This window comes from Gordonia oryzae (genome assembly GCF_003797185.1).
Lineage (GTDB): Bacteria > Actinomycetota > Actinomycetes > Mycobacteriales > Mycobacteriaceae > Gordonia > Gordonia oryzae.
In genome coordinates this window covers 172,663-230,333 of sequence record NZ_RKMH01000007.1, presented here as the reverse complement: position 1 = coordinate 230,333, position 57,671 = coordinate 172,663, and the positions used below count along the sequence as shown (strand labels likewise).

General features: G+C 67.8%; 32 protein-coding genes and 2 pseudogenes (2 of these 34 only partly in view). 20 read left to right on the top strand and 14 right to left on the bottom strand.

Annotation, left to right across the window (positions count from 1 at the left end; genetic code table 11):
* From EF294_RS11115 to EF294_RS11100, 4 genes are all read left to right on the top strand, one after another.
* Positions 1 to 18,555: the end of a non-ribosomal peptide synthase/polyketide synthase gene (locus EF294_RS11115; RefSeq protein WP_123929553.1), read on the top strand. The gene continues 21,741 nt to the left of window position 1, outside the view; 18,555 of the gene's 40,296 nt are visible here — the last part of the coding sequence; the start codon falls outside the window, past its left edge; its stop codon occupies positions 18,553 to 18,555.
* Positions 18,552 to 32,327, top strand: coding sequence for a non-ribosomal peptide synthetase (locus EF294_RS11110; protein WP_123929549.1), 13,776 nt, complete (start codon positions 18,552 to 18,554; stop codon positions 32,325 to 32,327). Before EF294_RS11115 ends, EF294_RS11110 begins: the two co-directional genes overlap by 4 nt.
* A 55-nt stretch (positions 32,328 to 32,382) precedes the next feature.
* On the top strand, positions 32,383 to 32,616 hold the full coding sequence (locus tag EF294_RS11105) for an MbtH family protein (RefSeq protein ID WP_006370451.1): 234 nt from the start codon (positions 32,383 to 32,385) through the stop codon (positions 32,614 to 32,616).
* A gap of 284 nt (positions 32,617 to 32,900) precedes the next feature.
* A complete protein-coding gene (locus EF294_RS11100) occupies positions 32,901 to 33,239 on the top strand; it encodes a hypothetical protein (protein ID WP_342774339.1) in 339 nt (112 codons plus the stop codon).
* Positions 33,240 to 33,303: 64 nt separating this feature from the next.
* Here the strand turns inward: EF294_RS11100 and EF294_RS11095 are convergent, their stop codons facing one another.
* A complete protein-coding gene (locus tag EF294_RS11095; protein WP_123929543.1) occupies positions 33,304 to 33,810 on the bottom strand; it encodes a DUF4190 domain-containing protein in 507 nt (168 codons plus the stop codon).
* Between the two features lie 84 nt (positions 33,811 to 33,894).
* Here EF294_RS11095 and EF294_RS22450 point away from each other — a divergent pair, with 84 nt between their 5' ends.
* Positions 33,895 to 34,020 (top strand): hypothetical protein, encoded by a 126-nt coding sequence (locus tag EF294_RS22450; RefSeq protein ID WP_281275997.1) that lies wholly within the window; start codon positions 33,895 to 33,897, stop codon positions 34,018 to 34,020.
* Here EF294_RS22450 and EF294_RS11090 read toward each other — a convergent pair.
* On the bottom strand, positions 34,014 to 34,520 hold the full coding sequence (locus tag EF294_RS11090; RefSeq protein ID WP_123929540.1) for an MTB12 C-terminal domain-containing protein: 507 nt from the start codon (positions 34,518 to 34,520) through the stop codon (positions 34,014 to 34,016). The two genes, EF294_RS22450 and EF294_RS11090, sit on opposite strands and share 7 nt — an antisense overlap.
* Before the next feature lie 148 nt (positions 34,521 to 34,668).
* Here EF294_RS11090 and EF294_RS11085 point away from each other — a divergent pair, with 148 nt between their 5' ends.
* Together EF294_RS11085 and EF294_RS11080 are read left to right on the top strand one after the other, a co-directional pair.
* The gene (locus tag EF294_RS11085) at positions 34,669 to 35,775 is read left to right on the top strand and encodes an LLM class flavin-dependent oxidoreductase (RefSeq protein ID WP_123929537.1); all 1,107 of its coding nucleotides are present in this window, start codon (positions 34,669 to 34,671) and stop codon (positions 35,773 to 35,775) included.
* Entirely contained in the window at positions 35,772 to 36,419 is a 648-nt protein-coding gene (locus tag EF294_RS11080) for a CE1759 family FMN reductase (RefSeq protein WP_123929533.1), read from the top strand. The genes EF294_RS11085 and EF294_RS11080 overlap by 4 nt, the downstream gene beginning before the upstream one ends.
* Positions 36,420 to 36,453: 34 nt before the next feature.
* On the opposite strand, the gene EF294_RS11075 is transcribed toward EF294_RS11080, so the two are convergent.
* Entirely contained in the window at positions 36,454 to 37,476 is a 1,023-nt protein-coding gene (locus tag EF294_RS11075; RefSeq protein WP_123929530.1) for a pirin family protein, read from the bottom strand.
* A gap of 572 nt (positions 37,477 to 38,048) precedes the next feature.
* On the opposite strand from EF294_RS11075, the gene EF294_RS11070 reads away from it, so the two are divergent.
* Positions 38,049 to 38,405 carry a response regulator transcription factor gene (locus EF294_RS11070; protein ID WP_425459418.1) on the top strand — a complete coding sequence of 119 codons (357 nt, stop codon included), beginning with the start codon at positions 38,049 to 38,051 and terminating at the stop codon, positions 38,403 to 38,405.
* A gap of 158 nt (positions 38,406 to 38,563) precedes the next feature.
* On the opposite strand, the gene EF294_RS11065 is transcribed toward EF294_RS11070, so the two are convergent.
* Entirely contained in the window at positions 38,564 to 38,785 is a 222-nt protein-coding gene (locus EF294_RS11065; RefSeq protein WP_123929527.1) for a hypothetical protein, read from the bottom strand.
* A 447-nt stretch (positions 38,786 to 39,232) separates the two neighbouring features.
* Between EF294_RS11065 and rplN the strand changes: the two genes are divergently transcribed.
* From rplN to EF294_RS11035, 6 genes are all read left to right on the top strand, one after another.
* Positions 39,233 to 39,601 (top strand): 50S ribosomal protein L14, encoded by a 369-nt coding sequence (rplN, locus tag EF294_RS11060; protein WP_006370435.1) that lies wholly within the window; start codon positions 39,233 to 39,235, stop codon positions 39,599 to 39,601.
* Between the two features lies 1 nt (position 39,602).
* Positions 39,603 to 39,920 carry a 50S ribosomal protein L24 gene (gene rplX / locus EF294_RS11055; protein WP_006370434.1) on the top strand — a complete coding sequence of 106 codons (318 nt, stop codon included), beginning with the start codon at positions 39,603 to 39,605 and terminating at the stop codon, positions 39,918 to 39,920.
* A gap of 1 nt (position 39,921) precedes the next feature.
* Positions 39,922 to 40,500 (top strand): 50S ribosomal protein L5, encoded by a 579-nt coding sequence (gene rplE / locus EF294_RS11050; protein WP_123929524.1) that lies wholly within the window; start codon positions 39,922 to 39,924, stop codon positions 40,498 to 40,500.
* Position 40,501: 1 nt separating this feature from the next.
* Positions 40,502 to 40,687, top strand: coding sequence for a type Z 30S ribosomal protein S14 (locus EF294_RS11045; protein ID WP_006370432.1), 186 nt, complete (start codon positions 40,502 to 40,504; stop codon positions 40,685 to 40,687).
* A 363-nt stretch (positions 40,688 to 41,050) separates the two neighbouring features.
* Positions 41,051 to 41,863 (top strand): thioesterase family protein, encoded by an 813-nt coding sequence (locus tag EF294_RS11040; RefSeq protein WP_123929521.1) that lies wholly within the window; start codon positions 41,051 to 41,053, stop codon positions 41,861 to 41,863.
* 164 nt (positions 41,864 to 42,027) lie between these two features.
* Positions 42,028 to 42,447 carry a hypothetical protein gene (locus tag EF294_RS11035; RefSeq protein WP_123929518.1) on the top strand — a complete coding sequence of 140 codons (420 nt, stop codon included), beginning with the start codon at positions 42,028 to 42,030 and terminating at the stop codon, positions 42,445 to 42,447.
* 31 nt (positions 42,448 to 42,478) lie between these two features.
* On the opposite strand, the pseudogene EF294_RS11030 reads toward EF294_RS11035, so the two are convergent.
* A pseudogene (locus EF294_RS11030) lies at positions 42,479 to 43,153 on the bottom strand (FadR/GntR family transcriptional regulator).
* A 203-nt stretch (positions 43,154 to 43,356) separates the two neighbouring features.
* On the opposite strand from EF294_RS11030, the pseudogene EF294_RS11025 reads away from it, so the two are divergent.
* A pseudogene (locus tag EF294_RS11025) lies at positions 43,357 to 44,715 on the top strand (aspartate ammonia-lyase).
* 106 nt (positions 44,716 to 44,821) lie between these two features.
* Here the strand turns inward: EF294_RS11025 and EF294_RS11020 are convergent.
* The 9 genes from EF294_RS11020 to EF294_RS10985 form a co-directional block, all read right to left on the bottom strand.
* Positions 44,822 to 45,916, bottom strand: a complete 1,095-nt coding sequence (locus EF294_RS11020) for an esterase/lipase family protein (RefSeq protein ID WP_123929515.1) — start codon at positions 45,914 to 45,916, stop codon at positions 44,822 to 44,824.
* 199 nt (positions 45,917 to 46,115) lie between these two features.
* A complete protein-coding gene (locus EF294_RS11015) occupies positions 46,116 to 47,477 on the bottom strand; it encodes an AIM24 family protein (RefSeq protein WP_123929512.1) in 1,362 nt (453 codons plus the stop codon).
* 103 nt (positions 47,478 to 47,580) lie between these two features.
* A complete protein-coding gene (locus EF294_RS11010; RefSeq protein WP_123929509.1) occupies positions 47,581 to 48,189 on the bottom strand; it encodes a DUF4262 domain-containing protein in 609 nt (202 codons plus the stop codon).
* Positions 48,190 to 48,276: 87 nt separating this feature from the next.
* The gene (locus tag EF294_RS11005) at positions 48,277 to 51,642 is read right to left on the bottom strand and encodes a helicase HerA domain-containing protein (RefSeq protein WP_123929505.1); all 3,366 of its coding nucleotides are present in this window, start codon (positions 51,640 to 51,642) and stop codon (positions 48,277 to 48,279) included.
* Complete coding sequence (locus EF294_RS11000) at positions 51,642 to 52,322, bottom strand: MarR family transcriptional regulator (RefSeq protein ID WP_123929502.1); 681 nt, start codon at positions 52,320 to 52,322, stop codon at positions 51,642 to 51,644. Before EF294_RS11000 ends, EF294_RS11005 begins: the two co-directional genes overlap by 1 nt.
* Complete coding sequence (locus EF294_RS10995) at positions 52,304 to 53,374, bottom strand: endonuclease domain-containing protein (RefSeq protein ID WP_246007807.1); 1,071 nt, start codon at positions 53,372 to 53,374, stop codon at positions 52,304 to 52,306. The genes EF294_RS11000 and EF294_RS10995 overlap by 19 nt, the downstream gene beginning before the upstream one ends.
* 112 nt (positions 53,375 to 53,486) lie before the next feature.
* Entirely contained in the window at positions 53,487 to 53,615 is a 129-nt protein-coding gene (locus EF294_RS22695; RefSeq protein WP_425459417.1) for a cupin domain-containing protein, read from the bottom strand.
* A 38-nt stretch (positions 53,616 to 53,653) separates the two neighbouring features.
* Complete coding sequence (locus EF294_RS22690) at positions 53,654 to 53,809, bottom strand: hypothetical protein (RefSeq protein WP_425459416.1); 156 nt, start codon at positions 53,807 to 53,809, stop codon at positions 53,654 to 53,656.
* 101 nt (positions 53,810 to 53,910) lie between these two features.
* Positions 53,911 to 54,672, bottom strand: coding sequence for a DUF2127 domain-containing protein (locus EF294_RS10985; protein ID WP_123929495.1), 762 nt, complete (start codon positions 54,670 to 54,672; stop codon positions 53,911 to 53,913).
* Positions 54,673 to 54,992: 320 nt separating this feature from the next.
* Between EF294_RS10985 and EF294_RS22055 the strand changes: the two genes are divergently transcribed.
* From EF294_RS22055 to rpsE, 5 genes are all read left to right on the top strand, one after another.
* A complete protein-coding gene (locus EF294_RS22055) occupies positions 54,993 to 55,322 on the top strand; it encodes an SPFH domain-containing protein (protein WP_246007806.1) in 330 nt (109 codons plus the stop codon).
* A gap of 342 nt (positions 55,323 to 55,664) precedes the next feature.
* On the top strand, positions 55,665 to 56,063 hold the full coding sequence (rpsH, locus tag EF294_RS10975) for a 30S ribosomal protein S8 (protein WP_006370416.1): 399 nt from the start codon (positions 55,665 to 55,667) through the stop codon (positions 56,061 to 56,063).
* Between the two features lie 16 nt (positions 56,064 to 56,079).
* Positions 56,080 to 56,616, top strand: a complete 537-nt coding sequence (rplF, locus tag EF294_RS10970) for a 50S ribosomal protein L6 (protein WP_123929492.1) — start codon at positions 56,080 to 56,082, stop codon at positions 56,614 to 56,616.
* A gap of 3 nt (positions 56,617 to 56,619) precedes the next feature.
* On the top strand, positions 56,620 to 57,024 hold the full coding sequence (gene rplR / locus EF294_RS10965; RefSeq protein ID WP_123929489.1) for a 50S ribosomal protein L18: 405 nt from the start codon (positions 56,620 to 56,622) through the stop codon (positions 57,022 to 57,024).
* Between the two features lie 43 nt (positions 57,025 to 57,067).
* On the top strand, positions 57,068 to 57,671 hold the 5' portion of the coding sequence (gene rpsE / locus EF294_RS10960) for a 30S ribosomal protein S5 (RefSeq protein ID WP_123929486.1). 41 nt of this gene lie beyond the right edge of the window; only the first 604 of its 645 coding nucleotides appear in the window; the start codon lies at positions 57,068 to 57,070; its stop codon lies beyond the right edge, outside the window.

Below are 57,671 nucleotides of genomic sequence, written 5' to 3'. Positions count from 1 at the left end.
GGCCTCGAGGCCTGGCGTGCTGTGCTGGCACCGGTGGAGGGCGCCACCCTGGTGGCCCCGGGTATCGAGGCGACCGCAGCGGCTGCGCCGCACACACATTCGGTCAGGCTGGACGACGATTCCACCACCGCACTCGAAGATCTCGTCCGCTCGCGCGGTGTGACGATCTCCACGGTCATGCAGTTCGCCTGGGCGGTACTGCTCTCGCGGCTGACCGGGCAACGCGTGGTCACTTTCGGTGAGACGGTCTCGGGTCGTCCGGCCGACCTCGACGGTGTGGAAACGATGGTCGGGTTGTTCATCAACACGCTGCCCGCCGTTGTCGACGTCGATCCCGATGCGACCATCGGTGATGTCTTGTCGCGGCTGCAGGCCGCCAAGGTCTCCGTGCTCGATCATCAGCACGTGGGGCTACCCGATCTGGTGGCCCTCACCGGACTGTCGGGTGCTTTGTTCGACACCCTTACCGTGCACGAGTCCTACCCGATCGACACCGCGTCGTTGGAATCGACATCGCGTGGCGAAGCCATCGGTGAACTGGATCTGCGGGCCATCGACAGCCGCGACTCGACGCATTACCCGCTCACTCTGGCGACCATGCCCGACGGCGAGCAGATGCGGATACGCCTGTCCTACCTTCCGGCGGCGTTCGACGCCGCACACGTCGAGGTGTTCGCCGAGATGCTAGGCGAGATCCTGGAATCCGTGGTCGATCGGCCGGATGCGTTGCTCGCCGACATCCCGATCATGAGTGCGGATCGCCGACGCGAGGTCCTTGGCCGGGCCTGCGGGCCGGTGGTCACCGCAACCAGGGTTTCCAGCAGCACCGACCTCGCGGGTCGGGTGGCCGATGCGCTGTCGGCATATCCGGATAGGGTCGCGATCGTCGAGGGCGACCGAAAGATCTCCAACGCCGAGTTCGGCACTCGGGTCTGGGCGCTGGCCCGGCGCCTGATCGCCCAGGGTGTCGGACCCGACACACCTGTTGCCGTGTGCCTGCCCCGGAGTGCCGAGATGGTGATCGCGATTCACGCCGTCGTCGCCGCCGGCGGACACTACGTACCGATCGATCCCGATGCCCCGGACGAACGCGTGCGCTACATGGTCGAGACCGCCGGGTTAGAGGTGGCGCTGGTGGCGCCGGATAGATCGGGCGCAGCAGAAGAGCACGCGGCGCATCGCCTCGGCGGCCTGGCCTCGGTCATCACCGTCGACGCACTCGATCCGATCGACACCGCGACACCCCCGGTCAGCGACTCGGAGCGACTCGGTCCGTTGCGAGCTGACAACGCTGCCTACACACTGTTCACATCGGGCTCCACCGGTCGACCCAAGGGGGTCACCGTCGGTCATCGGGCCATCCTCAACCGCCTGGACTGGATGGCAGCCGCCTACGATGTCGGCCCTCGCGATGTGGTGATCCACAAGACTCCCAACACCTTTGACGTGTCAGTGTGGGAGTTGTTCCTGCCGGCGCTGACCGGCGCGACCATGGTGCTGGCCGAGGCCGGACGACATGGGGATCCGCGGTATGTGGCCGAGGTGGTGCGCCGCCATCGAGCCACGGTCATGCACTTCGTGCCGTCGATGTTGTCGGCGTTCATCGATGTCCTGGGCGCAGACATTGCGGAGTTGACGTCGCTTCGTGCCGTTTTCACCTCCGGAGAGGCGCTTGCGGGCGCGACCGCACACTCCCTGCTCCGGCTGCTCCCAGGTGTCGCGGTGCACAACCTCTACGGTCCGACCGAGGCTGCGGTGGACGTGACCGCGCACGAGGTGATGCCGAACGAACAGACCGTAGCCATCGGCACACCGGTGTGGAACACCACCGCTCACGTGCTCGACGCACGGCTGCGGCCACTGCCCCCGGGGCTTCCCGGTGAACTCTATCTCGGCGGGATCCAGGTCGCCCGCGGATACGCTGCGCGTCCCGACCTCACCGCCGAACGTTTCGTTGCCGATCCTCTCGGTGTGCCGGGAAGCAGGCTCTACCGGACCGGCGATCTCGTCCGATGGAATACCCGAGGTGAGATCGACTATCTGGGGCGCACCGACTTCCAGGTCAAACTCCGTGGCCAGCGCCTCGAACTCGGCGAGATCGAAGCGGTCGTCGCCGCGGTTCCCGGTGTGGTACACGCTGCGGCCACAGTGGTCGAGATCGCCGGTGAGCAGCAGTTGGTCGCCTATCTCGCGCCCGAGTCGGTGGATCTCGACGCGGTCGACGCGGCGGTCCGGAATGCCCTGCCGGCGTACATGCGTCCGTCGATATGGATTCCGCTGGAGCGCGTTGTCCTCAACTCGGCCGGCAAACTCGACCGCCGCGCACTACCCCGGCCCGACGAGCACGCGCAGGAGCAGACGATGGTGGCGCCTGCGACGGCCGCCGAGGCCCGAGTCGCCGCGGTGTTCGCGGAGGTCCTCGGCGCCGACCAGATCGGGGTCACCACCGGATTCTTCGATCTCGGTGGCAACTCGCTCTCGGCCACCCGTCTGGCCGCGCGGGTCGGGCTCGCCATGGACGTGGAGATCTCGGTCCGCGACATCTTCGATGCCCCGTCGGTTCGCGAACTCGTGCAGCTGATCTCGGGTCGCTCCGCAGGTCTTCCGCCGGTCACCGCGGTTACTGAACGGCCGGAAATGGTCCCGCTGTCCTTTGCTCAGCAACGGATCTGGTTCATCAACCGATTCGACCCGGGGTCCGCGATGCACAACATCCCGGCGGTCTTGCGGCTCTCCGGCGATCTCGATGCGGCGGCGCTGCATGAGGCAGTGGTGGATGTGGTCACCCGACATGAGGTGCTGCACACGCGATTCCCCGATGTCGACGGAGTGCCCGCACAACAGATCGATCCGGCCGACTCGGTGGTCGATCGTCTGGACTGGCAGGTGGTGGACTCGCAGGGCAGTGTTGCGGCCGCGGTCACCGCGGGCTTCGACGTCACCGTCGACTGGCCGATCCGGGTCCGGCTGTGGCCCGTCTCGGCAACCGAGCACATCCTCGCAATCGTCTTCCACCACATCGGTGCCGACGGAGAATCGCTGGCACCCTTCGTCTCCGACCTGGTGACCGCATACGTCGCACGCTCGGCGCACACCGAACCCGAATTCGCGCCGCTGCAAGTCCAGTTCGCCGATTTTGCGCTCTGGCAGCACACCGTGCTCGGTTCCACCGATGACCCCGAGTCGGTGGTCGGGCGGCAATTGGCGTACTGGGCTGAACAACTCGCCGGACTCCCGGACGTTCTCGAGCTTCCCGCCGACCGGCCACGCCCTGCGGTCGCCTCCGGGCGCGGCGGCCACGTGGCACACCCGATGCCCGCCGAACTGGGCTCCGCGATCTCCGCGGTCGCACAGCGTCACGGGGTCACGCCGTTCATGGTGGTGCACGCCGCGCTGGCGGTGTTGCTCTCACGACTGTCGGGAACCGATGACATCGCGGTCGGCACGCCGATCGCCGGGCGTGGCCAAGCGGTGCTCGACCCACTGGTCGGCATGTTCGTCAACACGCTGGTGCTGCGTACCCGCATCGATCCCGCGCAGGGCTTCGATGACCTGCTCGCGACGGTGCGCACCACCGACCTCGATGCCTTCGCGCACGCCGACATCCCGTTCGAGACCTTGGTCGACGAGCTGAATCCGGTGCGTTCCGAGGCTTTCTCGCCTCTCACCCAGGTCATCTTCTCGTTCGATCCAGCAGCCTCGGCCACCGACGCGCTCGGTGATGCGGGTGGTCTGACGGTCACTGCCGTCGACGATGTGAGCGTGGCGGCCCAGACCGACCTCTACGTCACCGTCGCCTCCCGTCCGGACGGGCAGGAGTGGGGTCTGTCGGTCACGTATGCGACCGACCTGTTCGACGAGTCGAGGATCGACGCGCTCGCGGCGCGGTTCATCGCACTGCTGCAGCAACTCTGCACCACGCCGTCCGTGGCCGTCGGAGACGCCGCGCTGCTCGACCCCGCGCAGACCGCCCGCATCGCCGATGGCGAATGGGGGGCGCGAGTCGACCTGCCGGCGCCGGCAACCGTGCCCGACGCCCTCGCCGCACAGGTGAGCCGAACCCCGGCCGCCCGCGCCCTGGTCTTCGGTGCGCGCGAGGTCACCTACGCCGAGTTCGGTGCGCGCGTCAACACGCTCGCCCGTGAGCTGATCGCGACCGGAGTCGCTCCGGATGTGGCGGTGGGGCTGTGCATCCCGCGTTCGGTGGAGATGATGGTGGCCATCCACGCGGTGGTGACCGCCGGTGCACAGTATGTGCCGATCGACGTCAATGCGCCCGCCGATCGGGTGCGGTACATGCTCGACACCGCCGGTGCCGCGGCCCTGCTCGTCGCCGACACCAAAGCCGCAGCAGCCGCGGTCGGAGCCGCGGTCGACGCCGGTGTTCGCATCCTCCGGGTAGACTCGAGCACCGACGTCGACGTGAACTCGGCAGCGGCGCAACCGGTCACCGACGCCGACCGCCCGACGGTACTCCTCGGTGACGCCGCCGCCTACACCCTGTTCACCTCCGGCTCCACCGGTCGCCCCAAGGGGGTCACGCTCTCGCACACCGCGGTGCTCAACCGGTTGTGGTGGGGCCTGGACACCCTCCCGATCGACGCCGGTGACGTGGTGCTACAGAAGACGCCCTACACCTTCGACTGCTCGGTCCCGGAACTGTTCGCGCCGTTGATGATCGGTGCCACCCTGGTCGTGCTGGCCGACGGCGGGCATCTCGACCCCGGGTACGTGGCCGACGAGATCCGCCGCACCCGCGCCACCATGGTGCACTTCGTGCCGTCGATGCTCTCGGTGTTCCTCGAGATCCTCGGCTCCGGCCCACACCGCGAGGAGCGGCTCGCCGGCCTCGATTCGGTGCGGATCGTCTCGGCGACCGGTGAGGCCTTGCCGCCGGCCGTCGCGGCGCAGGCTCGTGCGTTGTGGCCCGAGGCGTTGTTCTTCAACCTGTACGGTCCCACCGAGGCCGCCGTCGAGATCACCTACGAGCAGATCGGCGACGTCGCCGCCGACGACCCGACCGTCCCGATCGGTGTGCCGGTGTGGAATTCGTCGGCGGTGGTCCTCGATTCGCGGTTGCATCGCGTTCCCGACGGTGTGCCCGGCGAGCTGTATCTCGGCGGCGTGCAACTTGCGCGCGGGTATGCGGCCCGGCCGGATCTGTCTGCCGAGCGCTTTGTCGCCGATCCGTACGGCGCGCCGGGAGCCCGTCTCTATCGCACCGGTGACCTGGTGCGACGCCGTCCGGATGGAGTGTTGGAGTACCTGGGCCGCACCGACTTCCAGGTGAAGCTCCGCGGGCAGCGCATCGAGCTCGGCGAGATCGAGTCGGTCATCGCCGCGGCCCCGGGTGTGGTGCACGCGGCTGCAACAGTCGCTTCCGCTCCCGGCGGTGGTGAGCATCTCGTCGGCTATGTCTCCGCAACCCCCGGCGAGACCGTCGACCTCGATGCGGTGCGCGCCGTGGTCGCCGAGTCGCTCCCGGAGTACATGCGGCCGACCGTGTGGATGCCGGTCGCCGACATCGCCCTCAACACCGCTGGCAAGATCGACCGGCGAGCCCTGCCGGAACCGGTATTCGAGGCCGGTGACTACGTGGCACCCGTCGGTGTGGCGGAGACTCGCGTCGCCGAGGTGTTCGCCGACATTCTCGGAGTCGAGCAGATCAGTGTCACCGACAGCTTTTTCGACCTCGGCGGCAACTCGCTGTCGGCGATGCGCCTGGCAGCCCGGGCCGCCGACGCACTGGGCACCGACGTCGGCGTCCGCGATCTCTTCGATGCGCCCTCGGTGCGCGCGCTCGTCGCGGCCACCGCGGGCAACGGTGACACTCGCCCGCCGATCACCGCGGTATCGCCTCGCCCGGAACGCGTTCCGCTGGCATTCGCGCAGCAGCGCATGTGGTATGTCAATCAACTCGACACCACCTCTGCGGCGTACAACATCCCGATCGTGTTGCGCTTGACCGGTCTGCTCGACGTCGACGCGCTGCATGCCGCCGTCGTCGACGTGGTCACCCGTCACGAGGTGCTGCGAACCACCTTCCCGGCCGAATCCGGTGTGCCGTACCAGAAGATCGGCCGTCCGTCCGCCGTGGCGGCGAAACTCGACTGGGCACAGGTGGATTCGGTCGCCGACGTCCAGGCCGCGGTGGCCGAGGGCTTCGACGTCGCCACGCAGTGGCCGATCCGGGTACGCGTCGCACGGATCGGTATCGACGAGCACGTCCTCGCCGTCGTCACCCACCACATCGCCTCCGACGGCGAGTCGGTGGCACCGCTGGTCTCCGATCTGGTGACCGCATACCTCGCCGAGACCGCGGACACCGATCCACAGTTCGCCGACCTCGAGGTGCAGTTCGCCGATGTCGCGCTCTGGCAGCACGACGTGCTGGGATCGCCGGATGATCCCGAATCTGTTGTCGGGCAACAGATAGCCTACTGGAGGGCCAAGCTCGCCGGACTGTCCGACGTCCTCGACATCCCCACCGATCGGCCCCGCCCGCCCCGTGCGAGCGGCCGCGGTGCGCGGGTGCCGTTCACACTGCCGGCCGCGACCGGGGACAAGGTCCGCGCGGCCGCCGTCGAGTACGGCACCACGCCGTTCATGGTGGTTCACGCCGGGCTGTCGTTGTTGTTGTCCCGCCTCTCGGGCAGCGACGACATCGCCATCGGCACCCCGATCGCCGGACGCGGACAGGCCGTGCTCGATCCGCTCGTCGGCATGTTCGTCAACACCTTGGTGCTGCGCACCCGGGTCGACGCCGACCACGGATTCGCCGACCTGCTGGCCGCGATCAAGGACACCGATCTGGAGGCCTTCGCGCACGCCGACGCCCCGTTCGAGGCGGTCGTCGACGCCTCCGACGCGGTGCGGTCCGAGGCGTTCGCGCCGTTCACCCAGGTGTGGTTCACCTTCGATCAGACCGCCCTGCCGGAATTGGCGGGCGCCGACCTGTCTGTCGGTGAGATCGCCGGTCTGCGTGTCGAACCGATTGCCACCGACGTCGTTCCCGCCCGGGTGGATCTCCTGGTGAGCGTCTCCCCGACAGCAGGGGATACGGCCGGGGCCGACTGGCCGGGCTCGGTGCTCTACGCCACCGATCTGTTCGACGAGTCGACGGTCTCCGCGTTCACCGGGCGTCTCGTCGACGTCCTCGACGAGGCGCTGAGTGATCCCGCCGCACCTGTCGGTCGCATCGCGGTCGGCCGCGAACCGTCGGTGGCCGAGCTGGCCCGGACTGCCGAGGCGGCGCGTGTGTCCGCACCCGAACCGGTGGCGATCGCAGACTCCGACGCCGTGGTGACCGGGGGAGCGGGTACCGCACCGAAACTTCTGCGCGACATCGTCATTGATGCTGCCGCGACCTGGGGGCCACGCCAGGCCGTGGTCGACGCCGACAACGTCTCGTTGACCTACCGCGAACTCGACGAACGTTCGAATCGGTTGGCGCGCTGGCTGATCGCCCGTGGCATCGGACCCGAGAAACTCGTGGCACTGGCGATCGGGCGCTCGGTGGATCTGCTTGTCTCCATCTGGGCGGTCGCCAAGACCGGCGGCGGCTACGTGCCGATCGACCCGGACTATCCCGCCGAGCGCGTCGCGAACATGGTGGAGGACTCCGGTGCGATCCTCGGCCTCTCCGCGGTCGCCACCGAGGTACTGCCCGGTGCGGCATTCGACTGGGTCCGCCTCGACGACCCGGCGGTCGCCGAGGTGATCGCGGCCGCTGAGGGTGCCGCGGTCACTGCCGCGGAGTTGCTCGGTGAGGTCCGGGTCGACAACGTCGCCTACGTCATCTACACCTCCGGATCCACCGGCAGGCCCAAGGGTGTCGCGGTGACCCATTCGGGTCTCGCGAATTTCGCCGCCGAGGAGATCCGCCGATCGAACGCCGACGAGTACTCGCGGGTGCTGGGATTCGCGTCGCCGAGCTTCGATGCCTCGGTGCTCGAATATCTGTTGGCCGCGGTATCCGGTGGGGTGCTCATCTACCGTCCGGCCGAGGCCGTCGGCGGTCCGGCGCTGCAGGATCTCCTGATGCGTCAGGCGATCACGCACACCTTCCTCACCCCGACGGTGCTCGCCACCGTCGACCCGCACTCGGTGCCCGCGTTGCGCGTGGTCTACGCCGGCGGCGAGGCGGTCCCGACGGCGTTGAAGGACGCGTGGGCGCCGCTGCGTCGTATCCAGAATCTGTACGGGCCCACCGAAACCACCATCGGCGTGACGATCAGCGCGCCGATGTCGGTCGGTGAACCGGTCACCCTCGGCGGCCCGCTCGCCGGGGCCGGACTGATGGTGCTCGACGCCCACCTGCGCCCGGTTCCGATCGGTGTGCCGGGCGAGGCGTACGTCTGCGGACTGCCGCTCTCCCGCGGCTACCTCGACCGTCCCGGCCTGACCGCCGACCGCTTCGTCGCCAATCCGCATGGGCGGCCGGGTGATCGGATGTACCGCACCGGCGATGTCGTCCGCTGGCGGGCCGATGCCACCGGCGCACCGGTGCTCGAATACTCCGGGCGCAGCGACGATCAGGTCAAACTGCGCGGGCTGCGCATCGAGCTCGGCGAGATCGAGTCGGCGCTCTCCACGCACCCCGCGGTGCATTCGGCGGTCGTCGTCGGCGTCGGCGGTTCGGTGGCCACCGCACTGGCCGGCTACGTCGTCGCCGACCCCGGGTCCGTGAGCGCCGCCGATCTGAAAACGCATGTCGCGCGGTCACTCCCGGCGCACATGGTGCCTGCCACAATGACCTTCCTCGATGCTCTCCCGCTGACGCCGGTCGGCAAACTGGACAAGGCCGCGCTACCGGAGCCGGTGCTCGAGACGGTCGAGATCGTCGCACCGGCATCCGCGGCGGAGCGTGCTGTCGCCGACGTGTTCTCCGAGATCCTCGGGATCGACGAGATCAGCGTCGTCGAGTCCTTCTTCGACCTCGGCGGGAATTCGTTGTCGGCGGCACGGCTGGTCGCCCGGGTCGGTGAAGCACTGGGGGTAGAGACGTCGATCCGCGATCTGTTCGACACGCCGACGGTGCGCACCCTCGCCGCCGCGGTGGCCGGCCGGGCGTCGGGACTGCCGCCGGTGACCGCGACCGTCCCACGCCCCGAACGCATCCCGCTCTCTTTCGCGCAGCAGCGGATGTGGTTTATCAACCAGTTCGATCCGGCACTGCCCACCTACAACATTCCGGCTGTGTTCCGTGTGACCGGCCAGCTCGACGTCGCGGCATTGCGTGCGGCGCTGGCCGATGTGGTTACCCGCCACGAGGTGCTGCGCACCACCTTCGTCGCCGACGGCGAGAGTGCCTCGGCGCTCATCCACCCCGCTGGCGCGATCGACGACGAAGTGGACTGGGCGGTGGTCGATTCCGTCGACGAGATCGAGGCCGCGGTCACCACCGGCTTCGACGTCGCGGCCGAACTCCCGATCCGTGGCCGGGTACTGCGCACCGGCGATGACGAGCACATCGTGGCGCTCGTCGTGCATCACATCGCCGCCGACGGGGAGTCCATGCAGCCGTTGGTCGGCGACCTCATGACGGCATATCTGGCCCGCGGTCGCGGTGGCGCACCGGATTTCGAGCCGCTGGAGGTGCAATTCGCCGATTTCGCCCTGTGGCAGCATCGCGAACTCGGCGACCGCAACGATTTGACGTCGGTGGTCGGCCGCCAGCTCGCGTACTGGACCGACGCCTTGGCCGAGGTACCCGACGTCATCGACCTGCCCGCCGATCGACCCCGCCCGATGGCGGCCACGCAACGTGGCGGACGCGTCACCGGTGCGGTGCCCGCGGCGGTCGGGGACCGAATCCGCACGCTCGCCGCCGAGCGTGGACTCACCCCGTTCATGGTGGTCCACGCCGCACTCTCGGTGTTGTTGTCGCGGTTGTCGGCCGGTGACGACATCACCGTCGCCACACCGATCGCCGGCCGCGGCCAGCGTGCACTCGACCCGCTCGTCGGTATGTTCGTCAACACGCTGGTGCTCCGGGCGCGGGTGACACCCGACATGGCTTTCGCCGAGCTGCTCGATCAGGTCCGCGAATCCGACCTCGAGGCGTTCGCCCATGCCGACGTGCCCTTCGAGATGATCGTCGACGCGGTCAGCCCCGTCCGTTCGGAAGCCTTCGCGCCGCTCGCGCAGGTCATGCTGACACTCGATCAGTCGACGCTGCCCGAGTTCGCGGCCGCGCCGACCGCTACCGGCATCGCCGACCTGACCATCACCCCGGTCAGCCCGGCCGATCCACCGGCCAAACTCGATCTGACCGTGAGTGTCTCGGTGGCCGATCACGGCGCCGACTGGCCGATCGAGGCCGTCTTCGCCCGTGACCTCTTCGACGATGCGCGCATCGACGCAATGCTCGACGCCTTTGTCGCGCTACTGGACTCGCTGACCGCCGACCCTGCCATCGCCGTCGCCGACGCACCGATCCTGGCCGCCGCCGAGACCGACGCGCTGCTGGCGCGCGCGACCGGTGCGTCGGTGCGCATCCCGGCCGGCTCGGTTGCCGATGCGGTCGCCGCGGGCGTCAGTGCCGCACCCGACGATGTGGCGCTGTCGCTGCGCGACCGAACGGTGACCTTCGGCGAGTTCGGCGCGCGGGTGGCGTCGCTGGCACGGACATTGCGCGCAGCGGACGTGGGCCCCGAGGTGGCGGTCGGTGTGTGCATCGATCGCTCGATCGAGATGGTCGTCGCGATCCATGCCGTCGTCGCCGCCGGCGGCCAGTACGTCCCGATCGACACCGCCGCGCCGGCCGAACGCCTGCGCCACATGGTCGATACCGCCGGTGTCCGTGTGCTGCTCACCGGCCCGCGTCCGGTGACCGCCGATCTCGACGCCCTCGCCGGTGTCGTCACGTCGATGGTGGTGGACACCACCGTCGCGGTCGACGAGTCGACCGCACCGTTCACCGATGCCGAGCGCCTCCGCCCGATCCGCGGTGACGATGCGCTCTACACACTGTTCACCTCCGGCTCCACCGGACGTCCCAAGGGTGTCACCGTCTCCCACGCGTCGGTGCTCAACCGGCTGCGTTGGGGCTTGTCGGAATATCCGTGGACCGTCGGCGACCGCATCATCCAGAAAACCCCGTACACCTTCGACGTCTCGGTGCCGGAGTTGTTCGGACCGGTCATCGCCGGCGCGCAGATGGTGATCGCCGACGCCGGCGGTCACGCCGATCCTCTCTATATCGCCGATCTGATCGCTGCGACGCGCGCCACCTCGGTGCACTTCGTGCCGTCGATGCTCGCGGTGTTCCTCGATGTGGTCCCGCCCGAACAGTTCTCGGAGCTGACCTCGCTGCGCTGGCTGTTCGCCTCCGGTGAGGCACTGCCGCCCGCGGTGACCGTACGAGCCCATCAGTTGCTGCCCGACGTCGCGATCGTCAACCTGTTCGGCCCGACGGAGGCGGCGGTCGAGGTGGCCTACGCCGATGTCACCCATGCCGATCGGATCGTGCCCATCGGGGTGCCGGTGTGGAACACCACCACACTCGTGCTCGACGCCCGGCTGCGCCCGGTACCCGTCGGCGTGCCCGGCGAGCTGTATCTCGGCGGCACCCAGGTCGCCCGCGGCTATGCCGGCGCTCCCGTGCTGACCGCCGAACGCTTCGTTGCCGACCCCTTCGGGGCGCCCGGCGCCCGCGTGTACCGAACCGGAGACCTGGTGCGCTGGAACACCTCCGGGGAGATCGAATACCTGGGCCGCACCGACTTCCAGGTGAAGTTGCGGGGCCAGCGCATCGAACTCGGCGAGATCGAATCGGTCATCGCGACGGTGCCCGGGGTTGTCCACACCGCGGCCACCGTCGCCGAATCCGACACCGGCGGCGCACATCTGGTGGCATACGTCTCGCCGTCGACGGTGGATCTCGATGCCGCTCGGGCCGCCGTGGCCGCCGCACTGCCCGAGTACATGCGACCCACGGTGTGGATGCCACTCGACGACGTCGTGCTGGGCAGCGCAGGTAAGCTCGACCGCAAGGCCCTGCCCGCGCCCGATTTCGAGTTCGCGACAGCACAGTACGTGGCGCCGGCGAATGCGGTCGAGGAAACCCTCGCCGCGATCGTCGCCGGTCTCCTCGGACTTCCGCGGGTGTCGGTCACCGACTCGTTCTTCACCCTGGGCGGCGACTCGATCATGTCGATCCGGCTCGCGTCGGCGGTCCGCGCGACGGGCCTGTCGCTCTCGCCACGTGACATCTTCGAACACCGCACCGTGCGCGCGATGGCGCGGGCCGCGCTCGACAGCGCGACCACGCTGCCGATGCTGCCCGAGACCGGTGCCCGCGGCCCCGTCGCACCACCGGCGGTGGTGTCGTGGATGATCGAACATTCCACGCAGCCTTCGGATTTCCGTGACTTCTCGCAGTCGCGGGTGCTGTACGTGCCCGCCGACGCCACTGCGTCGTCGGTCGCGGCTCTGCTCGCGCGGGTGGTGGACACCCACCCGATGCTCACGGCCGCACTGGTGCCCACCGACGACGGCTGGACGCTCACCGCCGGTGCGGACGTCGACATCGCAGCCGCGGTCGGCGCCCGGCGATCCGGCTCTGCGGTCGGCACCGACGGATTCACCACCGATCTGCACACCGCGTTCGCCGACGCATCAGCGCGCCTCGACCCCACCACCGGTGCACTCGTCGCCGCCGAACTCGTCGTCGACCCGGCCGGAGCGGCCCGCCTCGTCCTGGTGATCCATCATCTCGGCGTCGATGCGGTGTCGTGGCCGATCCTGCTGGAAGATCTCGTCACCGCCTGGGGACAGGCCCAGTCCGGCGCCACCGGGCTCGCGCTGCGACCGGAGGTCACCTCGGCACGTACGTGGGCGGATGCGGTTGCCGCCCAAGCTGAACGCCGAATGTCGGAGGAGGGCTACTGGCTCGATCGGCTGCCTGCCCGCGCCACCGATCTCGGCGCCGAGGTCGACCCCGGCCGCGACCGGTTCGCCACCGAGGTGTCGGTCACCGAGATCCTCGACCCGTCGACCTCGGAGGCCGTCCTGACCTCCGTACCGCACGCCTTCGGTGGGGGCGCGGGCGATGTCCTGCTCGGAGCGCTCGCCCGCGCCGTGCGCGGATGGCAGCACGCACGCGGCATCGACGACCGAGGTCCGGTGTCGGTGCTCGTGGAGGGTCACGGACGCAACGAGGACATCGTCGCATCGGGACCGCACCCGTACGGCAGCGACCTGTCACGCACCGTCGGATGGTTCACGACGATCGCGCCCGTGCGCCTCGACCCGTCGGTCGACGCGATCCACGCGGTCAAGGCGGCCAAGGAAGAACGCCTGTCGATCCCCGACGCAGGCATCGGCTTCGGGCTGCTGCGGTACGCGAACCCCGATCCCCGCAGTGAGCTCACCACCCGCCCGCTGCCGAGTATCGGATTCAACTTCTTTGGCGCCGGCCGCGCAGCCGGTGGCACCGGTGGCACCGACGCCGTTGCGCCACAGGAGATACCGTTTACCCCCGCCGGGGACGCACCCGGTTTCGCCGCGTCGGCGACCGGTGCGATGGTGGCGCTCAACGCACTCAGTGTCACCGTGGCCACCCGGACCGGTACGCGCGGACGGGAACTGGTCACCTCGCTGACCTACCCGTCGGCGCTCTTCACCGCCGCCGCCGTCGCAGATCTCGGAGCGCGTTTCAGCGCCGAACTCCGGACGCTCGCCGGGGTCGTGGCCGGCGGTGCACCGATCGGAGCGAGCCCGTCCGACATTCCCGGCACCACCATCAGCCAGGACGAACTCGACACGCTCGCCGTGCGTTTCCCCGGCGCCGACGTGTGGCCGCTCACGCCACTGCAACAGGGCCTGTACTTCCAGTCGGAGATGGCCACCGGGGGCGACGGCGTCGATGTCTATGTGACACAGGCGATTCTCGAGCTCGGCGGCGAGATCGACGTGGAACGGCTACATGCCGCGGCCGCCGCGCTGCTCGCGCACCATCGGGTGCTGCGCAGCGGATATGTCCGCACCGATGCCGGTGCGGTCGTCGCCGTCGTGCCCGAGGCTGTCGATATCCCGTGGCGTGAACTCGATCTGTGCGGAGGGTCGCACGAGGCCGCCGAGTCCGTCTCCGAGATCGCCGCGGCCGAGAAGCTCGCGCCGTTTGCCCTCGACGCCCCACCGTTGATCCGGTTCGTGCTGATCCGCCACGGCGAGACGGCATCGTTGATCGTCACCAACCACCACATCCTGCTCGACGGCTGGTCGGGGCCGCTCGTCCTGGCCGACCTCCTCGCGCTCTACGCCGGGCGCACCACATTCACCTCCGCGCTCGCGCACCGGGATCCGGATGCCGAACCGAGCGGCGGTGCAGTGGCGGCCGACTTCGGTACGCACGTCCGCCGGCTCGCCGCGCGCGACGACTCGACAGGTCTGGACACCTGGCGCCGAGTGCTCGCCCCGCTCACCGAGCCGACACTGGTGGCGCCGCAGAACGACGACGACATCTCCACCCCGCCGCGCGATCACACCGAACATCTCGGCGCCGAATTGTCCACCGCGCTCGACGCACTCGCCCGCGATCTCGGGGTCACCGTGAGCACGGTGCTGCAGTTCGCGTGGTCGGTGCTGCTCTCGCGCCTGACCGGCAACCGGGTCGTCGGATTCGGTGAAACCGTGTCCGGTCGGCCGGCCGATCTCGACGGCGTCGAATCGATGGTGGGGCTGTTCATCAACACGCTGCCCGTCGTCGTCGATGTCGATCCCGGCTCGTCGGCGGCCGAGGTGCTGCGGCGCCTGCAACAGGACAAGATCACCGTGCTCGATCACCAGCACCTCGGCCTACCGGAGATCACCGCGACCACCGGGCTCCCCGTGCTGTTCGACACGCTGACCGTGTACGAGTCGTTCCCGGTCGCGAGCGAGTCGCTGTCGACCGCCGACGCCGCCCTGACCGGCGGTCTGCAGATCCTCGGCATCGACGCCGGCGACTCGACGCACTATCCGCTCAACCTGTCGGCGACACCCTCGGCCCAGGGTGTGGCTATCACGCTCAAGTACCTGCCCGCCGTCTTCGACGCCGCGCAGATCGAACGATTCGCCGCCGCGGTACGCACGATCCTCGCAACGATCGCCAGTGCGCCCGACATCGCCTGCGGAGACCTGCAATTGGTACCCGTCGAGACCCGCCGGTCGCTGACCCCGGTCAGCGGCGGAGAGGCCGCCACGCCACGTCATCTGCGTGAGGTCTTCGCCGAGGTCGCCGCCGCGCACCCGGATACCCCCGCGGTGACCGACGCCGACGGTCGATCGCTGACCTACCGTGATCTCGACACCCGCTCGGCCGCGATAGCCCGCGGACTGCGGGCTCGCGGCATCGGGACCGACACGATCGTCGCTGTGGCGCTCGGGCGCCGCGTCGACCGTTTGGCGGTACTGTGGGCGATTACCCGACTCGGTGCCGCCTACCTGTCCATCGACCCCGGATACCCGGCCGACCGCATCGCGCACATGATCACCGATTCGGCTGTGCTCGTGGGTATCTGCTCTCCTGGCGAGGAACTCCCCGCACCGGGCGGACTCGACTGGCTGACCGTCGACGACCTCGTCGCAGGCTCGCGTGAACTCGGGACCGTCGAACCAGGGACCGGCGAACCGGACATGGGCCTCGACGTTCCCGGTGGCGCGGACAACCTCGACGCCGTCGCCTACGTCATCTACACCTCCGGCTCGACCGGCGTGCCCAAGGGCGTGTCGGTCACCTACCGCGGCGCGCACAACTTCGCCGTCGCCGAGGTCGAGCGTTTGGGCGTCACCACCGGCGACCGGGTGCTGGGCTTCGCGTCGGCCAGTTTCGACGCCTCCGTGCTGGAATGGCTGCTCGCGTCGGTCGCGGGTGCGACTCTGGTCTATCGACCCGACGACGTGCTCGGCGGCGCGCAGCTGGCTGAGTTCCTTCGCGTGCAACAGCTTTCGCACGTGTTCCTGACCCCAGCGGTCCTCGCGACCGTCGATCCCGACGCCGACCTGCCGGATCTGCGCGTCCTGATCGCCGGTGGCGAGGCGGTCTCGCAGGCGCTCGTGACGGGCTGGTCGGGCCGGGTGGCCTTCCACAACGCGTACGGGCCGACCGAGGCATCGGTGGCGGTGGCGATCAGCGATGCACTCGATCCCGCTGCGCCGGTCCACATCGGCGGACCCATCGCCGGCGCCGGACTCCTGGTACTCGACGACCGTCTGCACCCGGTCCCGATCGGTGTGCCAGGCGAGCTGTACGTGACCGGAACCCCGCTCGCCCGTGGCTATCTGCGTCGCCCCGGGCTGACCGCCGAACGGTTCATCGCCAACCCGTACGCGCCGGGCGAGAGGATGTATCGCACCGGCGACGTCGTCCGGTGGGTAGTTGCCAGGTCCGGACCCCCCGGCACCGGCCCGTTCGACACCGGCTCGTCCGATACCGGACGGCCGGTGATCGAGTACGTCGGACGCAGTGACGACCAGATCAAGTTGCGTGGCCTGCGTATCGAACTCGGCGAGATCGAGACGGCACTGACGGCGCATCCCGCGATCGACGCCGCCGTCGTGATCGGGGTCGGCGGATCGGTCGCGACCGCACTCGCCGCCTACGTCGTGACCTCGGGTGACGGCGGCGCCGAAGCCGAATCGGTGACACCGGCCGACCTCATGGAGTTCCTCGGCGGGCGACTGCCGGCGCACATGGTGCCCGCGGCTGTCACCGTCCTCGACCACCTGCCGCTCACGCCTGCGGGCAAGGTTGACAAACGTGCACTCCCCGAACCCGTGCTCGACGCCGGTGAGCACGTCGGCCCCGCATCGGCCGCCGAGGCCGCGGTGGTGGCGTGCTTCGCCGAGATCCTCGGCGTGACCACCGTGTCGGTCACCGCGGATTTCTTTGCCCTGGGCGGCAATTCGCTCAGCGCCACCCGACTCGCGGCACGCGTCGGTGATGCGCTCGACGCCGATCTCGGTGTGCGCGACGTGTTCGAGGCGTCGACGCCGCGCGCACTGGCCCGGGTGGCCGCCGGCCGCGCCGGTGCACTCGCGCCGGTCCGGGCCGTCGTCCCGCGACCCGAGCCCGTACCGCTGTCCTTCGCACAGAGCCGCGTGTGGTTCTTGAACCGCCTGCAGCCGGAGTCGGTCGCCTACAACATCCCGGTCGGGTTGCGCCTGAGCGGGCCCCTGGATCCCGATGCACTGGCGCTCGCGGTGCGCGATGTCGTTGCGCGCCACGAGATCCTGCGAACCACATTCCCGACGATCGACGGCGAACCCGTGCAGTGGGTACACGGCCCCGACGACGTGCTTGCCCGCCTCGACTGGGTGGTGGTCGACGACGAGACGCAGATGTACGAGGCCGCGGCCACCGGCTTCGACGTCACCGCGCGACCCCCGTTCCGGGTGCGGCTGTGGCACGCCGGCGACGACGAGTGGGTCCTGCTCGCGGTCATCCACCACATCGTCGGCGATGGCGAATCGATGCGGCCCTTGATCGCGGACATGATCACCGCCTACCGGGCACGGGTGGCCCGCGAGAACCCCGAATTCGCGCCACTGCCGGTGCAATTCGCCGACTACGCACTGTGGCAACACCGCGAACTCGGCTCCACCGACGATCCGCAGACCGTCGTCGGACGTCAGCTCACCTACTGGCGAGAGCAGTTGCGCGGGCTCCCCGATGTTCTCGACCTGCCCGCGAAGAATCCGCGGCCCGCGGTCGCTTCGCAGGCCGGTGCGCTCGTCGAGTTCGAGATCCCCGGCCCGATCGCCGACCGGGTGTCGGGTCTGGCGCGCGAGAGTGGCGTCACCCCGTTCATGGTGATCCACGCGGCACTCGCGGTGCTTCTCGCACGGCTCTCGGCGACCGATGACATCGCGATCGCCACCCCGATCGCCGGTCGTGGCCAGGCCGAACTCGACGGACTGATCGGCATGTTCGTCAACACGCTTGTCCTGCGGACCGTCGTCGATCCCGCGGCAGGATTCGCGGAGTTGCTCGACGAGGTCCGGGGTGTGGACCTCGAAGCGTTCGCGCACGCCGACATCCCGTTCGAGACCGTCGTCGACGCCGTCGATCCGGTACGGTCACAAGCATTCTCACCGCTGGCGCAGGTGCTGCTGACGATGGCGCAGCCGACACCGACCGACGCCGACGCCGTCGTCGACGACTCCGGCATCGTCATCACGCCGATGACCCCGCCGGTGGTCGGTGCGCAGCTCGACCTGTCGATCAGCATCGGCGCGAGCGCTCACCGACCGTGGCGGTCGTCGGTGGTGTACGCCACCGACCTCTTCGACGAGGCCGGTATCGCCACGTTGGTGGCGCGTTTCCTCGCTGTGCTCGACGCGGTGACCGAGACGCCCGACGCTGCGGTCGGTGCCGCCCCGATCGTCGGCCCGGCCGAACGTGACACGCTGGTGCAGTGGTCGTCGGGCACCCCGGGGCGCCGTCCCGCGAGCACGCTGTCGACACTGATGTCGGAGGGGGCGCAACCCCGCACCGACGACGCGAGTACACGGTGGCACGGGGGCGGCCCGCACGGGGACAACCGGCACAGAGAGGGAGACAACGCGTGACCGAGGTCGTCCGGATGAGTGCCGCGTCGCCCGGCGTGGCCGTGGTGTGCGGTGACCGACGGGTTACCTACGCGGAGTTCGCGGCGCGCGTCAACGATCTCGCCCGATGGCTGATCGCCGCGGGCGTCGGCCCCGATGTGGCGGTGGGCGTGGCGATGCCACGCTCGGTGGAGATGCTCGTCGCGATCCACGCGATCGTCGAGGCCGGCGGCCACTACGTCCCCCTCGACGTCGACGCACCGCTTGACCGGGTGCGATACATGCTCGACACCGCCGACGCCCGGATCGTCCTCGTCGTCGACGGCGCGTCCCCCGCGGCGATCGCCGACCTACCCGAAGCGATCCGGGTGATCGGCGTCGACACGTCGGTACCGATCGACCCGGCGACCCCGCCGATCGCCGACGCCGAACGGCTTGCACCGATCCGGCCCGACGATGCCGCCTACACGCTGTTCACCTCCGGTTCCACCGGGCGGCCCAAGGGGGTGACGGTCTCCCACTCGGCGATCGTCAACCGGCTCGAGTGGATGCGGGAGTGGTACGGCTTCAAGGACTCCGACGTCGTGCTGCAGAAGACGCCGATCACCTTCGACGTATCGGTGTGGGAGTTGTTCCTGCCCGCCGCCGTCGGCGCGACCCTCGTGCTGGCCGAGCCGGATCGGCACGGCGACCCCGAACACCTCGTCGAGCTGATCACCGCCGAGAACGTCACGGTCATCCACTTCGTGCCGTCGATGCTGGCCACCTTCGTCGACGTCCTCGGCTCGCGCATGTCCGAATTGTGTTCGCTGCGAGCGATGTTCACCTCCGGGGAAGCGCTCGCGGCGGCCACCGCGCAAGCCGTCCTCGCCGAGCTTCCCGCGCTGGAGCTGCACAACCTGTACGGCCCCACCGAGGTGGCCGTCGACGTCACTGCCCACCACGTCCTGCCCGGCGAGGCCACCGTGCCCATCGGCGTCCCGGTGCCGAGCACCACCACGTTCGTGCTCGACGCGCGGCTGCAACTCGTACCGGTCGGCGTGCCCGGTGAGCTCTACCTCGGCGGAATCCAGATCGCGCGCGGCTACGCCGGTGCCTCGGCCCTCACCGCCGAGCGCTTCGTCGCCGATCCGTTCGGGCCGCCCGGCACACGCCTCTATCGCACCGGCGACCTGGTGCGCTGGAATTCTGCCGGCGAGATCGAGTACTTGGGCCGCACCGACTTTCAGGTCAAACTGCGTGGTCAGCGGATGGAACTCGGCGAGGTGGAGGCGGTACTCGCATCGGCCCCCGGTGTCGTGCACGCCGCCGCCGCCGTCGTCGACCTTCCCGCGGGAGCGCAGCTCGTCGGTTATGTGAGTCCCGACGACGTCGACCTCGACGCCGTCCGGGCGACCCTGACGCGGGCCCTGCCGGAATACATGCGCCCCACCCTGTGGGTGCCGATGGCGGTCATGCCCCGCAACAGTGCGGGCAAGGTTGCCCGTCGCGCGCTGCCCCGGCCGGAGATCGAGGTCCGTGAGATCGTCGCGCCCGAGACCGGACCCGAGACCGAGATCGCCGCGATCTACGCCGACGTGCTGGGACTCGATCGGGTGAGCGTGACCGAGTCGTTCTTCGACCTCGGGGGCAACTCCCTGGCCGCGACCCGCGTCGCCGCCCGGGTGGCGCAGGCGCTCGACGCGGACGTCACCGTTCGCGATCTGTTCGACACGCCGACGGTCCGCGGACTCGCCGCCGCTCTGACCGGACGCCGGCGGACCCGGGCACAGCTCACGGCACGACCACGGCCGCAACGACTTCCGCTGTCGACCGCGCAGTCTCGGATGTGGTTCATCAACCAGTTCGACACCGACTCGTCGGCCTACAACATCCCGATGGGCCTGCGGGTGGAGGGTGCGGTCGACACCAACGCCCTGCGGCTGGCCGTCCTCGACGTCCTCGAACGACACGAGGTGCTGCGCACCGTCTACCCGTCCGACGATGCCGGTCCATACCAGCGGATACTCGAGATCGATGCGGCGGCAGGAGAACTCGACTTCGCGGTCACCGACGACGAGGCCGCACTCGCCGCGAGCGCCGTCGGTGGGTTCGACGTGTCGAGCCGACTGCCGATCCGGGTGCGGGTGCGCACCGACCGGAGCGAGGACCGCCCTGCAAAGGATTGCGCCGCGCATTCCGATGTGGTGATCACGGTGCACCACATCGCTTTCGACGGTGAGTCCTCGCCGGTGTTCGTCGGGGATCTGCTCAATGCCTATCTGCGCCGCACCGGTGCGGGGATCGACGCGCCGGTGCCGCTGCCGGTGCAGTACGCCGACTTCGCGCTGTGGCAGCGTGAGGTCGTCGGCGACGTCGCCGATCCCGGGTCGCCGGCCGCCGCAGCGATGGCCTACTGGCGTGCCCACCTCGCGGGGCTGCCCGCGGTCACCGACCTGCCGATGGACCGCCCGCGCCCCGCGGTGCTCGACACGACGGCGGGCGTCGTCTCCGTCGAAGTCGACGACGCAGTGGCGGCGAAGTTCGAATCCTTTGCCCGCGAACATGATGTGACGGCATTCATGCTCTCGCATGCGGCGCTCGCCATCACCGTGGCACGCCTGGCCGCCACCTCCGACGTGGTGATCGGCGCGCCGATCGCCGGGCGCACCGACGCCGCGCTCGCCGATCTGGTGGGTATGTTCGTCAACACCCTCGTGCTACGCACCGACGTCGATCCGGCAGTGCCAATCGGTGACTTCGTGGCGGCGGTGCGTTCGACCGACCTCGATGCCTTCGCCCACGCCGACGTGCAATTCGACGACCTCATCGACGAACTCGCCCCCGAGCGCTCGACCGCCTACCCGCCGCTGGTGCAGATCGCGTTCACCCATGAATCCGCCGGCGCCCACGCAAACGCCGAGGCTGAGGTTCAGGTGGCGGGATTGGCCGCACGCCCGCTCGGACCGCTGAACGCGGTGGCCAAGTTCGATCTGACGGTCGCCGTCGCCGACCGTTCCGCCGATCATCCGATGCGTGCGGACTTCCTCTATGCCACATCGCTGTTCGATGAGGACACCGTCGTCCGGTGTGCGCAGACCTGGCTGCAGGTGGTCACCACCATGGTCGCCGACCCCCGGCGCGCGGTCGGCGACATCGACGTCGTCGACGACGCCGCGCTCTCGGCGATGCGTCCCAGCCGCAATTCCACCGGCGTCCTTGAGCCCGCCGCCGACGGCGGCATCAGTACACCCCGACCACTCGTCGACATCCTCGACGCGCGGGTGCTCGATTCGGCCGGTGATGCGGTGATCTGCGACGGCGAGGTGCTCTCGCACACCGAGTTCGACGAGCGCACCCACCGGTTGGCGCGTGAGCTCATCGCCCGCGGCGTGCGTCCCGACGACGTGGTCGCCGTCGGCCTCGAGCGCTCCGTCGATTCCGTCGTGGCGGTGTTCGGCGTGATTCGTTCCGGGGCCGCCTACGTGCCCATCGATCCGGCCTACCCCGAGGACCGCATCGACTACATGATCGCTGATTCCGGTGTGCGCCTGGGCGTCACCAATGCGGCTACCCGACACCGCCTGGGTACCGGTGGCTGCGACTGGATCGATGTCGCGATCGCCACCGATCCTGCCCTTCCGGCAGCGCCGGTGGCCGCGGCCGACCGTGCCGGTGAGATCGGCCCGGACACCCTGGCCTACCTCGTCTACACCTCCGGCTCCACCGGCCGCCCCAAGGCCGTCGGCGTCGGCAACCGGGGTATCGCGAGTCTCGTCGACGCCCTCCGGGAGATCACCGGCACCCCCGAACAGGCGCCCGACACCCGCGTCCTGCACGTTGCCTCACCGAGTTTCGACGCCTCCGTACTGGAGATGATGTGGTCCGTTGCGCTCGGACACACCCTCGTGGTGGCGCCCCCGGCCGCCTACGCCGGGGATGCACTCGGTGCCATCCTGAGCCGTGATCGGGTGACCGACGCCTTGATCACCCCGACGGTGCTCTCGACGGTCCCGGCCGAGCGTGGTCGCACGATCCGCAACCTGGTCACCGGTGGCGAGGCCTGCCCACCGGAACTGGTGGCGCGGTGGGCTGACGGATGCGGTGCCGACCGACGCGGAGCCCCCGGCCGCCGCATGTACAACTTCTACGGCCCGTCGGAGGCGACGGTCTGGTCGAGCACCGGCCGCTCCGAAGTGGGCCGACCGGTGACGATCGGTCACCCGGTCCGCGGATTCACCGCCTACGTCCTCGACGCGCGACTGCACCCGGTGCCGCGCGGGGTGGTGGGCGAGTTGTATCTGGGGACCGGCGAGTCGTTGGCTCGCGGCTATCTGGGACGGCCGGGCCTGACGGCGACGTCCTTCGTCGCCGATCCGTTCACCGGAGTCCCCGGGCAGCGGATGTACGCCACCGGCGACCTGGTACGCATGCGCCGCGACGGGCAGATCGAATTCGCCGGGCGCGCCGACCATCAGGTCAAGATCAACGGACAACGCATCGAACTCGGCGAGATCGAGTCCGTTCTCACCGACCTGTCGGACGTGGCCTCGGCGGTGGTCCTCGGTGTCGCCGACGATTCCGGGCGATCGCGACTGGTGGCCTACCTGGTTCCCGACGATGGCGCCACCATCGACCCCGCGCGCATCGTGAGCGCCGCCGGTGCACGGCTCGCCGGTCACATGATCCCGCATCAGGTGGTCGTCCTCGCCGAGTTGCCGCTCACCCCGGGTGGCAAACTCGACCGGGCCGCGCTGCCCGCGCCGGAGCCGGTGTTCGAGGCCGCCGATCGCGTGTCGCCGGCCACCGCCGCCGAGACCGCTCTCGCCGCGATCGTGGCCGGCCTCCTCGGTCGTGACGAGGTCGGCGTGACCGAATCGTTCTTCGCCCTCGGCGGCGACTCCATCATGTCCATCCAGCTCGCCTCGGCAGCCAAGGCCGCCGGACTGACGCTCACCCCGCGAGACATCTTCGAACACAAGACCGTTCGCGCGATGGCCCGCGCGGCCACCGACGGTGCCACCGCCCTGCCGGTACTCGCCGACCCACCCGGCGGACCCACCGGGCCGACCGAACTCGGCGCGATCATCTCGTGGATGGTCGACACCTCGCCCGCACCTGAGGACTTCGCCGACTTCAACCAGTCGATGGTGCTGGCGGCACCGAGAGAACTGTCGGTCGACGATCTCGCGATCATGTTGGCGGCGGTCTGCGCGGCACATCCGATGCTCACGGCGCGATTGGTCCGCGGCGCATCCGGGTGGGCGCTGACGACCGGCGAGCCGTTCGACGCGCATGCTGCCATCGACCGTGTGATCACCGACAGTGCCCCCGGCACAGAAGATTTCGACGGTGCTCTGCGCGCCGCTCATGCCCGCGCGGCAGCGCTACTGGATCCAGCCGCGGGGCACGTGATGCGGGCCGCGCTGGTGGTCGGCGCCGACACCGCCCGGTTGGTCCTGGTGATCCACCATCTGGCCGTCGACGCCGTGTCGTGGCCGATCATCATCGAGGACCTGCTCACCGCTGCGGCTGCGGTGTCGGCCGGCACCCCGCCGACCGTGCGCTGCGAGCCGACGTCGATGCGTGCCTGGCAACTGGCGCTGGCCGATCGGCGCGAGTCGCGGGAATCCGAACTGGCGCTGTGGCTCTCGCGTATCCCGGAGACACCCACCCGGCTGGGCGTCGACCCCGATCCGCAGCGGGACCGCCTGCGCACGGTCGGCTCGGTGATCGCCCGGGTCGACGCGCCGACCACCGGGCCACTGCTCACGGCCGTGCCGCAAGCATTCGGCGGCAGCGTCAACGACGTTCTCGCCGGTACCCTGTCGCGCGCGATCCGGTCCTGGCAGCAGCAGCGCGGTATCGCCGACGATCAGGCGGTGACGATCCTCGTCGAGGGCCACGGCCGACACGAGGACATCCTCGAGTCCGGCCCGGACCCGCGTCGCGCCGACCTCTCGCGCACCGTCGGATGGTTCACCACCCTGATCCCGATGCTTGTCGATCCGGGTGCCGACGCCGTGCACGCGGTCAAGTCGGCCAAGGAACAACGACTGACGATCCCCGATCACGGCATCGGATTCGCCGACCTGCGTTCGGTGGCGAATTCGCCTCTGGCGCAGCGACCGCTGCCGACGATCGCCCTGAACTACCTCGGCAACCGGGCCGCCGCCGACGGCGGGGGAGAGGTCAGCGTCGGCTCCGACTTCCTGCCCGCACCCGAGGCCCCGTTCCTGCCGTCCTCGGTGTCGGGGGCGATGCCGGTGATGGCGCCGCTGACCATCAATGCCGCCGTCACCACCGGTGCCAACGGTCCGGTACTGGCCGCCGATCTGCGATTCGCCGAGGCCGTGCTCTCCGAGGCCGACGCCACCGACATCGCCGAGCGGTGGCGGCGAGAACTGGCCGAACTCACCGAAGCCGTCGACGCCGGTGTGCCGGTGGGTCTCTCACCGTCGGACGTCCCCGGCAGCCACGCCACCCAGGACGACCTCGACGAGGTGGCGGCGCGGTATCCGGGAGCGGCGATCTGGCCGCTGTCGCCGTTGCAACGCGGCCTCTACTTTCAGTCGGTGCTCGCTGGTACCGGCCCGGCCACGGTTGCCTCGGGTGGCACTGCGGACACCGCAGCCGACGTCGTCGATGCGTACGTCACCCAGGCGGTGCTCCGGCTCGGCGGGAACGTCGACCTCGACCGGCTGCGCACGGCCGCCGACGAGTTGCTGCTCCGACACCGGGTGCTCGCCTCCGGGTTCGTGCGGGCCCGCAGTGGTGCGGTCCTCGCGGTGATCCCGCCCGACGCACGGGCCGGGTGGCGGGTCGTGCGCCTCGCCGACGACGCCGCGGCACCGAATCGGGTGGCCGAGATCGCGCGGCAGGAACGCAACGAGCCGTTCGACCTCGCGTCGCCGCCGCTGCTCCGGGTGGTGGTGATCGGTCACGGCGATCAGACCGATGTGGTGATCACCAACCACCACATCTTGTTCGACGGCTGGTCGGGGCCACTGGTCCTGGCCGACCTGATGGCGCTGTATGCCACCGGATCGGCCTACACCGGCGACGGCTCCGGGGGAGACTTCCGCGACTTCCTACATCACATCGGCCGCATCGACGATCGCGCGGGGCTGCAGGCGTGGGCACGACGACTGGCTCGTGCGCAGGGGCCGACCCTCGTCGCGCCAGGTGTTGAGGCCACCGTCGCACACCGACCCGCCGAACACATCGTTACCGTTCCGGCTGAACTCACTGCCGCACTGGAGGATTCGGTGCGGCGACACGGCACCACCCTGGCCACCGTGCTGCAGGTCGCCTGGGCGCTGCTGATCTCGCGGCTCTCGGAGTCGCGTGTGGTCACCTTCGGGGAGACTGTGTCGGGCCGTCCCGCTGATCTACCCGGCGTGGAGAACATGGTCGGCTTGTTCATCAATACGCTGCCGGTGGTCGTCGACGTCGATCCCGACGCCACTCTGGCGGCCCTGGCGAGCGCCCTGCACGACGACAAGACCGCGGTCCTCGACCACCAGCATCTCGGTCTGCCCGAGATCATCGCGCATAGCGGCGTTCCCATCGCCTTCGACACCCTGACCGTGCACGAGTCGTACCCGGTGGACACCGCCTCCCTGTCGTCGGCGTCGCCGACTGCGGTCGGGGGACTACAGGTGCGTGGCGTGGACGTCAGCGACTCCACCCACTACCCGCTGAATCTGGCGACCTCGGTGCGCGGGGATCGGCTCCACCTGCGATTCGCGTATCTGCCCGCGGCATTCGACGAGGCGCAGATGATGATCTTCGCCATCGCACTCACCCGAATCCTGCAGACCTTCGTCGACGCACCGGACACCCCGATCGCCGAAGTGCCGCTGGTGGATTCGGCCACCGCGACGCTACTCGACGACTGGTCGCACGGTGCGGTGGTACCGGTCGACGGCGATGCGGTCACCGATCTGCTGGCCTGCCGGGCCGCTGACACCCCCGGGGCCATCGCGGTGATCGCCGATGAGCGGGTAGTCGACTACGCCGAACTATCGACCCGCGTGAACATCCTCGCCCGTGAACTGATCGCGTCGGGAGTGGGGCCGGATACGGCTGTGGCCGTGTGCATCCCGCGTTCGGTGGAGATGATCGTGGCGATCCACGCCGTGTGGGTTGCCGGCGGGCAATTCGTGCCGATCGACACCGGTGCACCGGCAGATCGGGTGCGCTACATGACCGACGTTGCCGGCGCGGCACTCGTCCTCGTCGGACCCGGCCCGATCCCCGACGGGATCGCCGCACTGCCCGATGTGCAGACCCTGACGGTCGACGCCGTCACCGCCGTGTATCCCGGTGCCGTCGACTCCGGCGGCATCGCGGTCACCGCAGGCGAACGCCTCGCGACGGTTCGTCCCGAGCACGCGGCCTACACCATCTTCACCTCCGGGTCCACCGGTCGACCCAAGGGTGTCACTGTCTCACGCCGGGCGCTGAGCACGCACCTGGCCTTCGACCGCGACTACTACGGGTTCGGCCCGGACGATGTTGTGCTGCAACAACTCGAGTACACCTTCGACCCCGCGATCATCGAAATCGTCCGCCCGGTGGGGTGCGGCGGTCGGCTCGTCCTGCTCCACCCGGGAGAGCACCGCGACCCGGTGCTGGTGACGCGCCGCATGATCGATCACGGCGTCACCTCGGCGACGCTGGTGCCCTCGGTGCTCGGGGCGATGGCCGAGATCGTCGACGACTCCGACCTGGCCGAACTCACGGCGTTGCGGCTGCTGCACACCGGTGGTGAGGCGCTCACCCGCCCGGTGGCCGACGCGATCGGGAGACTGCTGCCCGCCACGGAACTGCACAACCAGTACGGCCCCACCGAGGCGACGATCTATGCCGCGGTACAGCACATCCGGCGCGACGGCCACACCGTGCCGATCGGCACGCCGCTATGGAACACCACCGCGCTCGTCCTCGACGCGCGTCTGCGTCCGGTGCCGCCGGGACTGCCCGGTGAGTTGTACGTCGGCGGGGATCTCGTGGCACGCGGCTACGCCGGCCAACCCACCTTGACCGCCGAACGGTTCGTCGCCGACCCCTATGGACCGGCCGGCGCTCGGCTCTATCGCACCGGCGACCAGGTGCGATGGAACACCGAGGGCGAGCTGGAGTACCTGGGCCGCACCGATTTCCAGACCAAGCTGCGCGGACAACGCATCGAACTCGGTGAGATCGAGGCCGTGCTCACCTCCGCCCCAGGGGTCGTGCATGCCGCCGCGACGGTCGTCGCCACACCTGCCGGCGAATCGCTGGTGGGTTATCTCGCACCCGACACCCTCGACCTCGATGCCGTCAAGGCCACCGTGACCCGAACGCTGCCGGAGTTCATGCGGCCGACCATCTGGGTGCTGATTGACCAGATGCCGCTCAATGCCGCTGGCAAGATCTCGCGCCGAGAACTACCTGCACCGCAACAGGAGTCGCGGGAAGTCGTGGCACCGTCCACCCAGGCCGAACAGGTGCTCGCCGAAGTCTTTGCCGGTGTGCTCGGCGTCGAGCAGGTCAGTGTGACCGAATCGTTCTTCGATGCGGGCGGCAACTCGCTGTCGGCGATGCGGGTGGCGGCGCGCGCCGGTGAGGCGCTGGGACGCGAGATCTCGGTCCGTGATGTCTTCGAGGCGCCGAGCATCCGGGAACTCGCCGCCCTCGCCGGCGGCCGGGGCGTATCGGGTCCGGCGATGGTGCCACCTGCGCCACGACCCGACCGCGTGCCGCTGTCCCTTGCGCAGCAACGCATGTGGTTCATCAACCGGTTCGACCCCACCTCACCGGCCTACAACGTGCCTGCGGCGCTGGCCCTGCACGGCGCGTTGGACGTCGAGGCCTTGCACGCCGCGGTCCTCGACGTCGTCGCCCGCCACGAGATCCTGCGCACCACCTTCCCCGAGAACGCCGGTGTGCCCGAGCAACTCGTCCACCCGGTATCCGCGCCGGTCGACTGGCAGATCGCCGGGAGCCGCGACGACCTCGGGGCGGCGGCGACAACGGGATTCGACGTCACCGTCGATTTCCCGCTGCGCGCCCGGTTGTGGTCGGCGAACCCCGAGGAGCACGTCTTCGTGTTGGTGCTGCACCACATCGCCGCCGACGGCGAGTCGCTGGCGCCGCTCGTCGCCGATCTGGTGACCGCGTACCACGCACGGGTGGCCGGAACGCCACCGCGGTTCGAGCCGCTCGCACTGCAATTCGCCGACGTCGCGGTGTGGCAGCACCGGCACCTCGGGTCGGTCGACGAGCCGGGCTCGATCCTGCACGCGCAGTGGGGCTACTGGTCACACCAGCTCGCGGGGTTGCCCAGTGTGCTCGACCTGCCGACGGATCGTGTGCGTCCGGCAGTCGCGTCCACCCGCGGGGCGACAACACCTTTCGAGATCGACGGCCTGATCGCCGAGCGGATCACCGCACTCGCTCAGGAGTATCGGGCCACTCCGTTCATGGTGATCCACGCCGCGCTGTCGGTACTGCTCGCCCGGCTCTCGGCGAGCGACGACATCGCGGTCGGCACTCCTGTCGCCGGCCGTGGCCGACCCGAACTCGACCCGCTGATCGGCATGTTCGTCAACACCCTGGTCCTGCGGTCGGACTATCGGGCTCAGGAGTCCTTCCATGGCCTGCTCGAACGCATCCGGGGCATCGATCTCGACGCGTACGCCCACGCCGACATTCCGTTCGAGACGCTGGTGGACCACCTCAATCCGGTGCGCTCGGAAGCGTTTGCGCCACTGACCCAGGTCCTGCTCACCCTCGAACAGTCCGTGATCGCCGAACTCGCCGGCGAGTCGGTCGCCGGCGGTGAGGTGGCCGGTCTGCAGGTTCGTCCGCTGTCGATCGGGGAGATCCCGGCCAAGGTCGACTTGCTGTTCTCGGTGACACCGGCGGCGGCAGGCCACTCCTGGGCCGGCGCCGTGCAGTACGCCACCGATCTCTTCGATGCGCACCGCGTGGAGGCGATGGCCGCGAGCCTGGTTGGACTGTTGGATCGGCTGACCGCCGAGCCGGGCACCGCGGTCGGTGACGCACCGCTGCTGCCGGCCCAACAGATCGATGAGCTGGTCCCGGTGTCCGGCGGACCCGAGGCGGCGCCCATGGTGCTCGCCGACATCTTCGCCGCGGCGGTCGCCGGCCAGCGCAGACGTACCGCGGTCGTCGACCCCTCCGGCGCGACGCTGTCCTACCGCGACGTCGATGCCCGCTCGAATCGGCTCGCGCGATGGCTCATCGCCCGCGGAGTCGGCGCCGAATCACTGGTGGCGCTGGCGATCCCGCGGTCGTCCGATCTTTTCGTGGCGATCTGGGCGGTTGCCAAGACCGGTGGCGGCTACGTACCGATCGACCCCGGCTATCCGGCCGAGCGCGTTTCGGCCATGATCGAGGATTCCGGGGCCGTCCTCGGCTTGTCGATCGTCTCCGTGGGTGAGCTTCCGGGTGAGGACTTCGACTGGGTGGCAACCGATCACGAGTCGACCGCAGCCGAGATCGCGGCGATGGGCGACGCATCGATCGGCGCCGAGGAGCGGCTGCGGGAGGTGCGGCCGGACAACGTGGCCTACGTCATCTACACCTCGGGCTCGACCGGCAGGCCCAAGGGCGTCGCGGTGTCGCACACCGGACTGTGGAACTTCGCACGCGCCGAATCCGCGCGACTCGGCGTCGGCGACGGGCCGATCGTGCTGGGCTATGCCTCACCGAGCTTCGATGCCTCGGTCCTCGAATACCTCCTCGCCGTGGCCAACAACGGCACCCTGGCCTATCGACCGGTCGACGCCGTGGGTGGGGAGGTGTTGCAGGAGTTCATGATCGACCGCGAGGTGACACATACGTTCCTCACCCCGACGACCCTGTCGACCCTCGACCCGGCCCGCTTGCCGGCGGTGGAGTGCATCGCCGTCGGCGGTGAGGCCGTGCCGCAGGCGCTGCAGGATCACTGGTCGGCACACGTGCGGATACAGAACGCCTACGGTCCCACCGAGACGACGATCCTCACCAACATCGGCGAGATCGCGACTCCGGGGGCGCCGGTGCGGATCGGTGCGCCGCTGCACGGAGTGCAGCAGGTCGTCCTCGATGCCCGGCTGCATCCCGTGCCCGAGGGTGTCGTCGGCGACTTCTACATCGCCGGGTGCGCGCTGTCGCGCGGCTACCTCGACCGCGCGGGTCTGACCGCCGAACGCTTCGTCGCCGCGACGTTCGGTGCGCCCGGTACACGGATGTATCGCACCGGCGATCTCGCACGCCGGCGTCGCGGTCCCGACGGACGCCACGTCATCGAATACGTGGGGCGTAGTGACGATCAGGTCAAGTTGCGCGGACTGCGGATCGAACTCGGCGAGATCGAGGCCGAACTCGGCCGGCACCACCTCGTCGATGCGGCCGTCGTCATCGGGGTCGGTGCTGACGGGGTCGGTGCTGACGGAGTTGGGGAATCGGTGGTCTCGGCCCTCGCCGCCTACGTGGTGCCGACCGACCACGCCGCCGATCAGACGACTTTGATCGCCGATCTTCGGGCGCATCTGATCCGGCGGCTCCCGGCACACATGGTGCCTGCGTCGATGACAGTGCTCGCGCACCTGCCGCTTACCCCGGTCGGCAAGCTCGACAAGCGGGCATTGCCCGCGCCGCAGATCAGCGAGCGTGCGCTCGAGCCGCTGCGCAACGACGTCGAGCGTGCCGTCGCCGCCGCGTACGTCGAGGTGCTCGGGGTCGATGAGGTCGGCGCCGGCGACGGCTTCTTCGATCTGGGTGGCAATTCGCTGTCGGCGGCGCGGGTCGCGGCGTATCTGCGCGGCGAGCATCAGCTCGAGATCGAACTGGCCTGGCTGTTCTCGGATGCGACGGTGCGCGGACTGGCGCAACGCATCACCGGGGCCGACGCCGCGACTGCCGACGTGCTGATCACCCTGCGCGCGGAGGGTTCGCAGCCACCGCTGTTCTGCGTTCACCCCGCCGGTGGGCTGGCCTGGTTCTACGGCGGTCTGGCGCCGTATCTGGCGGACCGGCCGATCTACGGCCTACAGGACCCGCATGTGGTCGGCGGCGAACCCTCGATCACCGATGCCCACGCGCTCGCGCAGCGGTATGTCGCGAGGATGCGCGAGGTCGCACCGCGTGGCCCGTATCGCATCCTGGGCTGGTCGGTCGGTGGTGTGATCGCGCATGCGATGGCCACACGTCTGCAGAACGAGGGCGAGACCGTCGACTTCCTCGGCGTCATGGACTCCGTGCCGGAGGACCAGGGAGCGAGGAAGCAGACCGTCGAGCCGGCGCCCGAGGCGACCGCACGACCCGGCGCCGAGCAGGACGGTTCGGTCGTCGTCGATGTCCTCGGTGGCTGGCGCGACCTGTTCGATCTCGGCGACGACGTGCAGGCGTCGACACCGGAGGAGGTCACCGCGATCATCCGGGCCCAGATCGAGGGCATGGGATTGCTCGGTGCCGATCAAGTCGACCGGATCATGACGAGCTTCGAGGTGGCGCCGCAGGTGGTCCTGGATTTCGTGCCCGCGGTCTTCCTCGGCGATCTGCAGGTGTTCACCGCGACCGAGGACAAGGACGACCCGAGCACCATCGCCGAGGGGTGGCGCGCCTACGTGTCCGGGAAGATCCGCAACGTCGACGTCGCCACGCACCATCTCGGGATGGCCGACGCGGCATCGCTCGCCCTCATCGGCCCTGTGCTCGACGCCGAACTGAGGGCGCTCGATTCCGTAGTGGAGGAGGGCAGGAGACCGGGGCGGAGTGCCGATAACGAGGTCGAGGACGGTACGGTGAAACACGACTGAGGATTACCTAACCGCATCGAGGGCAACGACGATTGACTGAAGGAGTCGAGTAGAGATGACGAACCCATTCGACGACGAGAACGGCCGCTTTTACGTGCTGGTGAACGATGAGAACCAGCACTCGCTGTGGCCGACGTTCGCCGACATCCCGGCCGGCTGGACCAAGGTGTTCGGGGAGGACTCACGTGCCGCGTGCCTGGAGTACGTGGAGAAGAACTGGACCGATCTGCGGCCCAAGAGCCTCATCGACGCGATGGAGGCAGATAAGGCAGCCCGGGAGAACGGCTGAGCCGTCGAACGCAGACGAGGTATCACGACACGTCGCCGGGACCCGAGTGGTCACGGCGACGTGTCCGTTCAACATCAAACACGGAATTCACGTAGACCAAAAGTGTCACACGTTCTATCGTTTCTGTTGACGGTTATACCGTAGTTGTTGTGGGCATTACCAGTTTCGGTGTGTATTCCGCTACCTGTCACGCGGTAAGGTACCCATATCGTTACGCGGCAATCGATTCTTGATTGCAAGAAGCGCCCTCGGTCAACGGGGAGGTTGATCGAAGGGTGATGACCATGAATCAAGTCAGCCGGGTGGGGGAGCGTCACATGAAGGAACTTCTGCAGGACATCCGCGACAGGGCGGACATCACGCCATCGTTGCCGGCGGTGCGCTTCGGTGGGCAGATGGTGACCTACGGCGAACTCGGCCAGGCGCTCGACTCCTTCGAGGCGGTTATGGCGCAACACGGTATGTCGCGCGAGGCGGCGTTCTACGCGGCGGTGCTCCACTCGGTTCCGCAGTTGGCCGAGATCCCCGATCCTGACGAACAGGGCCGCAACCTCGACCAGGTGGTCGCATGGCTGGCCCGACATCTCGAGCACACTGTCGGACACCTGCGCGTCGCCGGCTGATCGCTCCGGTTCGAGAGATGTGCGCGGGATCGCGCCCCGCTCGGCCGGCTCTCGGCGGCAGACTCTACAGCAGCGAGCCGACCATCAGGGCGAGCGCGAGAATCGGTAGCCCGACCAGGGCGCTGCCCGTGCCGATCACGATCGACGCCAGCGCGCGAGGGGTGCCACGCATGCCCGGTGTTCTCCGAATGGTGCGCACCGCAGTCACTCCCATGATGATCGCCAGTATGCCCAGTAGCCCGCCGATGCCGAGTGCCAGGGTCAGCGGCACCGAGGCGACGCCGCATACCACCGCTGCGGTTGCCGCCGGAGCGGTGCGTCCGCGCGGATAGGCGACAGGTTCGACGCCCGATGTTCGGAGCTCGGGGATCGGACCGAGTTCGGCCCTACCCCACAGGTCGCCGATCGGAGGCAGCGGCCCGTCCACGACATCGCTCCGGGCGCTGGGGATCTCGGAGAGCGGGGTCTCGGGTTCCACGGGTTCATCGACCAGATCGTTCACCTGAGGCCAGCGCGCATGACGATCGGTCACCGCGGGCGCAATCGGACGGGTGACCTGATCGGTTCGCACAGCGCCTCCCTCGGCATCGATGTCCCGGCCGTAACCGGGTCCTGCCATGCTACCGGCGCTCGCGTCGGGCAATCCGGTCCCAGCGTGATCGGTCCCAGCGTGATCGGTCCCAGCCGCATCGGTTACAGCCACACCGGTCGCAGATGCACGAGCGCCGCACCGGAGGCTTCCGGTGCGGCGCTCGCCGAGTACGTCGTCGGTGGTCAGTGACCGCCGGCCATCGACTGCAGGAACGTCACCGCGTCACCGGAGAGCTTCCAGCTTCGGTCGACCTTGACGAACTTCATCTGCAGTCCGCTGGCCGAGTGTGCGCCGCCGACATTGAAGGTCACCAGTGCGGCATCGTTGCCGTCGCCGCTGACCTTGGTCACCTTGTAGGTGTAGCCCATCTGCTTGGAGCCCTTGGCGAAGGCCTGGATCGCGGGCTTGGTCAGCGGGCTGCTGGTGTCGACGACGGCGTCGAGATCGGCACTGGAGGTGTCGGGGTTCAGTGCCTTGTCCAGGATGGCCTGAGCCGCTGCGTTGTCGAGATCTGCGGGCGCGGGTGCGTCGGTGCCGGAGGATGCTGCGGCGCTGGACTCGGCGCTCGTGGCCGCCGAGGTGCTCGCGGTCGTGGTGGAGGCGTTGTCGTCGCTGCTCGAGCAGGCGGCAACGGTGAAGATGGCCGCACCGGCCAGGGCGGCCGCGGCAACGGACTTCCGAAGCTTCATGATTCTGACTCCCATCGAGGATCGGGTAAGCCCACACTAACTCACCCAGGTCGGCGTGCCCGGAAGACGGGTCATCCGGTGTCCGGAATTAACCGGACCATGGTCCGGTTAAGCTGGATGACAGTCCCGAAATCCCAGGAGGCGCGACATGCAATTCGGACTCTTCAGCGTCAGCGACATCACGGTGGACCCGACCACGGGAGTTGCTCCCACCGAGCACGAGCGCATCAAGGCCATCGTCGAGATCGCCAAGAAGGCCGAGGACATCGGACTCGATGTCTTCGCACTCGGTGAGCACCACAACCCGCCGTTCTTCTCGTCGTCGCCGACGACGACGCTGGCCTACATCGCCGCACAGACCTCGACGCTGAATCTGTCGACGGCCACCACCTTGATCACCACCAACGATCCGGTGAAGATCGCCGAGGATTTCGCGATGCTGCAGCATCTCGCCGACGGGCGGGTGGACCTGATGCTCGGCCGCGGCAACACCGGCCCGGTCTATCCGTGGTTCGGCAAGGACATCCGGCAGGGCATTCCGCTCGCGATCGAGAATTATCATCTGCTGCACCGGCTCTGGACCGAGGAGGTGCTCGATTGGGAGGGCAAGTTCCGCACCCCGCTGACCTCGTTCACCTCGACGCCCCGACCCCTCGACGGCGTCGCGCCGTTCGTGTGGCACGGGTCGATTCGCAGCCCGGAGATCGCCGAGCAGGCCGCCTACTACGGTGACGGCTTCTTCGCGAACCACATCTTCTGGCCCGCAGAGCATTTCCAGCGTCTGATCGACTTCTATCGCGAACGCTACGAGCACTACGGGCACGGCAACGCCAACCAGGCGATCGTCGGGCTGGGCGGACAGTTCTTCATCCGCAAGAACTCCCAGGACGCGGTCCGCGAATTCCGGCCGTACTTCGACAACGCACCGGTCTACGGGCACGGTCCGTCGTTGGAGGATTTCAGTCGGGAAACCCCATTGACGGTGGGTAGCCCGGCCGAATTCGTCGACCGCACATTGTCTTTCCGTAACACCTTCGGTGACTACCAGCGCCAGCTGTTCCTCATCGACCACGCGGGTCTGCCGCTGAAGACCGTCCTCGAACAACTCGACGAACTCGGCGCGGTCCTGCCGGAGTTGCGCAAGGGATTCGCCGAGGGACGTCCCGCCGAGGTTCCGGATGCACCGACACATGCCTCGCTGGTGGCGGCGCGTGATACCGCACAGGAGCCCGTGGAACACGAGGTGCAGGCATGATCCGACTGGTCGCGGTCAATGCCGGCCTCGGCGAGCCGTCGTCGACGAGGATGCTCATCGACCGGCTCACCTCGGCGGTGACCGGTGTGCTGGGTGAGAACCGCGTGGAGACAACGACCATCGATCTCCGCGATCTCGCCGTCGACCTCGGCCGGTCGATGGCCGCGGGCTTTGCCACCGGTGCCGCCCGCGCAGCCATCGACGCCGTGCAGGGTGCCGACGCCTTGATCGTCGCCACCCCGGTCTTCAACGCGTCCTACTCGGGCCTGTTCAAGACATTCTTCGATCTCGTGGACGTCGACGAGATGGCGGCCACGCCGGTCCTGATCGCCGCGACCGGTGGAAGCCCACGGCATTCGATGGTGCTCGACCACGCGCTGCGCCCATTGTTCGGCTACCTGCGCATGATCGTGGTACCCACGGGTGTCTATGCCGCCGCCGAGGATTGGGCGGGCGGCTCCGGTGACACCACCACCCTCGGTGATCGGATCGACCGCGCCGCACGGGAACTCGCGGCGCTGCTCGAAGGCAGCAAACAGCAGACCCGGGCAGTCGCGGATGCGTTGTCCGACAACGACAACCACAGCGACACCGCCGCCGAGTCCGCAGGCATCGCGAACTTCGCGCGGCTGCTCGGCACCTGAGCGCTCACCCCTCCCGCGTTCACCTCTCCTGCGCTCACTTCTCCTGCGCCCGCCCCGGCACGTTCTCCCGCGCCCGCAGGCGCGTACCGGGGAGCGTGGGGGCGGGCAGGTGCGCGATCTCACCGGTGTACCCCTGCACCTGACCGAAGCGCTCACCGTGTGCCATCCACTCCTCGCGGAAGACGACGATGTCGTCGTGGCTGCGCCCGATGAAGTTCCACCACATCACGATGTCCTCGTTCAGGGGTGTGCCGCCGAGCACCACGATGCGTGCGGTGTGTTCGGCGTGGTTTCGCAGAGTGAGGGTGTTCGCGCCGAGTCCGACGTACCCGAGTTCGGTGCGTTCGAGGATGGGGGCGGTGGAGCCCACGATCTCGACACGGCCGGTGTCGACGAGGAATCCGTGTTCGAAGTCGTCTCGGACGTCGAGGCTGATCTCGGCCCCTGCCGGTAGGTGGAGTTCGGCACCGAGAAGCGGTGTGAAGGTGTGCACGGGGGAGGTGCTGCCGAGCAGCTCCCCGAGGAAGACACGTGCGGTGGCCTCACCGACAGCGATCAGCGGTGGCGCGTAGTGCGCGAAATCCCGTGGCGTGTCGACGGCGTCGGCGGGCAGGGCGATCCACAGTTGCACGCCGTGGAGCACCGTGGTGTCGGGGGTGGACACCTCGGTGTGGGCGATGCCGTGCCCCGCGGTCATCAGGTTGAGTTCACCCGGCCGGACCATCGCATGGTTGCCCATGGTGTCCCGGTGTTCGATCTCGCCGGTGAACAACCAACTCGCCGTTTGCAATCCGGTGTGCGGATGGGGTGGCACGTCCATTCCGCCGGTGACCGAGACGTCGTCGGGGCCGTAGTGGTCGGCGAAACACCATGCACCGATCAACGATCGGCTGCGCTGGGGCACGGTTCGGTGGACCGTCATCGCGCGTGGACCGCCGAGGGGGACGTCACGGGCGGTGAGGACCTCGGCCCGCAATCGACGGCTTTTCTCCTCTGGCGAGTTCTGGGCGACGGTTCGGCATTCGACTTCCGTCGGCTGGGCTTCGAGATTGCTCACGTGCGACACCGCCTGACTGGCTGGGGACGGTCGCGGCATTCGGCGACCGGGGGTGGGACGACCCGTTCAGCCTACGGATTCGTTTCCGCCGGATCGCCGGCTCGCCGGATCGCGTGCCCGCCACGCTCACCGTAGTCACTCAGATGACCTCGGCGTCGTCGAAGGTCATGGCAAGGCTGATCATCGACGTCCGTCATGAGCGCGTGCCGCGACAGGGCCGAGAGAGCGCCTTTCGTCGGTGATCTCGTGGTCGCCCAGTGGATGGGCACGCTGCCCGCTCGACACCGTGAGCAGGGACCGAGATCACGGATTGACGAATCGCTCAATCTTCGCATCTGCAAACAACGTCCCCCATCTTGGGACTGTTCGGTTGGTGAACGCGGCCTTAATGTTCCCTGTGAAGAAGTTGATGCTCAGTACGAATGGCGAGCGTGATTATTGAGCGTGAACCGTCAGTACCCGACAGTAGACGAGGACGATCGGTGACGACCGCGCATTCCGATTTTTTTGACAGCACGCCCCTCCCGGCCCACGGGCGTTCGGTTGCTCACCCCCGCGATCGCGGAGCCCCGGTGGCCCGTTTCGCCGACTATCGGCCCTCGACCGCCCCGGGATCGCATCAGCGGATGCGTCCGCTCGCACCGGTCCGGCCGCCGATGCGCCCGGCCATGCCGAGCGCCGCGCCCGCACCCGCACCGATCCGGCGTCCGGTGCTCTCGCCGCGCGAGGTTGAGGTCCTTCTCGCCTGGTTGGAGAGCGAGTCGAAGGGCGAGGCCGCCGAGCAGCTGTTCATCGCGGCATCGACCGTGAGCACTCACCTGGCGCGAATCCGGGCGAAATATGCGGCTGTCGGCCGTCCCGCACCGACGAAGACGCATCTACTCGCACGCGCGCTGCAGGATGGCATTACCCGCCTCGAGGAGTGGTGAACCCCGGCACACCCTGAATGCGGCTACCGCCGACCGCTGTCGACCCCCGCGCCCCTGGCGTCCGGGGTCGTCATGGTCAATTGCGTGGAACGTCGTGGCGGCCGGGAATCACACGTGAGGTGCGCGCGAGAATGTCCGGTCGCCGGGGGCGGGGATCACTACACCTCGACCGTCACAGTCAGACCCCGAGACTTGTCGATGCGCTCGAACAGTCGGAGATCGGTCGTCTCGGAGCCCGCAACGAGATCCGGCGATGCCGGCTGCGCGCTGGCGCCACCGACCAGCCACTGCCGATAGGTGCGATTCGGGCGCAGCGTGTGCGCTGATCTCCCGGGACCGCCCACGGCCCTGCGCTGGGTCCGCGACGAGACCACCGACATCGCCTGATGGTCGTCGGCCAGTGGAGACGACCGAAACACCGCGTGGTGTGTCGGCGGCACGTCGAGGAGGTTGCCCTCGGCCGATGAGTGAACGTGGGTTCTGTGTCACTTCCGAGGGTCCGTATCCCGACGAGCCCGCGCCAGGCAGTCCCCCGTGTGCGGCCGACGAACCCCTCGGCTCTCGGTCCGCAGTCGTGTTGTTGCGCGGATTTTGTTCCGACCTGCGGTTTCGCCTAGACTTGACGGGTTGCCTGTGGTGTGTGAGCGCCGCGAATCGGCTCGTGAACCCACTGGGAAGGCCCGCTGACGGCGGAAAAGCCCAGGCAGGCGCGTGTCCGATGGCAACAGGCCGTGTGCGTCGGGTCGGAAATTCGGCGCACAGATACGCCAGATCCGCACCAGTGGACTCGGCGTGTCGACGACATCCAGGTCAAGGAGAGAATCGAAGTGATTCAGCAGGAGTCTCGCCTGCGGGTCGCCGATAACACGGGAGCCAAGGAAATCTTGTGCATCCGCGTGCTGGGCGGCTCGTCGCGGCGCTACGCCGGCATTGGCGACACCATCGTCGCCACTGTCAAGGACGCCATCCCCGGTGGCAATATCAAGAAGGGCGAGGTCGTCAAGGCGGTCATCGTGCGCACCACCAAGGAGCGCCGCCGTCCGGACGGAAGCTACATCCGTTTCGACGAGAACGCCGCCGTCATCCTCAAGGGTGAGAGCGATCCCCGCGGTACCCGCATCTTCGGCCCGGTCGGCCGCGAGCTGCGTGAGAAGAAGTTCATGAAGATCGTGTCGCTGGCACCGGAGGTGATCTGACATGAAGGTGCACAAGGGTGACACGGTGATCGTCATCTCGGGCAAGGACAAGGGCGCCAAGGGCAAGGTCATCGAGGCCTACCCGCAGCGTGAGCGCGTCCTCGTCGAGGGCGTGAACCGCATCAAGAAGCACACCGCTGCCTCGGCGAACGAGCGTGGTGCTGCCTCGGGCGGCATCGTCACGCAGGAAGCCCCGATCCACGTGTCGAACGTGATGGTCGTGGACTCCGACGGCAACCCGACCCGCGTCGGCTATCGCGTCGACGAGGAGACCGGCAAGAAGGTCCGGATCTCGCGTAAGACCGGGAAGGACATCTGAGATGACCACCACTGAAAAGGTCCAGCCTCGGCTGAAGCAGCGCTACCGTACCGAGATCAAGGACGCGCTGAACCAGGAATTCGACTACGCCAATGTCATGCAGATCCCAGGCGTGGTCAAGGTCGTGGTGAACATGGGTGTCGGCGACGCCGCCCGCGACGCCAAGCTCATCAACGGCGCGGTCGCCGACCTCGCGCTGATCACCGGCCAGAAGCCGGAGATCCGCCGCGCCCGCAAGTCCATCGCACAGTTCAAGCTGCGCGAGGGCATGCCGATCGGTGCCCGCGTCACCCTGCGCGGCGACCGGATGTGGGAGTTCCTCGACCGTCTCGTGTCGATCGCACTGCCCCGTATCCGCGACTTCCGTGGTCTGAGCGACCGTCAGTTCGACGGCAACGGCAACTACACCTTCGGTCTCAACGAGCAGTCGATGTTCCACGAGATCAACATCGACAACATCGACCGGCCGCGCGGTATGGACATCACCGTCGTCACCTCGGCCACCACGGACGACGAAGGCCGCGCACTGCTTCGCGCGCTGGGCTTCCCGTTCAAGGACAACAACGCGAAGGACAACTGAGATGGCCAAGAAGGCTCTGATCAACAAGGCCAACAAGAAGCCCAAGTTCGCCGTGCGCGCCTACACCCGCTGCAACAAGTGCGGTCGACCGCACTCGGTGTACCGCAAGTTCGGCCTGTGCCGGGTGTGCCTGCGCGAGATGGCTCACGCCGGCGAGCTGCCCGGTGTGCAGAAGTCGAGCTGGTGACCTCCCGCCGGTGATGTCACCGGCTGCATAACACCTCACAGCGACCCCGTCTCCCTCACTCGGGAGGCGGGGTCGTCGTGCTCTCGCCGACGGCGCTCTCTCCGTCGCTGACGGCGCTCTCTCGGTCGCTGACGGCGCTCTCTCGGTCGCTGACGGCGCCCTCTCCCTCGCTGACGGCGCTCTCTCGGTCGCTGACGGCGCCCCTTTGATCGGTGGTCGAGGTGCGAGGCGCCAGCGCCGAACCTCGAGACCTCTTGCGCCGATGCTGGTTTCGTTCCGACGCGCACCAGACACGGGGCGCCCCTCCTCGGCCACATCGAACCCCACTCAACGTCACTATGCACTCCTGCATAGAATGGCCGCATGACGGTCACCGACAACGAGTCCCGCAGCACGTCTCTGTCCGAGGTGCTTCGCGCGTTCGACCCGGCACAGGAGTTCGCGATCCCGGCCGGCTGGACCCAGGGCCGCACCGCGTACGGCGGCTTGACCGCAGCACTCGCCGTCGTGGCCGCCCAACAGACCGACGGCGCGCCGTTGCCCGCCCTGCGGGCCGCGCAGTTCGCGTTCACCGCGCCGGCCACTGAGACGATGACCGTGCAGGCACGACGACTCCGCGAAGGCCGATCGGTGACAAGCGTTGCCGTGGAAACGCGCAGCGGCGATTCCGTTGCGGCACAATCGACTCTGGTCTTCGCCGGAGCGCGTGACAGCTCTGTCGAGCACACGCTGATCGCTCGCCCCGACGTCGCCGGCCCGCTGGACTGCCCGAGCGTCGGCGCACGGCCCGGGGCGCAGCCGACCTTCACCGACCACTTCGAGCGACGCATTGCCGGCGGTGCAATACCGGTGACGAAAGCCGTGGAGCCTGAAGTGCTTTGGTGGATGCGTCACCGTGATGCGCAGGGTGTTGATCCGGCCGTGGCTCTCGTCGCGCTCGGTGACAGCCTGCCGCCTGCCGCGATGACGGCATTCTCCGACTGGGCGCCCATCAGTACCGTGATGTGGTCGATCGACATCTGCGCCGACGAGGCCGTCGACCCCACCGGCTGGTTCTTGCTGCGGTCGACGAGTGCGGTATCGCGCGGCGGTTACTCCTACCAGACGATGGAAGCTTGGGACGCCGACGGGCAACTGGTGATGACCGGTACCCAGACCGTCGCGATCTTCACCTGATCGGACGAACATCGCAAACATCGTTGACCTGCTCTTGACCGTCACTTGCACCCAGACTTACTGGGGTGTTCTCACGGCTTGTCCTCAGCTTCGGCAAAGGTCTTCGCGATTGGGTGTGCTTCGGCTGTTATTGGTCGGCACGGTGCTGAGGAAGGGGCTGGAGAATGTCGATGGGGTTGGCAACGACGCGACGTCGAGTGGCTGTGGCGGTCACGGGGATCGGTATTGCGGGAGTGGTCGGGGCAGGCGGAGCCGGTATCGCCGGAGCCGCACCGACACCCCCGTCGCCGCCGAAGGCCTTCGGAACGATGTGTTCGGTGATGCAGGTCGAACGGGCGCTCGCCGTCGAGGATCCGGCGCTGTGGCAGCAGATCAACTCGCGTCCGCGGGCCAAGCGGCACTTCGAGGAGACGATCGTGCTGTCGCCTGCGCAGCGGAAAGCGCTGCGGGAGAAGAATCGTCACGCGCACCCGGTCCGCTCGACGGTGATGGCGTTCCTGCGTGATCACGGTATCGGCGCGCAACAGCGCACGATGACCCGGGACGCCATGGCCAAGGCCTTGCGCACTTGCAACAAGTTCTGAGAACTGCTGCAGCAGAAGCTTTCCGGGAAGATCAGTGGGTGAGCGAGCGCGCCGCCTCCCGCACGGCGTCGAGATGATCGGCCATGGCCTGCTCGGCGGCGTGCCGGTCGCCGGAGCTGATGGCCTCGACGATGCGCGCGTGTTCCCCGTTCGACCGGCGCATGCGTCCGGTCGCCAGATTGAGTGTGGCCGACTGGGCAGTCAAAGAATTGCCGATATCGACGAGCGCTTCCTGGAAGACGCGGTTTCCGCTCGCTCGTGCGATCGTCAGGTGGAACTGTCCGTCGAGAGCGACCCAGTCGGTCTGATTCGACTCCACCGCCATGGCCTGCGTCAATTCAATGAGTTGACGCAGGTCCTCGGTGGAGCGCCGCTCGGCGGCCTATCCGGCGGCCGGGATCTCGATGCGTGGCCGTGCCTCCATGAGCTCCCGCGCCGTGTACTCGCCGACCTTCAGGTCGTGGGATACCGTGCTACTGACCACGAATGTTCCTCGGCCGGTGCGGTTTTCGGTGAGTCCGAGCGCGGTGCAGGAGCGCAATGCCTCCCGGACGACCGATCGACTCACCGCGTAGCGCTCGCCGAGCTCGGCCTCGGACGGGAGGCGCTCGCCGACGGGTAGGTCGCCACTGTCGATGGCTTGGCGCAGGTCGGTGAACACCGCTTCGGCCGCGCTGATCCGAGTCGTGACGGGTTGGCGGCTCAACTGCTGGTCATCGGGATGGTCCTCCGTCTTCGATCTGGTGTGCGCACTGCCCTACGTGTTGGCGATAGCTCAGTCATGTACGACATCAGTGCTGTCGGACAGCCCGACAGCAAGATAGCTGAGCATCGTGACGATGGTTCAGGAGCGAGTGGAGACCGAATCTTCTCGGGCGGCGTGAGGTACCAGCGGAGGCGTATTGGGATATCCACACACTGCGAGCGGTCGAGAACTTCCCGGTCACCGGACGGACGATCGGCTCCAACGCCCATCTCGTCCGAGCGCTGGTCACGGTGAAGTGGTCGGCGGCCCGCGCAAACGCCGACCTCGGTATCCTCGACGAGGAGCGGGCGAGGGCGATCTGCGTGGCCTGCGACGAGATCCTCGACGGCGGCTTGCATGATCAGTTCGTCGTCGACGTCATTCACGGCGGCGCGGGTACCTCGACCACTATGAACGCCAGTGAGGTCATCGCGAACCGGGCGTTGGAGATCCTCGGACACGGTCGCGGTGAGTACCGGCACCTGCACCCCAACGAGCACGTCAACGCCGGGCAATCCACCAACGATGTCTACCCGACCGCGGTCAACGTGGCGAAAATCCGGGCAGTCGGTGAACTCGACGAGGCGATGTCGGTGCTGCAGCAGGCTTTTGCGCGCAAGGCCGCGGAGTTCGCCTCGGTCGCAAAGATGGGACGCACCCAGTTGCAGGATGCGGTGCCGATGACCCTGCCGTCAGGAGTTCGGGGCGTTCGCGGTGATGATCGACGAGGATCGTCAACGTCTCCGGGAGCGGGCGACCCTGGTCCACGAGATCAATCTCGGTGCCACCGCGATCGGCACGGGTCTCAATGCCCCGATCGGCTACGCGGACAAGGCTGTCGGCTATCTCTGCGACAAGACCGGTCTGGATCTGGTGAGTGCAGCACCACCTCGTCGAGGCCACGCAGGATGTTGGCCAGTTCGTGCACCTGTCGGGGGTTCTCAAACGTGTCGCGGTGAAGCTGTCGAAGATCTGCAACGATCTGCGATTGCTGTCGTCGGGGCCGCGGGCCGGACTCGGCGAGATCAACCCGCCGCCGGTCCAGGCGGGATCGTCGATCATGCCCGGCAAGGTGAACCCGGTGATACCCGAGGTGGTCTCGCAGGTCGAGTATGAGGTGATCGGCAACGACGTCACCATCACGGTGGCCGCCGAATCGGGCCAGTTGCAGCTCAACGCCTTCGAGCCGATCATCGTGACCTGATGTCGGACGGGATGACCCACCTGAGCGCGGCATGCCGGACACTCGCCGCCAGGTGTGTCGACGGCATCACCGCCAACGAGGAGACGCTGCGGCATCGGGTCGAGAACTCGATCGGTCTGGTCACGGCGCTGAGTCCGTCGCTGGGCTACGTCGCCTCGACCGCAATCGCTCAGGAGGCGTTGCGCAGTGGGCGTACCGTCCTCGAGTTGGTTCTCTCGAGGAGGGCCTCCTCGAGCGCGGCGAACTCGAACGACTGCTCAGCCCTTCGCATCTGGCCAATCTGCGTCCGGTGACCGCTGAGGGCGACAGCACCCGCTGAGGACCGGCGACGAGAACCCGAATTTCTGAGGTGTGGTGAGCAGACGGCAATGCCGCTCCCGCCGTGGGGGAGCGGCATCACCTCGCCGGGACGCGGAGTCTCGCTGTCAGCCGAGGAGCCAAGCGTTGGGCGCGCACACGATCGGAACCGCTGGATCGAAGGCGTTGAGGACGATCGACACCGCGCGCGGTGAATAGCTCAACGACAGATGGTCCGAGGTGTCCTGTTCGCACCCGTTCTGCAGCACGATATTTCGTGTGTTCTTGGTGCCCGCGGGGAAGAAGGTCGACTGGTACGGCGTGGTGATCTCGTCGTACCGGCTGCCGACGATCGTGTACTTCACATCGCCGACGGCGTACACGCCGCCCTTGTTGAGATTCTTGATGAAGGGGGAGTCGTAGACCTGCTGGATGCCCGAAGCGCCGACGCCCAGTGCGATCGGACCGAGCACGTCGATGCCGAGGTTGTTGATGGTGCGCCCCAGGGTGCCGATTCCGTCCAGTGAGGTGCCGTTGTTGGTGGCGCCCAAGGTGACGAGGTTGGCGACCTTGGAGGCGCCGCCGTCGTAGCGGATGTACTGACGCGCAGTGATGCCGCCCTGAGAATGGCCGACCAGGTTCACCTTCGAGGCGCCGGTGGTCGAGAGCACCTTGGTGACGAAATCGCCGAGCTGCGCGCCGGATTGCGCGATGTCACCAGTGCCGAAGGCGCCGGGTAGCAGAGCGCCCAGCCCGCCGCCTTGCAGGGTCGGCAGGATGCCGTAGTTCAGCGCGTAGACGCAGTAGCCCGCGGATTTCAGGGCCGGCGACAGCATTGCCCAGTTGTTGTACGCGTTCTCCCACGTGCCGTGGACGAGGACAACCGGGTCCTGACCCTGTTTCGGTTTGCAAGACCAATCGTTGGCCCCGGGCGGCGCGATGTTCGGATTGGTCAGCCCGTACCCGAAGGCCGGGAGGAAGCCCTCTTGACGGGGACCGTTGCCGGTCGGGGTGAACCATGAGCTGCGTCCCGCCAGAATCGTCTCTGCGACAACAGGTTTCTTGGCGCCAGCCGCGATGAAGTCGGCGAGCTGCTGTTGCTGGTCGGCCGCGGCGGCCGGGCCGGCGAGTGACATGGCCACCCCGACGCCTGTGGCCACGGCGGCAACAGTGGTGGCGATTCTGCGGGTCCACGCCCGTCGTGAAAATCGATGATGCGGCACTGCGATTCCCCTTCCCACAAGCGCCCGCCCCCTGTGGCGGCGCTGCCGGGTGTCGTTCGTCATGGTGTGACGAGAACGTAAGTTACCACGCAGTAAGAGTACGTGTGTACTCCGATGTCAAAGTGTCCGCTCTTTACTGATCAAAAGTAGTGATCGTGGATCCCGTGTGACCTGCCGACGATGAAGGGCCCAAAAGCGTTCAGCGCCCGAGGAACCCGCCGAGCATGCCACCGACGCCGGCCTGTCCGCCGTCGCCCGTGCCGCCGACGAATCCACCCGGCGGCAACTCCGAGGGCTGAACCACCACAAAGCCCTGCCCGGCAAACGCCAGGGTGAGTCGTTCGCCGGTGCTGCGCCCCATCAGGGTTCCGAGGTTGAACGAATCGTTGGACTTGATCGAGGTGCGTAGGCTCGACGACCATGCGACCGCGGCGTTGGGGTCGGCGTAGGTGGCCGCGTCGACGGTGAGCACCACCGGGGTGCCGTCGGTGGTGATCGCGATGCGCCCACGACCGGTGAAGACACAGTTGAACATTCCGGCGTTGCTGAGCGCGCCGGCCCCCTGCACGCGCGCGATGTCGTAGTGCAGCGTGGAGTCGAAGGCGAGCACGTTGGCGCCGTTGATGGTCAGGCCGTCGGTTCCGTCGAGATCGATGAGGTGGACGTCGGCGGCGGCGTTGGCCAGGAACAGATCGCCGCGGCCGCTCACCTTCATCAGCGGCACGCCTTCGCCCGAGAGTGCCTGTCGCATCATGCGTCCGATGCCGCCGGAGCCGAGAGCCTCGAAGCTCAGATCGCCCTGATAGGCGACCATCGACCCGGCCCGCGCCATCACCTCACCCGACAGGCCGATGCGACACATCTTGCTGCCCTGCTTCTGGATGCCCAGTCCGGAAACCTCGGAATGATCGGGGTTGAACAGATCGCTGTGCATGGGGGCTCCCTCGGGCTGCGGTCGGGGCGGAGGCGGACTGGCGGCGGGGTGGTGTGATGCGTCGGGTGGCCACGGTTGGGGGTCGCGTACCGGAGGCGACTCGGGCACGGGTGCGTCGTCCTCGACATCGATGCCGAAAGCGGTTGCCAGACCCGCCAATCCGGCGTCATATCCCTGTCCGACGGCGCGTACCTTCCAGGCATCACCGCGTCGATAGATCTCAACACAGACCACGGCCGCCTCGCTGGTGAGACCGTCCGGCGAGAAGGCGATCGTCCCCTCGGCGGCTGCCCCTGCGTCGGCGGGTGCGATGGTCACCTCCAGGCGTCCCGCGGTCGCGAACGAGACGGGGCCGGTTCCGTCGAGGCTGGCCGTGATGGCCACGGTGACGATATCGGCGGGTAGTCGAGTCGTGTCGATGTCGAGCACGTCGGCACCGCCGTCAGTGCGGTAGGAGATCCCGGGGCCGGTCGGCTGGTTGTAAAAGACGAAGTCGGCGTCGGACCGAACCCGATGAGCCGACGTCAGCAACACCGCCGAGGTGTTCACCGGTGTCACCGAACGCACGGACACCGTCACTGCCACCGATGGCAGCGCGGTGTTCTGTCCCGGGGCGAGGTGCCGCATGATTTCCATTGTGCCCGATATGTGCCGGTGACCGATCTGAATCCACGGTCCTCATGTACGTCGCGCGGGGCGAGCCAACGGCGCGCCCCGCGCGGCGTCTGCTCTATTCGCGAGGGCCGCGCCGCCGCGCACGGCAAGACTCGACCCGACCGCCGCCGACCGATGCGCTCACCACCCGTGGGCCACCGGCGTGAGCCCTGCCCGTGTCGGGGACGCCCTTGACCGGCTGGTGAATCGGTTGCAGCACATAGCCCGTCTGCCACGGGAAGGTTCCCAGTTCATCGGCCCAGATCGCTTGCAGCGCAGGATGGTTCGGGAACAGCTCGTTGGTGATGAGCATGTCGGATTTGTCGACGAGCTCGATCACCCGGACCCGCATCTCGAGCGCATGCACCTCGAGTTCGGTCCGACCGTCGACCACCGATCGCCAGTCGACCCGGTGGAACAACTCACCGAGTTCGTTGAGCAACTCACAAGCGGTGCGTGCGTCGAGACCGAAGACCACCAGATCCGGGATCGAGTGCAACGCGAGTCCCGTCGTGTATGCGAACGCGCAGTCCGGCGGCGCGCACCGAGAATCCCCGCACGAACACCCGTCGCCGACCGCCGTCACCGCCCAGCCGAACCGGCGAATGGTGGACAGCGTCTCACGGACGAGGGTATCGGGATGCCAGCGCGGGATACCCCGGATTGCTGCGGCGTGATCGGCCATGTCGCTCCTTTGTTCGAGGGTGCGTTCATGACATCACGGGGGTACGACAAGTTCGGGAGGCCGTCCCGGTTGTGAACAAATCGCAGGTCAGCGTCCTCGCCGGGCGATTTCGATGACCTCGTCCTCGGTCGGCGGGCTCTGTGGGTGGTAGCTGAGACACAGTGGAGTATCCACCTTGACGAACCGACCGCCGTCGACTGCTGTGTAGAAGGTGCCCGCGGACAGGCGGCCGACGTCAGGGATGGGGCTGCCCTTGCTCGCGGCGAGTTCCCTCGCGGCCTCGATCTGGTTGGGATGGTTGAGTTTGCCGAACACTTGCGTTGATGCGTTCCCACTCACGCGCCCGTGGATCCCCTTCGGCGCCTGCGTCGCGAAGATCAATCCCAGTCCGTACTTACGAGCCTGTGAGGCGAGTGCGAGGGTACTTTGGGTGGCGCTCGTGGTGCCTTGCGAGGGTGCGTAATTCTGCGCTTCGTCCATCACCAGGACGCCGCCGAGAGGTTTATCGGCTGCAGGATGGCGCTTGATCCAGGCGAACAGTGACATCTGTAATTGCCCCACGAAGTTCGCCACACGATCCTCGCCACCGAGCCCCGCCAGATTGATGACCGAGATCCGCGCCCGTTTGCCAGACGACGGCGTCAGGAGGTACCCAGGATCTGCCGGTGCGGCGTCGCCGTCGAGGAGCGGGTCGTTGGCCATCGACGCCTTCAGGTTCTCACTGAGATCGATCGCGAGTCGCCCGGCATCGGCCAGAGTGCTCACTCCGTCGGGGAGCTCGGAGAGCAGCGCCACGAACGAGAGCAGGCTTCCGCCACCGCGACGGCCGAAAAACACCATGGCCTGCCGCAGCACGGCCTCGTATCTCGATGCCTTGGCGCCGCGCTCACTCGACCGGGCGCGCGGGAGCAGTGCTCCCACGGCGGAGTCGACCGCGGCAGCGAACTCGTCGGACTCACCGTGAAGGGCCGCGAAGTCCGGGAGCGGCCGGAAACTCAGCGGGCGCCCGGCCTTGCGGCCAGGGGTGAACACGATCACCTCGGTGTCGGCGAAGTAGCGGTCGGCGAGCGCCCGATCCTCCGGATTCCACGGCCGGGGGTCTGTCGCGGGCCAGGGCGTACCCAGCCGGGCGAGGTCGTTGTTGATATCGAGCACGATCGACGAAACACCGTGCAATGCGGCCTCTTCGACGATCCGGCGGATGAGGACGGTCTTGCCCGACCCCGAACCGGCGAAGATCGCGACATGTTTGCGTAACGCGACCAGGGGTACCGATACCGGATCGCCACTGGTCGATCCCCGTCCGAGTGTGAGAACGCCGGCTGGGCGGACGAGGGTGGCCGTCGTGGCGGCACCCGCGGCGGTCGGATCCGTCGGCGATGAGACGGTGGCGACAGGAGTGGGCGTGGCGGTTGGTCGGGTCGGCGATGCGGGCAAGTTCTTCGGTGACCGTGCACCCGCGGCGTCGGTCTCCATCGCATGGTGCGTCACTGGATGATCGTCTCGAGGGGTCGGTGTCGAAGTGGTCGCCGCGGGCTCTGCCTCATTGCCGATTGGCCCGGCGCCGACATGGGTGGTTGCTTTCGCCACGGCCGGCCCCAAGGCCTCGGCAAGGAAGCCGATCTCGGCTGCGGGATTACGCTCGACGATCCACTCATGAAGCCGCAGAGGGCGTTCGGAGCGGAGTTTGGCCAACGCGACCAGACGGCGGATGTCGTCCTCAGACCACGCGATGACCTTGCCGCCGCGGGAGTACAGTTCGGCAACCATCTGTTCGGTCTTGGGTCCACTGGGCCAATCGTCACGACGCAGCACGACGAGAATTCGTTCGACCGCACCCAAACTCAGGCCTGAGGCCGTCGTTGCGTTCGCGAGCCTGGTCTGGACGGCGCGCGCATTCGTTGCCGAGATCGCGCGGAAGCTCCATGACTCATCGATCTCGCGATGAGGGTCGATGACGTGCTTGATCCGGCCGTGCAGGACTGCCTTGGCGCCTGGCTTCGGGTCGTGACGCCATTCCCCGGCACGGCCGGCGAGTGCCTCGATCCACGCACCGAGTCCGGCCTGTAGGAGGGTCGGAACGACTCGGTCCTCGGTGTCGGAGATGAGAGCAGGTAGGGGATCGGCGCCGGCAATCAGCTCCTGGTAACGGTTCTCGATCCGTGCGAGCTCCGGAGACAACTCTGCAGGTTTGGCCGGCGCGGCAAGCTGTCCGGGCTCCTCGGCCGCTGTACCTGTCGTGGCGCCCGGCGCGGCGTCGCGCCCTCCGTATCTTGCTGTGGCGCCCGAATTCTCATCGCTGATCGAGCTGATCTCGGTGAACGATCCCGAACGCAGCATGCCCACGATCTGTCGATCCGCGTCGATCATCAATTCGCGCGGGGTCAATAGCTTGGTATTCGCCAGTGCGGCGGGGGACACGGGCCAGGTGGGATACGGCGGCGCGAAACCGATTCGCGCGAAGCCCGGGGCAAAGCGTTTGGCCAGCAACTCCCGACTGAAGTCGGTCGACTCCATGCGCTTGAGCATCGGTGTTTTGCGGAAGCGCTCGACCGCGGACCGCATCGCGTGGCTTTCCAGGTATTCCCACGCTGCGGTGATGCTCGATACGACGGTGGATGTACGACTCATGTTCTCGCGCAAAGCCATCAGGCCGTGCGCTACCTGCTCGACGATGGTTTCCTCACCCGGAGCGGTCGCTTTCCCCGCCTCGATCAGGGTGTCGATCTGGTCGATCGCCAGCACAGACGCGCCGTCGAAGGCGATGATCCGAGAGACGTTCTGAACGATTTCCTGATAGCCGAGCTTGGCATTGCGGATACCCCACGCGGCCAATTCGTCGGCGTCATCGACGTCGAGATGGAGGAAGGCCTCCCCGAGATCCTTGGCGTCGTTGTCCTGCGACGCGGTGAGGACCATGGCGCGCAGAATGTGCTGGGATCTGCGTCGATGAGCGTGGTTGCGGTAGACGCCGGTGACGAACTCCTCGAGCGCCTCTAGGGTCAGCGGCGATTCGCCGACCACGGCTTGCCTTGTCGGCTCGGCTACTTCGGCCTCCCGCGCCAATTGATTGAGCAGTTGTGCCAACTGCGTGGGATGGCCATGGCCGGGACGACTCAGCGACTCGAGCATGGCCACCGTGATCGACTTCCAAAAGTTGGAACCGTCTAACAGTCGAACCAAGAAGAAGTATCCGCCCTCATCCTGGACGCGTCGACGAATCTGGCCGAGCAGGTGCGTCTTCCCGGAGCCGGCGACACCGCGGATGACCACGCCGATGGGGCTTGCCGAATCCGAGCGCTGCGCATCCTCGAAGCTGCGTAGAGTCTCGTCGATGATCTGCTCGTGAAGTCCGTCGACGTGGTAGGGACTCACCGCACCCCAGACGTCGTCGGGAGTGTCTGCCCAGTCCAGTCGGATGGATTCGAGAGCTTGTCGAGTGGGCTGATCCATCACGCCTCCTCGATGACCAGCAGATGACTCGGCTGGGTGCCGATCATCACGGATGCGGCGCGATCTGCTTCAGTCAGCCGTGCGCGATCGTCCTGCGGGATCACATTGATGCCGCGGCGCTCCTGCAGGGTCAGGAGCGCCGCGTCGAAGTCTTCGCGCGAAATCGAGGCGAGTGTCGCGCGAAGCGCGGCCAGCCCCACAAGCGCTCCCGGGATGGCGGCGATGCGGTGGTAGGCCTCGATGATTCGGGTGCCCACATCGGCCGTGCTCTCCGGTACCTCTGGTGCGGACCGGTGTGGCGGCGGTTCCGGTGTTGCCTCGTCGTCACGACGCGGACGCCCGAAGACCTCGTGCAGCCGCAGGTCTTCGGCATCGAGGTACCGGCCGATTCCCGCCAGCACCGCATACAGTGCTCGGATCGGAGGTAGCGACCGATCAGGCGGTCCGTCCTGCAATTCGGTTGCGCACCAAGCCCATCCACGATCGGTGAGTGAGTGGAACAGAGCGCCTCGAGCACCCTTGTGGGACTCGATCAGTCCGTGGCGCTGCAGTACTTCACGTCCGGGTTTGTCGAGGTTGGGGCCGAGCACACGCAACTGAGGTGTCGAGAGCTCCTTGCCCTCGGACATCAAAACGAAGAGCACCGCGCTCTGGCTCGGTGTCAGCTTCGGGTGGTCCACGTGTTCTCCTCGAGTTGTGTCGGTCTGTGCGCGGAAGCCGATGCCGATCGTGCTGCCAGGATGTCACGCAGCTCGTCGGCGACGAGATCGGCATCGGTGAGAACTTGCTCGTTGGTGTACCGCAGGATCATGTAGGCGTGCCGCTGAAGCATGTTGTCGCGGGCGCGGTCGCTTGCGTACTTGTCCGCACGACGATGGTCGGCGCCGTCGACCTCGACGATCACACGTTGAGCGGTCCATAGGAGATCGACGACGACCGCAGGTGCGAGCGGGTCGAGGTCGGCCGGACGACGGTTCCAGATGCGGTCCCGCGCCCAACCACGACGGGCGAGTGCTGCTTCGAGAGCCTGTTCGGCGCGGCTGTTCGGGCATGGTGCGCCGACCGGTCGAGACACCAGAAGAACGGGTTGGTCCGACGCCGCAGCCCGCCCGCCAGGCTCTTCGCCGGCCCGATCCGTGATGCCCAGGCCGAGGCGGACAATTGGTATCCGATCGATCAGCGGCAGGGCATCGGACGTGAGCCAGACAGTGACATGACCGTGCTCTGCCAACCATTCATACGCCGCGGCGGCCGCTCGCTGTGAGGCCGTTGACATCTCGGCACTGGCGCGAACCGCCAGCACGACCGCGGAGCGGCGGTACGCGTGACGCACGAGCCCCATCAGGCCTGCTGCCCGAAGCTCGGGTGCCTGTGTTCGGCGCGGAGCTGATCGGGAGGCGGCGGCACGGGCGAGATCGAGTACGACGCCGGTCACCAGACCTTCTCGATGGCATAGTTCGCGGGCTGCGTACACCGCCTCATCGACATCGAGCAGCTGCCCGGGTTCGCCGTCGAGCCAGGTTGGAAAGAGGTCGAGCAGGATTTGTTCGAGGGCGTCGAGTACCTCGGTGGTGACGCTGCGCGCCGTTCGCTCATCGGGTCCACGATGGTCCAGGAAGACGGGCAATCGGGGCGAGATCTCATCCACGAGATCGTCGATCGCAGTGCCGGTGATGTCCTCTGCTCGGAGGACATGACCGGGGCGGAGAGCGGCCTCGACCTCGGTAGTCACGCCCTCGTCCATCGCTGTCGAATATAGCCGGACACACCGACGACTGCCGAGTGCCGAGTTCGCGCTTGCGCGGCAGTCGGCACCGCCCTCCGACGCCGATAGGTGTCGCCTCCTACGCCGGGATCACCGTTAGCAGAATCGCCGAATCCTGTTGTGCAGACAGGCTGTGCCGCGCGTCGGGCAGCATCACCAGATCGCCTCTGCGGCCCTTCCAGACGTCCTCGCCCGCGGTGATGGTCACCCGGCCGTGGAGCACCTGAACTCCGCGGGGCTTTCGTGTTAGGCCAGTTCACGCCCGGCCACCGGGGCGATAACGGTGTGCCGAAGCCGATGGGAGGAATCGCCGTGCAGGGTCAGCGCAGTCCGGCCGCTGCGGCTGCGGTGGGCGGTCCCGATCAGTTGGTCGACGAGCGAGGTCAGGTGGCTGGTGTCCATTCCTTCACTCCTGCGGCCGGCGGCCCGGTTGGGAACCAACCGCGAGGGAACTGTGGATCGTGCCTTTCGGTGGCTGTGGATCAGGACCCGTCGGCTGTGGATCAGCGCCCGTCGGCGACGGCTGCACGCTCGACCGTCAGTAGACTCTCGGCGCTGTGTTGGGCGTGATAGGCCTCTCCGCCCCCACGCACCCCGAACAGTCGTTTGCTCCAGATCAGCCACACCACCGCAGCCACATTGACCGCGAGCAGCAGCACCTTGAACAGCGCCACGTGCTCGACGAGTTCGTAGATCTCGAGCGGGATGAAGATGCTGGTGACGATCACCGCGAAGTACTCGCCCCACCGTTTGGCGAACCACAAACCGAAAGCTTCGACGAATTGGCTTGCGCCATAAGCGAGCAGAGCGCATCCGACGAGCACGATCGTCGTGCTCGAGAGCGTCGTCACCTTCTCGATCCAGCTGACGACCTTGGAATCGTCGATGTTCCAGCCGATCTGGTCGGCGATCGGCCGCAGCAATGGCAGCTCGGCGTCGAACTTCTCCTGTAGTGTCTGCTGGCTGTGGCGTAGCTCGATGACGAAAACCCCTGCGAGCACCAGGAACAGGCCGCGGAGCAGCCGCTCGACCGCCAGCACCCGCATGATGATCAGGTCGCGCAGCAGCGCGCCGCGCGGGACCTCGGGCGCGTGGTCGGCAGCACCGCGGCGTCGGGGCTCACCGACGGCGAAGTCGCCGCACCGCAGGCACCGCCAGGCCTGACCCGCGGCGGTGGCGACGTGCAGGCGATCGGCGAGTTCGGACTCGTTGGGGCGATAGGTCTCGTGACCGCGCAGGCCGCATGACAACACATCCCAGTTCACCTCGGCATACTAGCGCCGAACCTGCCGCAGGGGCCGATGGTCATCCGGTCGGTCAAGCCGATCTCGATCCTCTGACGCCGCTACCGACACCGGCATGAGCCGGCGCTTAGGGGATCGAAAGGTGGTGGTGTCGGTCTGGGGGAGCGGGCAGCTTCTGACCCCGACATGGTGCGTACGCAGGAGAACGAGGTCTGCAGATCACCATCTCCCACGACGCGGTATGGGGGGCGATGTAGATCTCCACATTCCACCCGCCGATCGACGCGGTGATATCCTGTGGACCCCTGATGCCGCCGCAGCGATCGAGAGCATCGACGCAATTGTGGACAGCTTCGCGGCGCGAGGTTCAGACCCGTGCGCCGCTCGACCCTCCGCCGACCGCCGACGGCACGCGCGTCGACGCTCTGGCCACTATCGCCTTCCTTCGACGGCAACAGGAACTCGCCCATGACAAATGGCTACGGATCTGGCTCGATGAGCACACACAGGCGGCCATCTCCGATCCCCGCGCGTTCTATGGCAGCGCTGGTGACGACGAAGAACTGCGGCGTCGGCTGACCGCCATCCTGGCCGGCGTCGCGCGCTTCGGCGCCGAGGGGGAACTCGACGTCGAGCCGACCTCGCGACACGACTTCCCACTCACGCCCTGAGCGCTGTCGCGGTCGGGAAGAGCGCTGTCGGCGGTGGACAGGGCGCTGTCGCGGTCGGGAAGAGCGCTGTCGGCGGCGATTTGGGTCTGGCCAGGGAATTCTCTACACTAGACCGGTTGCCTGTGCACCTCAGGTGCCAGGGACTCGCTACACGTACGCGTGTGGACCATAACTGAACAGTCTCCGGTGCTGGTGAAAAGCCAAGGGCATCGGCGACGAGAACAAGATAACAACTATCCACTTCGTGGAAGGCCCACCGCAGGTCAGGGGAGCAATCCTCGTCAGTCGCATCGTTGACCGGCGCTGAATGGGAACCGCTACGAGAAAGGTTGACGGTCAACCATGACCATGACTGACCCGATCGCAGACTTCTTGACACGTCTGCGTAACGCCAATTCGGCGTTCCACGACGAGGTGACTCTTCCCTCGTCGAAGATCAAGGTGAACATCGCCGAGATCCTCAAACGTGAGGGCTACATCACCGACTACCGCACCGAAGATGCGGAGGTCGGTAAGAACCTCGTCGTCGCCCTCAAATACGGCCCCTCGCGGGAGCGCAGCATTGCCGGTCTGCGTCGCGTGTCCAAGCCGGGTCTGCGGGTGTATGCCAAATCCACCAACCTGCCCAAGGTCCTGGGTGGCCTCGGCGTGGCCATCATCTCCACGTCGTCCGGTCTCCTCACCGATCGCCAGGCAGCCAACCAAGGCGTGGGCGGCGAAGTCCTCGCCTACGTCTGGTAAGGGGAGGTACACAAACATGTCACGTATCGGTAAGAACCCGATCGAGATCCCCGCGGGCGTCACCGTCTCCATCGACGGCCAGACCATCACCGTCAAGGGACCCAAGGGCGAACTCAGCCACACCGTCACCGCGCCGATCACCGTTGCGCAGGAAGACGCCACCATCGTGGTCACCCGCCCCAATGACGAGCGCCGCAACCGTGCCCTGCACGGCCTGAACCGCTCGCTGGTCGCCAACCTCGTGGAGGGTGTGACCAAGGGCTACACCAACAAGATGGAAATCTTCGGTGTCGGCTACCGCGTCCAGGCCAAGGGCAAGGACCTCGAGTTCGCGCTCGGTTACAGCCATCCCGTGCCGATCGAGGCTCCCGAGGGCATCACCTTTGCCGTCGAGTCGCCCACCAAGTTCTCGGTGTCGGGTATCGACAAGCAGAAAGTCGGCCAGATCTCGGCGAACATCCGCCGCCTGCGTCGCCCGGACCCGTACAAGGGCAAGGGCATTCGCTACGAAGGTGAGCAGATCCGTCGCAAGGTCGGAAAGACGGGTAAGTAAGCCATGAGTGATACAGCAGCCAAGACAGTCCGCAAGCCCCTCGGCAAGGATGTATCGACCCGCCGTCGCACCGCGACCAACCGTCGTCACTTCCGCCTGCGCAAGAAGGTTTCCGGCACGCCGGTGCGGCCGCGACTCGCGGTCAAGCGCAGCAGCCGCCACATCCACGTGCAGCTGATCGACGATCTCGCCGGTCACACGCTGGCCGCGGCGTCGACCATCGAGGCCGACGTCCGCGCGGCCGGTGGCGACAAGTCCGCCCAGGCCCGCAAGGTCGGCGAGCTGATCGCCGAGCGCGCCAAGGCCGCCGGTATCGACGCCGTGGTGTTCGACCGTGGTGGCAAGGACTACCACGGCCGGATCGCCGCGCTCGCCGACGCCGCCCGCGAGGGAGGCCTGCAGTTCTGATGATGACCACACGTACCCAAACCAAGACCGGAGGGATCCTCTGATGCCCGGACGTCAGCGTGACGGCGGAAACGGACCCGCCGGAAACGACAACAACAACGCAAGCGGAGACCGCAACGATCGCCGGGGCGGCCGCGACCGTCGCGGCGGTGACCGCGGTGGACGCGACAACGAGCGCAATCAGCTCGAGCGGGTCGTCGCGATCAATCGTGTATCCAAGGTGGTCAAGGGTGGCCGCCGGTTCTCCTTCACCGCTCTCGTGGTGGTCGGCGACGGCCAGGGCATGGTCGGCGTCGGCTACGGCAAGGCCAAGGAAGTCCCGGCCGCGATCCAGAAGGGTGTCGAAGAGGCTCGCAAGAACTTCTTCCGCGTTCCGCTGATCGGTGGCACCGTGACCCACCCGGTTCAGGGTGAAGCCGCCGCCGGTGTGGTGATGCTGCGTCCGGCCAGCCCCGGTACCGGTGTGATCGCCGGTGGCGCGGTGCGTGCCGTACTCGAGTGCGCGGGCGTCCACGACGTACTCGCCAAGAGCCTCGGCTCGGACAATGCGATCAACGTTGTGCACGCGACCGTGGCCGCCTTGAAGATGCTGCAGCGTCCCGAAGAGGTCGCGGCTCGTCGTGGTCTCCCCATCGAAGACGTGGCAC

Bases quoted from the DNA above. Each gene is read 5' to 3' on its own strand.
- EF294_RS11045 (WP_006370432.1), top strand. From the start codon at position 40,502: ATGGCCAAGAAGGCTCTGATCAACAAGGCCAACAAGAAGCCCAAGTTC.
- EF294_RS11015 (WP_123929512.1), bottom strand. From the start codon at position 47,477: ATGCGGCACCTCGCCCCGGGACAGAACACCGCGCTGCCATCGGTGGCA.
- EF294_RS11040 (WP_123929521.1), top strand. From the start codon at position 41,051: ATGACGGTCACCGACAACGAGTCCCGCAGCACGTCTCTGTCCGAGGTG.
- rplE (WP_123929524.1), top strand. From the start codon at position 39,922: ATGACCACCACTGAAAAGGTCCAGCCTCGGCTGAAGCAGCGCTACCGT.
- EF294_RS11090 (WP_123929540.1), bottom strand. From the start codon at position 34,520: ATGAAGCTTCGGAAGTCCGTTGCCGCGGCCGCCCTGGCCGGTGCGGCC.
- EF294_RS11085 (WP_123929537.1), top strand. From the start codon at position 34,669: ATGCAATTCGGACTCTTCAGCGTCAGCGACATCACGGTGGACCCGACC.
- rplX (WP_006370434.1), top strand. From the start codon at position 39,603: ATGAAGGTGCACAAGGGTGACACGGTGATCGTCATCTCGGGCAAGGAC.
- EF294_RS11100 (WP_342774339.1), top strand. From the start codon at position 32,901: ATGAATCAAGTCAGCCGGGTGGGGGAGCGTCACATGAAGGAACTTCTG.
- EF294_RS11010 (WP_123929509.1), bottom strand. From the start codon at position 48,189: ATGGCCGATCACGCCGCAGCAATCCGGGGTATCCCGCGCTGGCATCCC.
- EF294_RS11005 (WP_123929505.1), bottom strand. From the start codon at position 51,642: ATGGATCAGCCCACTCGACAAGCTCTCGAATCCATCCGACTGGACTGG.
- EF294_RS11065 (WP_123929527.1), bottom strand. From the start codon at position 38,785: ATGTCGGTGGTCTCGTCGCGGACCCAGCGCAGGGCCGTGGGCGGTCCC.
- rpsH (WP_006370416.1), top strand. From the start codon at position 55,665: ATGACCATGACTGACCCGATCGCAGACTTCTTGACACGTCTGCGTAAC.
- EF294_RS11035 (WP_123929518.1), top strand. From the start codon at position 42,028: ATGTCGATGGGGTTGGCAACGACGCGACGTCGAGTGGCTGTGGCGGTC.
- EF294_RS22690 (WP_425459416.1), bottom strand. From the start codon at position 53,809: ATGGACACCAGCCACCTGACCTCGCTCGTCGACCAACTGATCGGGACC.
- rplF (WP_123929492.1), top strand. From the start codon at position 56,080: ATGTCACGTATCGGTAAGAACCCGATCGAGATCCCCGCGGGCGTCACC.
- EF294_RS11080 (WP_123929533.1), top strand. From the start codon at position 35,772: ATGATCCGACTGGTCGCGGTCAATGCCGGCCTCGGCGAGCCGTCGTCG.
- EF294_RS11105 (WP_006370451.1), top strand. From the start codon at position 32,383: ATGACGAACCCATTCGACGACGAGAACGGCCGCTTTTACGTGCTGGTG.
- rplR (WP_123929489.1), top strand. From the start codon at position 56,620: ATGAGTGATACAGCAGCCAAGACAGTCCGCAAGCCCCTCGGCAAGGAT.